The 57671-nt window shown below is 71.1% G+C and carries 51 protein-coding genes (1 of these 51 running past the window's edge); 20 read left to right on the forward strand and 31 right to left on the reverse strand.

Annotated elements, in window-relative coordinates:
• Positions 1-73: 73 nt before the first annotated feature.
• From PWG71_RS04020 to PWG71_RS04040, 5 genes are all read right to left on the reverse strand, one after another.
• Positions 74-715 carry a PH domain-containing protein gene (locus tag PWG71_RS04020; protein ID WP_274808139.1) on the reverse strand — a complete coding sequence of 214 codons (642 nt, stop codon included), beginning with the start codon at positions 713-715 and terminating at the stop codon, positions 74-76.
• On the reverse strand, positions 712-1812 hold the full coding sequence (locus tag PWG71_RS04025) for an adenosine deaminase (protein WP_274808140.1): 1101 nt from the start codon (positions 1810-1812) through the stop codon (positions 712-714). The genes PWG71_RS04020 and PWG71_RS04025 overlap by 4 nt, the downstream gene beginning before the upstream one ends.
• 187 nt (positions 1813-1999) lie before the next feature.
• Positions 2000-3241: a M20 family metallopeptidase gene (locus PWG71_RS04030; RefSeq protein ID WP_274808141.1), complete on the reverse strand. Its 1242-nt coding sequence runs from the start codon at positions 3239-3241 to the stop codon at positions 2000-2002.
• A 32-nt stretch (positions 3242-3273) separates the two neighbouring features.
• Positions 3274-4440 carry a glutamate--cysteine ligase gene (locus tag PWG71_RS04035; RefSeq protein ID WP_274808142.1) on the reverse strand — a complete coding sequence of 389 codons (1167 nt, stop codon included), beginning with the start codon at positions 4438-4440 and terminating at the stop codon, positions 3274-3276.
• A gap of 159 nt (positions 4441-4599) precedes the next feature.
• A complete protein-coding gene (locus PWG71_RS04040) occupies positions 4600-5658 on the reverse strand; it encodes a YihY/virulence factor BrkB family protein (RefSeq protein WP_274808143.1) in 1059 nt (352 codons plus the stop codon).
• A 191-nt stretch (positions 5659-5849) separates the two neighbouring features.
• On the opposite strand from PWG71_RS04040, the gene PWG71_RS04045 reads away from it, so the two are divergent.
• Positions 5850-6974, forward strand: a complete 1125-nt coding sequence (locus tag PWG71_RS04045) for a galactokinase family protein (RefSeq protein WP_274808144.1) — start codon at positions 5850-5852, stop codon at positions 6972-6974.
• A 144-nt stretch (positions 6975-7118) separates the two neighbouring features.
• Entirely contained in the window at positions 7119-8396 is a 1278-nt protein-coding gene (locus tag PWG71_RS04050) for an LCP family protein (RefSeq protein ID WP_274808145.1), read from the forward strand.
• Between the two features lie 441 nt (positions 8397-8837).
• On the opposite strand, the gene PWG71_RS04055 is transcribed toward PWG71_RS04050, so the two are convergent.
• Together PWG71_RS04055 and PWG71_RS04060 are read right to left on the reverse strand one after the other, a co-directional pair.
• Positions 8838-10055 (reverse strand): NADP-dependent isocitrate dehydrogenase, encoded by a 1218-nt coding sequence (locus PWG71_RS04055; protein WP_274808146.1) that lies wholly within the window; start codon positions 10053-10055, stop codon positions 8838-8840.
• Positions 10056-10239: 184 nt separating this feature from the next.
• Entirely contained in the window at positions 10240-10686 is a 447-nt protein-coding gene (locus PWG71_RS04060) for a DUF3017 domain-containing protein (RefSeq protein WP_274808147.1), read from the reverse strand.
• A gap of 359 nt (positions 10687-11045) precedes the next feature.
• Between PWG71_RS04060 and PWG71_RS04065 the strand changes: the two genes are divergently transcribed.
• Positions 11046-11654 carry an FHA domain-containing protein gene (locus PWG71_RS04065; protein ID WP_274808148.1) on the forward strand — a complete coding sequence of 203 codons (609 nt, stop codon included), beginning with the start codon at positions 11046-11048 and terminating at the stop codon, positions 11652-11654.
• A gap of 174 nt (positions 11655-11828) precedes the next feature.
• On the opposite strand, the gene PWG71_RS04070 is transcribed toward PWG71_RS04065, so the two are convergent.
• From PWG71_RS04070 to purN, 3 genes are read right to left on the reverse strand one after another with little or no spacing between them, the layout of a single operon-like run.
• Positions 11829-12686, reverse strand: a complete 858-nt coding sequence (locus PWG71_RS04070; RefSeq protein WP_274808149.1) for a bifunctional methylenetetrahydrofolate dehydrogenase/methenyltetrahydrofolate cyclohydrolase — start codon at positions 12684-12686, stop codon at positions 11829-11831.
• A 10-nt stretch (positions 12687-12696) separates the two neighbouring features.
• Positions 12697-14262 (reverse strand): bifunctional phosphoribosylaminoimidazolecarboxamide formyltransferase/IMP cyclohydrolase, encoded by a 1566-nt coding sequence (gene purH, locus PWG71_RS04075; protein ID WP_274808150.1) that lies wholly within the window; start codon positions 14260-14262, stop codon positions 12697-12699.
• Positions 14259-14903: a phosphoribosylglycinamide formyltransferase gene (gene purN / locus PWG71_RS04080; protein ID WP_274808468.1), complete on the reverse strand. Its 645-nt coding sequence runs from the start codon at positions 14901-14903 to the stop codon at positions 14259-14261. Before purN ends, purH begins: the two co-directional genes overlap by 4 nt.
• A gap of 325 nt (positions 14904-15228) precedes the next feature.
• On the opposite strand from purN, the gene PWG71_RS04085 reads away from it, so the two are divergent.
• The 8 genes from PWG71_RS04085 (at position 15229) to PWG71_RS04120 (ending at position 24934) form a co-directional block, all read left to right on the forward strand.
• Positions 15229-15621 (forward strand): DUF4190 domain-containing protein, encoded by a 393-nt coding sequence (locus PWG71_RS04085; RefSeq protein WP_274808151.1) that lies wholly within the window; start codon positions 15229-15231, stop codon positions 15619-15621.
• A 348-nt stretch (positions 15622-15969) separates the two neighbouring features.
• Complete coding sequence (locus PWG71_RS04090) at positions 15970-17814, forward strand: Wzz/FepE/Etk N-terminal domain-containing protein (protein WP_274808152.1); 1845 nt, start codon at positions 15970-15972, stop codon at positions 17812-17814.
• A gap of 77 nt (positions 17815-17891) precedes the next feature.
• On the forward strand, positions 17892-19247 hold the full coding sequence (locus tag PWG71_RS04095; protein WP_274808153.1) for an O-antigen ligase family protein: 1356 nt from the start codon (positions 17892-17894) through the stop codon (positions 19245-19247).
• Entirely contained in the window at positions 19244-20452 is a 1209-nt protein-coding gene (locus tag PWG71_RS04100; protein WP_274808154.1) for an aminoglycoside phosphotransferase, read from the forward strand. The genes PWG71_RS04095 and PWG71_RS04100 overlap by 4 nt, the downstream gene beginning before the upstream one ends.
• Before the next feature lie 48 nt (positions 20453-20500).
• Positions 20501-21382: a sulfotransferase domain-containing protein gene (locus PWG71_RS04105; RefSeq protein ID WP_274808155.1), complete on the forward strand. Its 882-nt coding sequence runs from the start codon at positions 20501-20503 to the stop codon at positions 21380-21382.
• Entirely contained in the window at positions 21379-22863 is a 1485-nt protein-coding gene (locus tag PWG71_RS04110; RefSeq protein ID WP_274808156.1) for a lipopolysaccharide biosynthesis protein, read from the forward strand. Before PWG71_RS04105 ends, PWG71_RS04110 begins: the two co-directional genes overlap by 4 nt.
• A 35-nt stretch (positions 22864-22898) precedes the next feature.
• Positions 22899-23357 carry a UDP-N-acetylglucosamine--LPS N-acetylglucosamine transferase gene (locus PWG71_RS04115; RefSeq protein ID WP_274808157.1) on the forward strand — a complete coding sequence of 153 codons (459 nt, stop codon included), beginning with the start codon at positions 22899-22901 and terminating at the stop codon, positions 23355-23357.
• Positions 23354-24934, forward strand: coding sequence for a glycosyltransferase (locus tag PWG71_RS04120; protein WP_274808158.1), 1581 nt, complete (start codon positions 23354-23356; stop codon positions 24932-24934). Before PWG71_RS04115 ends, PWG71_RS04120 begins: the two co-directional genes overlap by 4 nt.
• Positions 24935-25235: 301 nt before the next feature.
• On the opposite strand, the gene PWG71_RS04125 is transcribed toward PWG71_RS04120, so the two are convergent.
• The gene (locus PWG71_RS04125) at positions 25236-26519 is read right to left on the reverse strand and encodes a DUF418 domain-containing protein (protein WP_274808159.1); all 1284 of its coding nucleotides are present in this window, start codon (positions 26517-26519) and stop codon (positions 25236-25238) included.
• Between the two features lie 37 nt (positions 26520-26556).
• The gene (locus PWG71_RS04130; RefSeq protein WP_342455938.1) at positions 26557-27066 is read right to left on the reverse strand and encodes a hypothetical protein; all 510 of its coding nucleotides are present in this window, start codon (positions 27064-27066) and stop codon (positions 26557-26559) included.
• 252 nt (positions 27067-27318) lie between these two features.
• Here PWG71_RS04130 and PWG71_RS04135 point away from each other — a divergent pair, with 252 nt between their 5' ends.
• The 3 genes from PWG71_RS04135 (at position 27319) to PWG71_RS04145 (ending at position 30184) form a co-directional block, all read left to right on the forward strand.
• A complete protein-coding gene (locus PWG71_RS04135) occupies positions 27319-27927 on the forward strand; it encodes a TetR/AcrR family transcriptional regulator (RefSeq protein ID WP_274808161.1) in 609 nt (202 codons plus the stop codon).
• A gap of 993 nt (positions 27928-28920) precedes the next feature.
• Positions 28921-29820, forward strand: coding sequence for a hypothetical protein (locus tag PWG71_RS04140; RefSeq protein ID WP_274808162.1), 900 nt, complete (start codon positions 28921-28923; stop codon positions 29818-29820).
• Between the two features lie 100 nt (positions 29821-29920).
• A complete protein-coding gene (locus PWG71_RS04145) occupies positions 29921-30184 on the forward strand; it encodes a hypothetical protein (protein ID WP_274808163.1) in 264 nt (87 codons plus the stop codon).
• Positions 30185-30300: 116 nt separating this feature from the next.
• Here the strand turns inward: PWG71_RS04145 and PWG71_RS04150 are convergent, their stop codons facing one another.
• The 8 genes from PWG71_RS04150 to PWG71_RS04185 all read right to left on the reverse strand — a co-directional run bounded on the left by PWG71_RS04150 (position 30301) and on the right by PWG71_RS04185 (position 39305).
• A complete protein-coding gene (locus PWG71_RS04150; protein WP_274808165.1) occupies positions 30301-30891 on the reverse strand; it encodes a 3'-5' exonuclease in 591 nt (196 codons plus the stop codon).
• A 61-nt stretch (positions 30892-30952) separates the two neighbouring features.
• Entirely contained in the window at positions 30953-31981 is a 1029-nt protein-coding gene (locus tag PWG71_RS04155) for a glycoside hydrolase family 26 protein (RefSeq protein WP_446724974.1), read from the reverse strand.
• A gap of 181 nt (positions 31982-32162) precedes the next feature.
• Entirely contained in the window at positions 32163-33050 is an 888-nt protein-coding gene (locus PWG71_RS04160; protein ID WP_274808469.1) for a sulfotransferase, read from the reverse strand.
• Positions 33051-33397: 347 nt separating this feature from the next.
• Positions 33398-34666, reverse strand: coding sequence for a sulfate adenylyltransferase subunit CysN (gene cysN / locus PWG71_RS04165; protein ID WP_274808167.1), 1269 nt, complete (start codon positions 34664-34666; stop codon positions 33398-33400).
• Positions 34667-34738: 72 nt separating this feature from the next.
• The gene (gene cysD, locus PWG71_RS04170; RefSeq protein WP_274808168.1) at positions 34739-35671 is read right to left on the reverse strand and encodes a sulfate adenylyltransferase subunit CysD; all 933 of its coding nucleotides are present in this window, start codon (positions 35669-35671) and stop codon (positions 34739-34741) included.
• A gap of 60 nt (positions 35672-35731) precedes the next feature.
• Positions 35732-36523: a 3'(2'),5'-bisphosphate nucleotidase CysQ gene (locus PWG71_RS04175; protein WP_274808169.1), complete on the reverse strand. Its 792-nt coding sequence runs from the start codon at positions 36521-36523 to the stop codon at positions 35732-35734.
• A gap of 4 nt (positions 36524-36527) precedes the next feature.
• The gene (locus PWG71_RS04180) at positions 36528-37967 is read right to left on the reverse strand and encodes a sugar transferase (protein ID WP_274808470.1); all 1440 of its coding nucleotides are present in this window, start codon (positions 37965-37967) and stop codon (positions 36528-36530) included.
• 372 nt (positions 37968-38339) lie between these two features.
• Positions 38340-39305: a DsbA family protein gene (locus tag PWG71_RS04185; protein ID WP_274808471.1), complete on the reverse strand. Its 966-nt coding sequence runs from the start codon at positions 39303-39305 to the stop codon at positions 38340-38342.
• Positions 39306-39385: 80 nt separating this feature from the next.
• Between PWG71_RS04185 and PWG71_RS04190 the strand changes: the two genes are divergently transcribed.
• Complete coding sequence (locus tag PWG71_RS04190) at positions 39386-39946, forward strand: TetR/AcrR family transcriptional regulator (protein ID WP_274808170.1); 561 nt, start codon at positions 39386-39388, stop codon at positions 39944-39946.
• 76 nt (positions 39947-40022) lie between these two features.
• Here the strand turns inward: PWG71_RS04190 and pth are convergent, their stop codons facing one another.
• From pth to glmU, 4 genes are all read right to left on the reverse strand, one after another.
• Positions 40023-40625 (reverse strand): aminoacyl-tRNA hydrolase, encoded by a 603-nt coding sequence (pth, locus tag PWG71_RS04195; RefSeq protein ID WP_274808171.1) that lies wholly within the window; start codon positions 40623-40625, stop codon positions 40023-40025.
• 77 nt (positions 40626-40702) lie between these two features.
• A complete protein-coding gene (locus PWG71_RS04200; protein WP_274808172.1) occupies positions 40703-41305 on the reverse strand; it encodes a 50S ribosomal protein L25/general stress protein Ctc in 603 nt (200 codons plus the stop codon).
• A gap of 389 nt (positions 41306-41694) precedes the next feature.
• The gene (locus tag PWG71_RS04205; protein WP_274808173.1) at positions 41695-42663 is read right to left on the reverse strand and encodes a ribose-phosphate diphosphokinase; all 969 of its coding nucleotides are present in this window, start codon (positions 42661-42663) and stop codon (positions 41695-41697) included.
• A gap of 20 nt (positions 42664-42683) precedes the next feature.
• On the reverse strand, positions 42684-44159 hold the full coding sequence (glmU, locus tag PWG71_RS04210; protein WP_274808174.1) for a bifunctional UDP-N-acetylglucosamine diphosphorylase/glucosamine-1-phosphate N-acetyltransferase GlmU: 1476 nt from the start codon (positions 44157-44159) through the stop codon (positions 42684-42686).
• A 529-nt stretch (positions 44160-44688) separates the two neighbouring features.
• Between glmU and PWG71_RS04215 the strand changes: the two genes are divergently transcribed.
• The 4 genes from PWG71_RS04215 (at position 44689) to PWG71_RS04230 (ending at position 48024) form a co-directional block, all read left to right on the forward strand.
• Entirely contained in the window at positions 44689-45669 is a 981-nt protein-coding gene (locus PWG71_RS04215; RefSeq protein ID WP_274808175.1) for an acyl-CoA desaturase, read from the forward strand.
• Between the two features lie 14 nt (positions 45670-45683).
• Positions 45684-46334, forward strand: coding sequence for a TetR/AcrR family transcriptional regulator (locus PWG71_RS04220; protein ID WP_274808176.1), 651 nt, complete (start codon positions 45684-45686; stop codon positions 46332-46334).
• An 89-nt stretch (positions 46335-46423) separates the two neighbouring features.
• Positions 46424-46927: a MarR family winged helix-turn-helix transcriptional regulator gene (locus PWG71_RS04225; RefSeq protein ID WP_274808177.1), complete on the forward strand. Its 504-nt coding sequence runs from the start codon at positions 46424-46426 to the stop codon at positions 46925-46927.
• An 83-nt stretch (positions 46928-47010) separates the two neighbouring features.
• Complete coding sequence (locus PWG71_RS04230) at positions 47011-48024, forward strand: GDSL-type esterase/lipase family protein (RefSeq protein WP_274808178.1); 1014 nt, start codon at positions 47011-47013, stop codon at positions 48022-48024.
• 75 nt (positions 48025-48099) lie between these two features.
• Here PWG71_RS04230 and PWG71_RS04235 read toward each other — a convergent pair whose 3' ends face one another.
• The 5 genes from PWG71_RS04235 to PWG71_RS04255 all read right to left on the reverse strand — a co-directional run bounded on the left by PWG71_RS04235 (position 48100) and on the right by PWG71_RS04255 (position 53179).
• On the reverse strand, positions 48100-48339 hold the full coding sequence (locus PWG71_RS04235) for a hypothetical protein (RefSeq protein ID WP_274808179.1): 240 nt from the start codon (positions 48337-48339) through the stop codon (positions 48100-48102).
• A gap of 79 nt (positions 48340-48418) precedes the next feature.
• Positions 48419-50194: an ABC-F family ATP-binding cassette domain-containing protein gene (locus tag PWG71_RS04240; RefSeq protein ID WP_274808180.1), complete on the reverse strand. Its 1776-nt coding sequence runs from the start codon at positions 50192-50194 to the stop codon at positions 48419-48421.
• A 174-nt stretch (positions 50195-50368) separates the two neighbouring features.
• The gene (locus PWG71_RS04245) at positions 50369-51268 is read right to left on the reverse strand and encodes a transketolase family protein (protein ID WP_274808472.1); all 900 of its coding nucleotides are present in this window, start codon (positions 51266-51268) and stop codon (positions 50369-50371) included.
• Positions 51269-51375: 107 nt separating this feature from the next.
• A complete protein-coding gene (locus PWG71_RS04250; protein ID WP_274808181.1) occupies positions 51376-52086 on the reverse strand; it encodes a thiamine pyrophosphate-dependent enzyme in 711 nt (236 codons plus the stop codon).
• 82 nt (positions 52087-52168) lie between these two features.
• The gene (locus tag PWG71_RS04255) at positions 52169-53179 is read right to left on the reverse strand and encodes a 4-(cytidine 5'-diphospho)-2-C-methyl-D-erythritol kinase (protein ID WP_274808182.1); all 1011 of its coding nucleotides are present in this window, start codon (positions 53177-53179) and stop codon (positions 52169-52171) included.
• 237 nt (positions 53180-53416) lie between these two features.
• Between PWG71_RS04255 and PWG71_RS04260 the strand changes: the two genes are divergently transcribed.
• Positions 53417-55327, forward strand: coding sequence for a serine/threonine-protein kinase (locus PWG71_RS04260; RefSeq protein WP_274808183.1), 1911 nt, complete (start codon positions 53417-53419; stop codon positions 55325-55327).
• A 74-nt stretch (positions 55328-55401) separates the two neighbouring features.
• On the opposite strand, the gene guaA is transcribed toward PWG71_RS04260, so the two are convergent.
• Complete coding sequence (guaA, locus tag PWG71_RS04265; protein ID WP_274808184.1) at positions 55402-56985, reverse strand: glutamine-hydrolyzing GMP synthase; 1584 nt, start codon at positions 56983-56985, stop codon at positions 55402-55404.
• Between the two features lie 90 nt (positions 56986-57075).
• On the reverse strand, positions 57076-57671 hold the 3' portion of the coding sequence (galE, locus tag PWG71_RS04270) for a UDP-glucose 4-epimerase GalE (protein WP_274808185.1). 418 nt of this gene lie beyond the right edge of the window; only the last 596 of its 1014 coding nucleotides appear in the window; the start codon falls outside the window, past its right edge; the stop codon is at positions 57076-57078.

Here is a 57671-nt window from a genome sequence, read left to right on the forward strand (position 1 = left end):
GCCTTACCTAACCAGAGCGGAGGGGGTCTCGTCAACCCCGTGACCCGACGAAGACGGACCCGGGGAGAACGGTTCAGAGCAGCAGGAACGCCGCCACGATCAGGGTCACGGTGAGGCCCAGGACGACGATCACCTCCACCGAGACCATGGTCTGCGGACGGTCCTCGGCGCCCAGTGCGGCGGGGCCGGCCTCCTCGATGTCCCGGATGGGGCCGGGGAGCGGACGCGCCTTGTGGCGTTCGGCGTCCTGTCGCAGCTGGAGGGCGGCCCGGTCCATGGGGCGCAGCTCCCGAGGATCCCCCTCGTCCGCCTGGTCCACGAACCCGCCCTCACGGCGCATGTTGTCCCGGACCCGCTGCCGCTTGGTCTCCCGCAGCGGCCACGAGCGCACGATCCGGTCCGGCGTGTGCACCCTCAGCACGTCGACCACGTCGACCCACTGCACGGCCGCCCAGGGGACGAAGGTCTCGCGCAGCGGGTTGATCATCCGCAGGCCGCGTTCGGTGACCACCACGCGGGGACGCAGCCACACCAGGTACACGAGGGCGACGGTGACCACCAGGATGGACGCGTAGGTCCAGATCTCCGGTCCCTCTCCCCGCAGGAACAGGTCGGCCAGGAGCAGCACGGCGATGACGATCCATCCCGCGGCCAGGACACGCGAGGAGAGCGAGTAGTGCACCGTGGGATTGCCGCCCGACGCCGGTCCGGTCATCGGTCGGCCGCCCACTTCAACTGCGCGAACCCGGGCTTGATGACACCGTTGATCAGGGCCAGCCGCTCGTCGAAGGACAGGAACGCCGACTTCATGGCGTTGACCGTGAACCATTGGATGTCGTCCCAGTCGTACCCGAACGCCGAGGAGAGCCGGGCGAACTCCTCCGACAGGGTGGTCCCGCTCTGGAGCCGGTTGTCGGTGTTCACCGTCACCCGGAAGCGCAGGTCGTGCAGCAGCCCGATGGGGTGCTCGGCGATGGACGCCGCGGCGCCGGTCTGGACGTTGGAGCTGGGGCACATCTCCAGCGGCACGCGCTTGTCGCGCACGTACTGGGCCAGACGACCCAGGCGCGGGACTCCGTTCTCGGTGACCGTGATGTCGTCGATGATGCGCACGCCGTGACCGAGCCGGTCGCAGCCGCACCACTGGAGGGCCTCCCAGATGGAGGGGAGCCCGAACGCCTCACCGGCGTGGATGGTGAAGTGGAAGTTCTCACGGCGCAGGTACTCGAAGGCGTCCAGGTGTCGGGTGGGCGGGTTGCCCGCCTCGGCCCCGGCGATGTCGAACCCGGACACGCCCGCGTCGCGGTAGCGGACCGCGAGCTCGGCGATCTCCGACGAGCGCGCGGCGTGGCGCATCGCGGTGACCAACTGGCCGGTGCGGATGCTCCGCCCGGCGTCGGCGGCCCGCTTCTCTCCGAGTTCCAGCCCCTCCTGGACGGCCTCGACGACCTCCTCCAGGGTCAGCCCGCGCTCCAGGTGCTGCTCGGGGGCGTAACGCTGCTCGGCGTAGACCACACCGTCGGCGGCCAGGTCCTCGGCGGCCTCGGCGGCGACGCGCACGAGGGCGTCGCGGGTCTGCATGACGGCGGTGGTGTGCGCGAACGTCTCCAGGTAGCGCTCCAGGGACCCGGAGTCGGAGGCCTCACGGAACCATACGCCCAGCTCCGCCGGGTCATAGGTGGGAAGGTCCTTGTAGCCGATCTCCCGGGCCAGGTCGACCACGGTCGACGGGCGCAGTCCGCCGTCGAGGTGGTCGTGCAGGAGGACCTTGGGCGCCCGCCGGATCTGTTCGACTGTGAGTGGCTGGTTCATACGTTCAGAATGCCATCGGCGCCGCACACGCCCCGCCACCCCGACGCGAAGTTACCGAGAACCCGGCAGATCCGTGGCCCGCGCGCCCGAGGACACCCAGGTCACACCGGCTCTTCGGCATGACACCCGCGAGGGCGTCCACGGGGTTCCGAAGGTCGAACGGGGCCGGGGTTCAGGAGTCCGGGGTTCAGAAGGACACGGCCTCCTCGGCGTTCTCGACGCCGGTGCGGCGGCCGTCGACGCCCAGGGCGGTCAGGGCGGTGGTCACCATGAACCGGATGCCGACTCCGATGGCGCGCTCGTCCACGTCGAAGGTGCCCCGGTGCAGGTCGAGCATGGGCCCGTCCCAGTCCGGAGAGTGGGTGCCCAGCCTGGCCAGGGCGCCGGGAACGTGCTCCAGGTACCAGGCGAAGTCCTCCCCGCCCAGGCTCTGGGGGGTGGGCGCGGCCGCGTCCGGCCCCAGGGCCAGGGCGGTGGCCTCGCGCATGATGTCGACGCTGGTGGCCTCGTTGATGGTGGGCGGGACACCGCGCCGGTAGGTGACCTCGGCCTCGGCCCCGTAGGCGGTGGCGACCGACTCCACCAGCCCCTTGACGATGTCGGGGGCGGCGTGCCAGGCCTCGTCCTCCAGGCAGCGCACGGTGCCCTCGGCCACCGCGTCGTCGGGGATGACGTTGGGCGCCGAGCCGGCGCTGATGCGCCCCCAGACCAGGCTGAACCCGGCGCGGGCGTCGATGCGGCGCGAGAGCGCGGCGGGCAGCTCGGTGACGACCTTGCCCATGGCGTAGACCAGATCCGCGGTCAGGTGGGGACGGGCGGTGTGCCCGCCCGGGCCGGAGAGACGGACCATGAGCTGGTCGCAGGCGGCGGTGATGCCTCCGGTGCGCAGCCCGACCCGGCCGGTCATGAGGCGCGGATCACAGTGCAGGGCGAAGATGCGGTCGACCCCGTCCAGGGCTCCGGCGTTGATGACCTCGACGGCGCCGCCGGGCAGTTCCTCGGCGGGCTGGAAGATCAGCCGGACCCGGCCGGGGAGGGCGCCGGCACGGTCCTGCTGGGCGAGGAAGACCCCCGTGGCCAGCAGGACCGTGGTGTGCACGTCGTGTCCGCAGGCGTGTGCGGCGCCCGGGACGGTGGACCGGTAGGGGACGTCCTTCTCGTCGGTGAGGGGCAGGGCGTCGATGTCGGCGCGCAGGGCCACGGTGGGGCCGGGTCCCGCACCGATGTCGCAGACCAGCCCGGTGCCCCCGGGCAGTTCCTTCGGGGCCAGACCGACCCCGCGCAGGTACTCGACGATCCGGCCGGTGGTGCGATGTTCGGCGAAGGCGAGTTCGGGGTGCATGTGCAGGTCACGGCGGAAGTCTATGAAGTCCCGCTCACGGCGCGCCAGAAAAGCGGTCAACTGTTCCGGCAGGTCTCGTCCCTGCATGCGAGGGTCCCCTTTTCGCTTTCGCCCATGTCTTACCGGGTGCCGTCGCCGGCACCGACTCCTGCACGGGTGGGGCCGTCGTCGAGCTCCGCCGCGAGCATGTCGACGACGTCGTCGAGGGTGCCGCCCTCGGCGATGACCGCGCGCTGCCGCTCGTAGGAGGCGCCCTTGTCCAGGATCTCGGAGATCAGGTCCAGGTCCTCGGCGCAACCCAGACGGGTCGCGACCGGCTTCAGCTCGCGCACCAACTCGTAGAGGTCGTCACGGACGGGGACGGTGGTCCCGTGGGTGTCCGTGATGACACGAGCGTCGAGCCCGTAGCGGGTGGCCCGCCACTTGTTGTCCCTCACCAGCCAGGACGGCGGGCTCGGTAGACCGTAGCCGCGGTCGAGCTGGTGATCGAACAGTTCCACCAGGCTCTGTGAGAGCGCGGCGGCCATTCCCACCTCGCGCAGTGTGGGAATCCCGTCGAACATCCGGATCTCGATGGTGCCGAAATCCGGGTGCGGCCGGATGTCCCACCACACTTCTTTGATAGAGGCGATGGTACCCGCACGGAGAAGGGTTTCGAGGTATTCCTCGAAAGCGGACCAGTTCGGGAGGTTCGGCGGCGGACCGGAGGTGGGCAACGCGCCGAAGATGACGGAGCGGGCGGAGGCCAGACCGGTGTCGTGACCCGACCAGAAGGGACTGGACGCGCTCAAAGCGAGGAAATGCGGAAGATACCTCGTGAGCGCGTTCACGATGGGAATGGCCTTGTCCTGGTGGCGGACCCCCACGTGCACGTGGACGCCGCAGGTGAGGATCCGCCGGGCGACCCACTGCATCTGATCGACGAGTTCCCGGTAGCGGACACCGGGGCTGAGCTCCTGATCGCGCCAGTCGTCGATGGGGTGGGTGCCCGAACAGGTCAGTGTGGCCCCCCAGGGGGAGAGGACCCGGCGTATCCGGTCGATGCTGCCGGACAGGTCGGCCTTGGCCTCGTCGACCGTCTCGCAGATCCCGGTCACGACCTCCACCTGGGACTGCATCAGCTCGTGACGCAGTGGAGGGGCCTCCGCCGCGGAGCTGAGTTCGGGGAGTTCGGAGAGAAGCTTCTGTGCCTCCTGCCGCAAGTGGCGGTTGCGCCGATCGACCAGCTGAAGCTCCCACTCCACACCGATCGTCGCGCGTTCGGACGACTTGAATGCGGTTCCCATCTGCCCTCCGAGGGGGGTTCCCACCGATCGATTCGGTCGGCGGACGGTCCTGCCCCGGCGGGACTCTCGGCCGGGACAGGGGAGGACTACCCGGTCGGCACCTCGTACATACGGGAATGAGGGGTCTTCACTGTCATTTTCCGCGAACGGGCCGTCACACTAGGCGACAGGACGGTTCCGTCGACGCAGTAGCCACGCCGCGAAACCGCCCGCCCCGAGGGCGCCGGCCGCGGAGAGACCCACGGCCAGGGCGCGCTGGGTCCGGTGGTGTTCGGCGAGTTCCTCGGGGGGCACCCGCGTGACGGGTGCGGGCCGGGTCCAGTCGATGCCGTTCTCCTCCGGCAGCGGGAGCGACCCCGTGTAGGGCGGTGGCACCACCAGCGAGGTGGCCGTCCACGCGGCGCTGAACATGACCAGGCGCATCACCAGGTTGATCCACACGAGCAGCCCCACCAGCACCGCGAACGAGGCGTAGACCGGGTTGTCCAACGTCCCCGACAGCAGCAGGGCCGCGGTCGCCTTGAGGATCTCGAACCCCACCGCGCCCAACAGCGCGCCCCGCCACATCATCCGGGTCGGGCGCCCGCTGCCCGACAACACGGTGAACGCCAGCATGAAGATCAGCATGTTCGCGGCGATGGCGATGACCAGTGCCAGCAGGCGCAACGCCAGGTTGGCCACGATCGAGTCGTCCAGGTCGACCAGGGACAGCAGCCACCGGGTCGCCGCCTGGGCGATACCGGTGACGGAGACCGTGAGCAGCAGGGAGAACCCGAGTCCGATCATCACCAGCAGGTCGGCGCCCTTGCGGAGGAGGAGGTTCGGGCCGTCGTTGAGGTTCTTCAGCCAGATCGAGTGCAGGGCCTCGCGCAGCGCCGACACCGAGTTCAGGCCGGCGTAGAGCAGACCCACCAGGCCGAACAGACCGGCGCCCACCCGCGCGCCGGCGATCTGTTCGATGGGCAACTGCTCCGACAACCCCGGGAGCACGTCGTCCAGCGCCTGCTCCAACTGCCCGGCCAGTTCGATCTGCAACGTGGCCAGGACGAACCCGACCGCGGCGAAGGCCAGGGCGAGCAGGGGGAAGAACGACAGGAACGCGAAGTAGGTGACCGCGCCCGCCAACTGGTTGCCGTTGCGATCGGCGTACCGCTCGTAGGCCCGCACCAGATGGTCGACGGACGGACGACGACGACGCAACCCCCAGTAGGTGTCCATCGCCGCGTGCCGATGGTGCCGGACCGTCTCTCGCGCCCTGTCCAACACCGAGGCCACCGCGCCCTCCCCCACCTTCGCCGATCCGTCACCCTAGTGGCCTACCCACCGACCCCGAAGGCCCCACACCGGGCGCTCCGGGACTTGGGCAGACTTGTGGGGACGGAAGAACGGACCGGGGGAAGGAAGACGACGTGGGGGGCGCGGGGGCGCGGTGGAGAGCGGTGTTGGGTGTGCGGTCGGCGGGGCCCCGGGGGGAATGGCCGACACGGACCCCGGACGCCGACGAACTGGCGAAGGCGTTCGACACGCTGTACGGCGGGCCGGCCGCCGGGGTCTGGCACGCCCCCGGGCGGGTGGCGTTGATGGGAGAGCACACGGCGGCGTCGGGCGGGGTCGGCCTGTACACGGCGCTGCCCTGGGGGGTCACCGCGGCGGTGGGCCCCGTCCCCGGCGACCCCGCCGTGCGCGCGGCGACGCTCAACGGTCCGCTGCGCCTTCGCGGGACGACGGGGCGGGCGGTGGCCGGGGCCACCGCCGCGGCACGGCGCACGGGGCTGCTGGAGGCCGACACCGGGCTGCGCGTGATGCTCGGCGCGGACCTGCCCGAGCACGCCTCGCTGGGGTACGCGGGCGCGGTCGGCGCGGCGGTGTCGCTGGCCCTGGCCGACCTGGCCGGAGGCCCGCCGCCGGAGGGCGACACCGTCGACCAGCGGGTGGCCCTGGCCGGCCGCCCCGGCTGCGCGGTCCGGGTGAACCTGCGCACCTCCGGCACCACGGTGCTGCCCTTCGACCCGGCCGCCGAGGACCTGTGTCTGCTCATCGTGGACACCGGGGCGCTGCACCGACGGGACCCCCGGGCCGGGTACACCGCCGACCTGGGGCGCGCCGAGAGGACCCTGGGGCCGCTGCGGGCCGTCCGCGACCTGCCCGCCGCGCTGACCGCGCTGCCCTCTCCCCCGCTGCGCCGTCGGGTGGAGCACGCGGTGACCGAGGTGCACCGGCTCAACGCGGTGGTGGGGCTGCTGCGCGCCGAGCGCTTCGGCGAGGTCGGCGTGGTGCTGACGGCGTCGCACCTGTCGCTGCGGCGGTCCGGGCTTCCGCTTCCCGAGGTGGAGGCGGCGGTGGAGGCCGCCGGCCGGGCCGGGGCGCGGGGGGTGCGCATGACCGGGTGGGCGGGCACCGCGCTGGCCCTGGTCGCCGAGGACCGGGTGGCGGACGTCTGCGACGCCCTGGCCGGGCAGGCCGCCGATCGCGGCCGACCCGCGCCACGGGTGCGCGCGGCCCTGCCGGCGGCCGGCGCCCACCGGCTCCGCTGAACCGTTCCCCGATACGGGCCTCGGGATCGTCCCCGATGCCCGGATCGGGGGCGATCCGTGGAACCCCGCTACTCTTTCTGCGATCCCACAGAGTGGAGGCCGTGACCACGGACCTTCGCATCGCGGAGGAGAGTAGGCGGTTCGATGTCAGACCGACGGCACCGGGGGGAGTCCGGCCCGACCGGTGAACACGACAGACCGGGCGTGTTCAGGCGCAAGGGCGCGGCGGGCGGGCCCGACGCGTTCGAGAAGCTCTACCGGGAGAGGGAGTCGGAGCGACGGGTCGTCGGCGAGACCCGGCGGATGCCCTCCGAGGGCGACGTCCCGCCGCTGCGGAGGCCGCGCTCCGAACGGCGCACCCACCACGCCGGGCGCGAGTACGACGGCACCGGGCGCACCCGGCGCCGCGACCGCAAGCGCGTCCGCAACGTCCGGAACGTGACCGTGGTGACCCTGGTGGTGTTGCTGGTCGCGGTGCTGGTGCTGCCCACCTGGTTCTACCTGTGGGCCAACGCGCGCCTGCAACGGATCGACGCGCTCCAGGACTACGAGGGCCGTCCGGAGCGCCAGGACGGCACCGTGTTCATGATCGTCGGCTCCGACAGCCGCGAGGGCCTGGACGACGACCAGATCCAGGAGTTGGCCACGGGCCGGGCCGAGGGTCGACGCACCGACACGATCATGCTGCTGTACATCCCCGACGACGGCGAGGCCGAGCCCACCATCGTCAGCGTCCCCCGGGACTCCTACGTGCCGCTGGCCATCCCCGGTTACGCGGACAACAAGATCAACACCGCCTTCGCCGACGCCGTCTGCGGCACGGACGAGGGGGGCGAGGAGATCTGCGGCGGCCCCGCGCCGCTGGTGCGGACGTTCGAGGAGGCCTCGGGCGTGCGGGTGGACCACTACGTCGAGATCGGCATGGGCGGGTTCGTCGGCCTGGTCGACGCGGTCGGCGGCGTGGAGCTGTGCCCGGAGGAGCCGATGGTCGACCCCAAGGCGGGCCTGGACGTCGAGGCCGGCTGCCAGACGATGGACGGCGGCACCGCGCTGGGGTACGTGCGCACCCGTGCCACCCCGCGCGCCGACCTGGACCGGGTCGCCCGCCAGCGCGAGTTCTTCTCCGCCCTGGTGCAGGAGGCGAGCGCTCCGTCGACCCTGTTCAACCCGTTCACGTCGGTACCGCTGGTGATGGAGGGCACCGACCTGTTCGTGGTCGACGAGGGCGACAGGCTGCGTCACCTGGCCACGATGTTGCTGGCGATGCGCGGCGGGACGCGGACGACCACGATCCCGGTGGGCGACACCCCGACCCTGCCCGGGGTCGGCTCGGTGGTCCAGTGGGATCAGACGCGGTCGGAGGAGATGTTCGCGGCGATGCGCGAGGGCGAGCCGATCCCCGACAGCGCCCTACAGGACTGATCCTCACGGTCCACGCGATGGACCGGCGGGGAAAGGCGAAGGGCCCGGTGCCGAAGCACCGGGCCCTTCTTCGTGACGTTCCGTACTGTGCGCGCCTACCCCCCAGCGGGCGCACGGCCGGCACGTCGGTCCTTGCGGCCGAGCGGGAAAAGCCGCTCTGGCCTGCCGGTTCTCACCGGCGTGACTCCACTGTAGGTCAAAGTTCGTGAAAGGTGCGAATCAAGTTCACGTGGCCTACGTCGCACTGCCTTGGTGACCCAGCGCCGTCATCCTCCCACTCTGGAGCGGCCGATGTCCGCAGAACCCGGGAAACACGCCGGAAAAAATCATCGGACACGGCGGATCGGCCCGGGAACGCGCCCGGCCGCCCCCCCGAAGGGGACGGCCGGGCGTGGTGAAGGTCACCCGGGCCGCCGGCTCAGAGCGGCCCCGATCCCCTCCCTAGGCCAGACGCTTGGCCAGGTTCTCGTCCAGGGCGGCGAGGAACTGCTCGGTGGTCAGCCACTCCTGGTCGGCACCGACGAGGATCGCCAGGTCCTTGGTCATCTGACCGCCCTCGACGGTCTTGATGACGACGTCCTCCAGGGTGGTGGCGAACTCCAGCAGCTTGGGGGTGTTGTCCAGCTTGGCCCGGTGCTCCAGACCGCGGGTCCACGCGAAGATGGAGGCGATCGGGTTGGTGGAGGTGGGCTTGCCCTGCTGGTGCTGGCGGTAGTGGCGGGTGACGGTGCCGTGCGCGGCCTCGGCCTCGACGGTGCGGCCGTCGGCGGTGCGCAGCACGGAGGTCATCAGGCCGAGGGAGCCGAAGCCCTGCGCGACGGTGTCGGACTGGACGTCGCCGTCGTAGTTCTTGCAGGCCCAGACGTAGCCGCCCTCCCACTTGAGCGCGGAGGCGACCATATCGTCGATGAGGCGGTGCTCGTAGGTGAGACCGGCCTTGTCGAAGTTCTCCTTGAACTCGGTCTCGAAGATCTCCTGGAACACGTCCTTGAACATGCCGTCGTAGGCCTTGAGGATCGTGTTCTTGGTGGACATGTACACCGGGTAGTTCCGGTCCAGGCCGTAGTTGAGGCTGGCCCGGGCGAAGTCCTCGATGGACTTGCGGAAGTTGTACATGCCCATGGCCACGCCGCCGGCCTCGGGGAACTGCGCGATCTCGAACTCGACCGGCTCGCTGCCGTCGGCGGGGGTGTAGGTCATGGTGACCGTGCCGGGGCCGGGGACCTTGAAGTCGGTGGCCTTGTACTGGTCGCCGTGGGCGTGGCGGCCGATGATGATCGGCTTGGTCCAGCCGGGCACCAGGCGGGGCACGTTCTCACAGATGATCGGCTCGCGGAAGACGACGCCGCCGAGGATGTTGCGGATGGTGCCGTTGGGCGACCGCCACATCTTCTTCAGGCCGAACTCCTCGACCCGGGCCTCGTCCGGGGTGATGGTGGCGCACTTGACGCCGACGCCGTGCTCCTTGATGGCGTTGGCGGCGTCGATGGTGATCTGGTCATCGGTGCGGTCGCGCTCCTCGATGCCCAGGTCGTAGTACTTCAGGTCGATGTCGAGGTACGGAAGGATCAAACGGTCCTTGATGAAGGACCAGATGATCCGGGTCATCTCGTCACCATCGAGCTCGACTACGGGGTTCTCGACCTTGATTTTGGCCATGGCTGTGCGGCTGTCCCTTCAATCTTCGCCACCACCTCGTGCGGCGGTGGGCGGCGTTCGGCTCGTGACCGGTGTGCCGGCGTCCGCGCGCGCGGCGATCCGCTGATCCCGCCCTGTCCGTGCTCTCCGGGGAGGGGGTGGCTCGTCGGTGTCGCGGTATCTCGACATCAAGCTTATTAGACGCCTACGATGACAACTGCGGCGCCACCCACGCGAGCACGATGAGCAGCACCGCCATGGTGATCAACGTGACGAGATCGACCCAGCGACGACGGACGGCGAGCATGCCCACCCAGTCGTGGGGCAGGAAGGCCCGGAAGGCGGCGGCCAGCAGCAGGGCGCCCGCGATGATCGCCGGCCCCCGTTTGAAGTAGGCCGCGGCCACGATGACGATCCCCGCCGCCAGGGCGGAGAGCACGAGTGCGTACGGCACCTGGGTGAGCCAGACCGGGACCCGGCCCTCCTCAGGGGAGGACGTTTCCTCGTCCGCGTCCGACAACTCCGCCAACTCCACCCTGTTCACCGCGCTCCGCATCGCCTGGTCCACGATCTCCCGCCCGGAGCCGGCACAGACCGGCCACCCGTCGATGTTCGGGCGTCCGAAACGGAGCATCACGGCGGAACGGCTCATGTTCCTGGTGGCTCCGGTCACCGGCGGTGCTTTCGGACCGGGAGGGTCAAGGACAGTGTAGTGATCCGTGTCGCCACCGCCTCAGGGCTCACGGAAACGGACCGGCATCGATCGGGGCACCCAGGCGACCGTTTCCCGCTTCCGGTTCGGCCACAGAGCCGTATTTCCGCGTCTTATCCGCCTAACTCCGGAGTAAGCGCGTAGAACGCTCGGCACCCGGGTAACCAGAGGGGAGACGAGCGCACCGGTGAGCGAGGACCCCACCCCCCATGAAGCCCACCCCACGAACCTCAGCCCCTCGACCCCACCGGCGTCCGCACACCCACCGGCAGCGATATCCGAGCCCGGGAGGAGCCACCGTGGACGGGCCCTACCTCCGGGTCGAAGAGAACGGGCAGATCCGCGAACTCGCGGACGAGGTCACCACGGTCGGCCGTGGTGAGGGCGCCGACCTCCGACTCGACGACCCCAGCGTCTCCCTCCTGCACGCCGAACTGGTCCGGCGCGGCCCCTATGTCTACGTGGTGGACATGGGGCTGTCCCGCAACGGCACCCGCGTCAACGGCCGGCCGATCGCCCGCCGGGTCCTGGAGGAGGGCGACGTGGTGAGTTTCGGTGGCGCCCGCTGCCGGGTCGGGGGACTGCCGCAGGAGCAGATCAGTCCCGACGTCGAACTGCGCCGCAGCTCCGCCCCCGAGCTCACCCGCCGCGAGCTGGACGTGCTGACCGCGCTGTGCCAGCCGGCCCTGTCGGAGGAGGCCTTCGTCGCCCCGGCGACGGCCCGCGACATCGCCGAGGTCCTGGTGGTGACCGAGGCCGCGGTCAAACAGCACCTGTTGCGGCTGTACCAGAAGTTCCGCATCCCCGAGGGCCAGAACCGGCGTACCCGGCTGGCCAACGAGGTGGTGGCGCTGGGACTGGTGCGCCCGCTGCCGGTGGGACACCAGACCCACCGCGCCGCCGGCTGACCCGGGGTGCCCACGGGGTCCGGGGCACCGGCGGAGGAGACCGTCCGGGGCACGACGGCGGCCGCGGTCCCCCGTTCTCCGGAGACCCCGCGACGCCGGTGGAGGGCCGGAACGAGCGGGGGGCGGTGACCGACCTCGGTCACCGCCCCTCCCGTCGCCCACGGGTGTCGGCCGCTAGCGGTCCTCGGCCTGACGTTCGGCGGACTCGACCACGTTGACCAGCAGCATCGCGCGGGTCATCGGCCCCACCCCGCCGGGGTTGGGCGAGATGTGGCCCGCGACCTCGGCCACGTCCGGGACCACGTCGCCGACCAGACCGGACTCGGTGCGCGAGACACCGACGTCGAGCACGGCGGCGCCGGGACGCACCATGTCCTTCGTGATGAGTCCGGGCACCCCGGCGCCGGCGACGATGATGTCGGCTCGGCGAGTGTGCTCGGCCAGGTCACGGGTACCGGTGTGGCACAGGGTGACGGTGGCGTTCTCCGAACGGCGGGTGAGCAGCAGACCCAGCGGCCGGCCCACGGTCACCCCACGGCCGACCACCACGACCTCGGCGCCCTTGAGGGGGACGTCGTAGCGGTTGAGCAGCTCCACGATCCCGCGCGGGGTACACGGCAGCGGCGCCTCCTGCATCAGCACCAGTTTGCCGAGGTTGGAGGGCTGGAGGCCGTCGGCGTCCTTGGCCGGGTCGATCAGCCCGAGCACCCGGTTCTCGTCCAGTCCCCGGGGCAGCGGGAGCTGGACGATGTAGCCGGTGCAGGCGGGGTCCTCGTTGAGCTCGCGGACGGCCTGCTCCACCTCTTCCTGGGTGGCGTTCTCCGGCAGGTCGCGACGGATGCTCGCGATGCCGACCTGGGCGCAGTCGCGGTGCTTGCCGCGCACGTAGGAGTGGCTGCCGGGGTCGTCTCCCACCAGCACGGTGCCCAGCCCGGGGGTGATCCCCTTCGCGTGGAGTCGGGCCACCCGCTCGGACAGATCCTCGCGGATGGACTTCGCGACGGCCTTGCCGTCCAGAACGATCGCGCTCATGCCTGGTCTCCTAGTGGAAGAAGTGCCGGGTGCCGGTGAGGTACATCGTGACCCCGGCCGCCTTGGCGGCCGCGATGACCTCGTCGTCACGGACCGAACCACCGGGCTGCACGACGGCCCGTACCCCGGCCTCGGTGAGGATCTCCAGCCCGTCGGGGAAGGGGAAGAAGGCGTCGCTGGCGGCGACCGATCCCGTGACCCGGTCGCCGGCCCGGGAGACCGCGAGGCGGGCGGAGTCGACCCGGTTGACCTGTCCCATGCCCACGCCCACGGTGGCGCCGTCGGAGGCGAGCAGGATGGCGTTGGACTTCACGGCGCGCACCGCCCTCCAGGCGAAGACCAGGTCGGCCAGGGTCGCCTCGTCGACGGGCTCGCCGGTGGCCAGGGTCCAGCTCGCCGGGTCGTCCCCGGCGGCGTCGATGCGGTCGACGGACTGGGCGAGCAGACCGCCACTGATCTGGCGGGTCTCCGCCACCGGGCCGCCGGTCTCCCCCACCTTGAGCAGGCGGATGTTCTTCTTGCGGGTGAGGATGTCCAGCGCGGCGGGCTCGAAGGCCGGGGCCACCACGACCTCGGTGAAGATCTCCGAGATCTGGGCGGCCAGCTCCTCGCCGACCGTCCGGTTGGTGGCGATGACCCCGCCGAACGCCGACACCGGGTCGGCGGCGTGCGCCTTGCGGTGGGCGTCGGCGTTGTCGGCGCCCACCGCGATGCCGCACGGGTTGGCGTGCTTGATGATGGCCACGCAGGGCTCGTCGAAGTCGTGGGCGGCGCGCAGGGCGGCGTCGGAGTCCACGTAGTTGTTGTACGACATGGCCTTGCCGTGCAGCTGTTCGGCACCGGCCAGCCCGTGGGGGGACACGCCCGCCGGGACGTACAGGGCGGCGTCCTGGTGCGGGTTCTCGCCGTAGCGCAGGACGGTCTTGCGGGTGTGCACGGTGGCGCGGAAATCCGGCCAGGCGGTCTCGGCCGTCTCGGCGTCGGGCGCGTAGGTGTCGGAGAACCAGCCGGCGACGGCCGCGTCGTAGGCGGCGGTGTGCTGGAACGCCAGTCCGGCCAGGCGCTTGCGCTGGTCGAGGGTGAACCCGCCGCCGCGCACCGCCTCCAGGACGGAGTCGTAGGAGGAGGGGTCCACGACGATGGCGACGCTGGAGTGGTTCTTGGCGGAGGCGCGCACCATGGCCGGGCCGCCGATGTCGATCTGCTCGATGCACTCGGCCTCGGAGGCGCCCGAGGCGACGGTGTCGCGGAAGGGGTAGAGGTTGACCACGACGAGGTCGAAGGGGGCGATCCCCAGATCCTCGATCTGGGCGACGTGGTCGGGGTTGTGCTGGTCGGCGAGGAGACCGGCGTGCACGGAGGGGTGGAGGGTCTTGACCCGACCGCCCATGATCTCGGGGAAGCCGGTGACGTCCTCGACGCGGGTCACGGGGACGCCCGCGTCCCGCAGTCGGGAGGCGGTGGAGCCGGTGGAGACGATCTCCACTCCGGCCGCGGCCAGGCCCGCGCCCAGCACCTCCAGACCGGTCTTGTCGTACACGCTGATCAACGCACGCCGGATGGCCTGCTGGGTCACCGGTTCTCCTTCGGTTCGGTCGCGTCGGCGACGCTCTGCTCGGTGCGGTCGGCTCGACCGAACCGCACCTTCCTACCGTCGATGGTCCAGCCCTCGCGGGCGAGCCGGCCGACCGTGTCGACCAGCATGCGCCGTTCCACGACCTTGATGCGCTCGTGGAGGCTCGACTCGTCATCGTCGTCCTCGACGGGGACCGCCACCTGGTCGATGATCGGCCCGGAGTCGACACCCTCGTCGAGGAAGTGGATGGTGGTGCCGGTGATGCGGACACCGTGGGCGAGCGCGTCACGCACCGCGTGAGCGCCGGGGAAGGAGGGGAGGAGCGCCGGGTGGATGTTCACCGCGGAGTGCTTTCCGACGACCTCGGGGCCGAGGATGCGCATGAACCCGGCGGAGACCACCAGGTCGGGGGTGTGCGCACCGATGCGCTCGGCGAGGTCGGCGTTCCAGCGGGAACGGTCGGTGTAGTCACGGAAGGGGACGACGAACACGGGTACGCCGGCCTCGCGGGCCAGTTCGATGCCCCGGGTCCCCTGGCGGTCGGCCCCCACGGCGACGATCTCGGCCCCGTAGACCGGGTCCTTCGCCGCCTCCAGGAGGGCAGCCATGTTGCTGCCCGTGCCCGATATGAGAACCACCACTCGCGCGGACAATGCTTCTCCCATGTACTAGAGAACGGTGCGGGAGTCCTCTCCCGTACTCCGGGGGCACCGGGGGACGGCGCAGCATCCGGATGTCGCGTACGCCCGGTACAGATCCCGGGCACTGGGCCTGTTACGGCCCGTCCGCGTACCCACCCTATCGGTCCGGGTAGCGTCGGACCCACGGGGAGGTGACCGTCCGGCACCGTGTGACGTGGGCCTCTCGACGACACCGCCCCGTCTCGAAGTCGTCGGTGGCGGATACCCTCCGTCCAGGCGCAGTGGACCGAGGACGCCCGACGGGGCGTGCCGAAGGAGTGAGACCTTGACCGACAATCGCCCGGAGCCGCGATCGGACACCGAACCGCCCCGTGTCGAACGGGGCGGGCTGTGGGGCCTGTTCTTCGGACTGGCCGGGCTGCTGCTGCCGCCCTACGGCGGTGTCCTGTCCGCGTTCGGTCTGGTCCAGGGCCTGCGGGCGCGCAGGGCCGCCCGCCGCAACCGCTCCGACGCCCCGCTGGCGCTGCTGAGCGTGGCCGTGGGCGTGGCGGGCATCGTGGTGTCCATCGCCATGGTGGCGGTCTCCGTGGTGTTCCACGACCAGTTGATGGACTACCGGGACTGCTCGGCGCGGGCGCACACGGTGTCCAGCCAGCAGGTGTGCGACGACGCCTGGAACTCGGGGACCGAGCTGCCCTCGTGGGTGACCGGCGCCTGACCCGTCGACGGGGGCCCGCGAACCCCCCGCGAACTCGGTGAAGGGCGTCGAGGACCGGTGTGCGACCACCGGCCTCGGCGCCCTTCCCGCTCTCCCCGCCCCGCCTCCGCTCGCACGACCGCGCCGCACCGGGACGCGGGGGCATGGATCATCGGCGTTCCGGGGGGCGGTGGGGTGACCCACCGCCCCTTTCGTCGTTCCTGCGCCCTTTGCGGCCCGCCTCTCTTTCCGGTCGCTTCCCCTCGGGGAAACGGACCGCGGCCCAACCGGCGAGCACACCCCAAGGGATTACACTTAGTATGCAATCGTTTACTAAAAGTGCTGTCATGCAGACACGGAGAGACCTCGATGGACACCGACGTCCCCGGATCACCCGGACCGGAACTCAAGGAGTACACCGCGCTGCTGCGCCGCCGGTGGCGGCTGGTGGGCGCGGGTGTGCTCGGCGGGGTGACCCTGGCCCTCGCCGGAGTGTTCGCCGTTCCCTCCACCTACACCTCCTCGGCCGCCGTCCAGGTACTGCCGACCGGCATGGCCGAGTTCACCGGCGAACGCTCCGGGCGGGTGGCCGGTGACGTCAACCTCGACACCGAGGCGCAGGTCCTGCGCTCCGAAGAGATCTCCTCGGTCGCCGCCGCGCTCGTGACGGAGGCCACCGGGACCACCGTGAACGCCGACGCCATGCGCGAACACGTCGACGTGACCGTCCCCTCCAACAGCAACGTGCTGGAGATCCACTACACCGCGCACTCCCCCGAGGCCGCGCGGGCCGGCGCCGCCGCCTACTCCGACGCCTACCTGGAGCAACGCCGCCAACGGGTGGACGACCTCATCGGCGGTCACCTGAAGGCGCTGCGCGGAGAACGGGAACGGCTCGAAGGGGAGCTGGGCGAACTCGTCTCCGTCACCGGGGCCTCCGATCCCCGTGCGGAGGCGCTGCGCCAGGAGATCACCGGGGTGGGCGCCGGTATCGGCCCGTTGAGCGCCCTGCGCGAGACCGTCGAACCCGGCCGGATCATCACCCCCGCCGGACTGCCCGAGCGGGCCTCCTCCCCGAACCCGCCGCTGTGGGTGGCGGGCGGTGCCGCGCTGGGGCTGCTGGCCGGACTGCTGGCGGCCGTGGTCCGCGACCGGCTCGACCCGCGCCTGCACGACACCGAGGAGACCGAGCGCGTCGGCGGGCTGCCCGTGCTGCTCGACCTGTCCCCCGGCTCCCCGCGGCGCGGCGGACGTACCCCCGGTCTGCTCGGCGAGGACGACCGGGGCGGTCAGCGGGTCCAGTCCCTGGTCCACCTGATCCGCGCCGGCACCGGTGACGCCCCCGTTCCCGCCCCCGGGGAGGAGGAGGGGCCGCGCGCGGGCCGGGTGCTGATGGTCGCGGCCACCACGCCGGGACGCGCGGGTGCCGCCGCCGCGGTGAACCTGGCCGCCGCGCTGGCCCGGACCGGCTCGGAGACGCTGTTGGTGTGCGCCGACCCGCGTTCGGACACCGTGGGCGAACTCCTCGGACTGCCCGAGGGCCCGGGACTGGCCGAGGCCCTGGTCGACGGTGAGAACCCCGCCGAACTGGAGGTACGCCCGCAGGCCGCGCCGCGCTTGCGCGTGCTGCGTCACGGGCGTCCGGGCGTCGCCGCGCCCGTGCAGGACACGGGCATGACCGATCTGATCGGGCTGTTGCGCGAAAGCGCCGACCACGTGGTGGTGGCCGTGCCGCCGCCGAGCGAGCGCGCCGACGTCCACGCGGTGGCCGGTTCGGCGGACCTCATGCTCCCCGTCGTCGAGCTGGACCGCACCCCGCGGGCCGACCTGACCGGGCTGCTCGCCGCCGCCGGCCGGTTCGGCCTCGACGTCCCCGGCGTCGTCGTCCTGCCCCGGCAACCGCTGCCCGGCCCCCTGCCGCATCCGACCCCGGCGAGCACCACCCCGGCCTCGGATGAGCACGTCACCGCGGCGGGGACCGTCCGGACCGAGGAGACCCCGGCGGAATCGGACACGCCCGCGGAGGCCGTGGAGGACCCGAAGGCCGTGGAGGACCGGGGGACCGGCGAGGACCTGGGGACCGCGGAGGACCCGGGGCTTCCGGGGAGGCCGAAGGCCGTGGAGGACCCGGAGGACTCCGAGGACCCGGAGGCTCCGGAGGACGACGAGATCGTCACCGTGCCCGCCGACAGCGCCACCGGGGCTCGACACTGATGGCGCGCCACCCGTCGTGGGCCCGGACCGGTGTGTCCGGGCCCGGTGGTCCGGTGCCCGGCGGCGGGACGACCGTGATGTCCCCCGTCGCCGAGGGCCCGACCTCGACCGGCCGCCCCCTGGTGTGGCTGTTGGCCGGTTATCCGCTGTGGTGGGCGTTGGGACTGGGCCAGTTCGCCTACTGGGTGTTCGCCGTCCCGATGGCCGTCGAGCTGATGCGCCGACACCGGACGGTCGGCCTGCGCGTACCTCCGGCGTTCTGGCTCTGGGCCCTGTTCCTGCTGTGGTCACTGCTGGGCCTGGCCATGGTCCCGTTGGAGATGGCGGGCACCGTCCCGGGCAGCGGCGGGTACGGCGGAGCGCTGCTGCGGATCACCAACTACCTGGTCCTGACGGTGCTGCTGCTGTACGTCGGCAACCTGACCGAACGCGAACTGCCCACCCGCGCGGTGGTGTCGGCGCTGACGGTGCTGGGGCTGGTGACGATCGCGGGCGGGTATCTGGGGATGTTCGCCCCCCGTTTCGAGTTCACCGCCCCCCTGGAGTACCTGCTCCCCGGCGGTCTGGCCGCCGACCCCTTCATGCAGACCCTGATCCATCCGGCGTCGGCCCAGGTCATGGACATCTTCGGCTACGACTCGGCCCGCCCCAAGGCTCCGTGGGAGTACACCAACGTGTGGGGGTACATGATCTCCCTGCTCCTGGTGTGGTCCGCGGTCGCCCTGCTCACCCCCGGGCGCTTTCCCCTCCTCGCGCGCTGGGGGGTGGCGGCGGCCATGGCCCTGTCCGTGGTGCCGATCGTCCATTCCCTCAACCGCGCCCTGTGGGCGGGGCTGGCGCTGTCCCTGCTCTACGCCGGATACGTCGCCGTGCGCCGGGGGCGGGTCGTCCCGGTGGCCCTCTGCTCCCTGGTGATCGTGCTGGCCCTGGCGGTCCTGGCCGTCTCGCCGCTGGCCGACGTGGTGCGGGCCCGGGCCGACAACCCGCACAGCGACGACGGCCGGGCGGCGACCAACGCCGCGTCCGTGACCGCCGCCGACCTGTCGCCGGTGCTGGGCTGGGGCACCACCCGGGAGGCCCTGGGCAGCTCCGACTCGATCGCGATCGGGCCCTCGCCCGACTGCCCCGGCTGCGGTCAGCACGTCATCGGCAACGCCGGTCAGCTGTGGATGACGCTCATCGCGAGCGGCTGGGTGGGCACGGCCCTGTTCCTCGGTTTCTTCGCGGCGACGGCCTGGCGGTACCGGTCGGCCGTGACGATCGCCGGCCGGGGCGCCCTGCTGACCGTGCTCCTGTTGTTCTGGTACATGTTCTTCTACGTCGCGTTGATGTCCCCGCTGGCCGTGACCATGGTGGCCGTCGCCCTGCTCTGGCGGGACGAGGAACCCCTGCTCCGCCGACGGACCGCGCGCACGGGCGGGGGGTCCCGATGAACGGCGAGACGACCTATCTGACCGACCTCGCGGCCGTGCTGTGGCCGTGCGGCGGCCTCCTCGGCCACGGGGACGCCGGAGTGCGCCGCCGGGGCAACCAGTACCTTCCGGTGCCCAACGCCTACGATCCCCGGGTCATCCTGCCCGCGCACAACCGGTCGGCGGCGACCCGGGGCATCGCCTCGTTCTCCCAGGGGCACTCGCTCAAGGAGCGGATGCGCGCCCTGTTGCTGACCGGCGCGTTCGCCACCGGGATCGCCCCGCTGCTGTTGCGCGACCGCCTGTACGTGGGCGCCGGGCCCGGTATCGAGCACGCGCTGGCCGCGGCCCTGGACCGCGAACTGACCATCGCCATCCACGTCGGCCCGCCCCGGGCCAACCGCAAGCCCGTCCTGCTGCTGCTCACCCCGGCGGGACGCACCATCGGCTACGCGAAGGTCGCCGTCAACGACCTCACCGGCAGGTTGGTGGTCGCCGAGGCCCGGGCGCTGCGCCTGTTGGCCGACACCCGGATGCGCGACGTCACCGTTCCCCGTCTGATGTACGAGGGCGAGTGGAACGGTCGTCCGCTGCTGGTGCAGGAGGCGTTGCCGGTCGGCGACCAGACCGACCGGCCCACCCGGCGGCAGCTCCTGCGCTGCGTCGCCCAGATCACCTCCCTGGTGGAGGTCCGGCGGCGCCGGTTGTCCGAAAGCCCCTATCGCCGCGCCCTGGAGGAAAGGATCGTGGCGCTGGGGACCAGGCCGGAGGCGGCGCCGCTGCGGGCGGCGCTGCGCGGCCTGCCCGACGTGCGCGTCCCCTTCGGGGCCTGGCACGGCGACCTGACCCGGTGGAACATCGCCGGCACCGCGCGCCGCTCGTTCGTGTGGGACTGGGAGCGCCTGTCGTTGGACGCGCCCGCCGGTTTCGACGCACTCCACTACGACCTCAACGAATGCGTCCAGGCCGGGGTCCACCCGGGGGTGCACCGGTGGCTGGAGAGCGGCGCCCGCCTGCTGCGCGATCCGTTGATGTCGGAGCTGGGGCTGGCGTCGCACACGGTGTCCACGGTGATGGCGCTGTACCTCATCGACCTGGCCACCCGCTATCTGCACGACCGGCAGGACGAGCTCGGCGTCCACCTCGCCGCCGTGGACGACTGGCTCCTCCCCGCCTTGGAGGGCCTTCAGGAACGCGCCACGCACGAGGCCGCCCACACCGGTTGAGGGCGACCTTCCCACACCCGAGTACAACCTCCGAAATGAGTCGATGTGATGCCGGAGAACACCTTTCCCTCCCTGCCTCGACGGCTGGCCGGTCCGGCGCGACGGGCGGTCCTGCCGTTCGTCGACGCCCTGGGCGCGGTGACCGGCCCCGGCCGTGCCCTGCCCGACTTCCTGATCTGCGGGGCGCAGCGGAGCGGGACCACCTCGCTGTTCAAGTCCCTGTGCCGCAACCCCGCCGCGACCGGACCGGTCCTGCGCAAGGGGGTGCACTACTTCGACACCGGTTATCACCGGGGAGCGAACCGGTACCGGGCGCACTTCCCGCTGCGCGCGTCGCTGCGGGCCCGAGGGGAGGCCCCGCGGGTGCGGGCGTTCGAGTCCAGCCCCTACTACCTGTTCCACCCGCTGGCCGCCGAGCGGATCGCCCGTGACCTGCCGCAGGTGCGGGTGGTGGTGATCCTGCGCGATCCCGTCGAGCGGGCCTACTCCGCCCACGCGCACGAGCACGCCCGGGGGTTCGAGACCGAGCCGTTCGCCCGGGCGGTGGAGCTGGAGCCCGCCCGTCTGGCCGGCGAGGAGGACAAGCTGAGGGCCGACCCCGGATACGTGTCGCACTCCCACCAGCACCACGGGTACGTCGCCCGGGGCCACTACGTGGACCAGTTGCGGCGTATGGAGGGGCATCTGGGCCGGGACCGGATGTACGTGGTCGACTACGCCGACCTGTTCGACGGGACCGATCGGGAGTTGCGTCGGATCGAGGGGTTCCTGGACCTGCCGCCGGGCCCCGACGGGGTGCCGGGGCGGCACAACGCGCGCAAGAGGACCGTGATGCCCGAGGGGCTGCGCGCGGAGTTGACGGAGCGGTTCGCCGAGAGCGACCGGCGGTTGGCCCTGTGGTGGGGACGGACCCCCTCGTGGCGCACATGACCGACGTCGCGCGACGGAGCGACCCCGTGCTGGGCCGTGTCCTGCGCGGCGGCGCGATCAACATGGCGGGCGCGGCGATCGGCGCCGGGCTCAACCTGGCCCTGATCGTGGCGATCACACGGGCGTTCTCGCAGGAGACGGCGGGTCTGCTGTTCTCCGCCACGTCGGTGTTCCTCATCGCCGCGACGGTCGCGAACCTCGGGGCGCCCGACGGGCTGGTGTACTTCATCGCCCGGATGCGGGTGCTGGGACGTTCCGGGGGCGTGCCCCGGCTGATCCGGATCGCGGTGACCCCGGCCGTCCTGACCGCGTGCGCCACGGCCGGGGTGATGGCCGGGTTCGCCGAGCCGATGGCCGACATGGTGGGGACCGACGAGGCCGCCGTGTACCTGCGCCTGCTGGCGGTCTTCCTGCCGTTCGCGGTGTTGGCGGACACGGCGCTGGCGGCGACCCGGGCCCACCACGACATGGCGACCACGGCGCTGGTGGACAAGGTGGGTCGACCCTTGGCCCAGGTGTCGCTGGTGATGGCGATCGCGCTGTCCGGGTCGGCGGGGATGCTGGCGTTGGCCTGGGCCGGCCCCTACCTGCCGGCGGCGATCCTTGCCTGGTTCTGGCTCGGGCGGATCGTCCGCCGGGCCGCACCGCCCGAGGAGGGGGGCGGTGGCGGCTCCCCGGTCTCCCCCGCCGAGTTCTGGTCGTTCTCGCTGCCGCGCGCGGTGGCCGGGGTGGCGCAGATGGGGGTGCAGCGCGGCGGCGTCGTGCTGACGGCGATGCTGGGCGGGCTGACCGGGGCGGCGGTCTTCACGGCGGCGACCCGGGTGATGGTGGTCGGCCAGTTCGGCGCGCAGACGGTGCTGTCGGCGGCCCAGCCCCGGTTCGCCGAGCAGATGGCCACAGGGGACCACGCCGGGGTGCGCCTCCTGTACGGGGCGGGCACGTCGTGGCTGATGTGTCTGACCTGGCCGTTGTACCTGACGGCGTTGATCTTCGCGCCCGAGGTGATGGGGTTGTTCGGCCCGGACTACGCGGCGGGGGCGGGCGCCCTGATGGTGGTGTGCGCCGGACAGTTGACCGCGTCGCTCCTGGGCATGGGCGATCTGATCCTGACGATGACCGGGCGCACCGGCGCGAACCTGCTCAACAACGTGTTGTCGTTGGCGGTCAACGTGGTGGGGTGCGTCCTGCTGATCCCGGTGGCGGGGGCGACCGGCGCCGCGGCGGCGCTGGTTGCGGCGGTACTGGTGCGCAAGGGGTTGCCGCTGTGGCAGCTGCGCTCCCATGTGGTGTTGCGCCCCTTCGGGCGACCGGTCCTGGTGGCGGCCGGCGGCTGCCTGCTGTGGTTCGGGGTCCTGCCCCTCCTGCTGGACCGACTCCTGGGGGGCGGCCCGGTGGCCCTGGTCGCGGCCATCGCTCTGGGAACCCCGGGGCACCTGGCCACCGTCTGGGCGTGCCGGAGGGTGCTGGGTCTGCGCCACTGACCGATCAATACTCTGAGTTATGGAATGATGACAGTATGTCTTCGCGACCGGTTCTCCTGGTGGCCTCCAGCGGGGGCCACCTCACCCAGCTGTGCGCCCTCCGCCCCTGGTGGCGGGAGCGCGAACGCGTCTGGGTGACCTTCCGCACTCCCGACGCCGAGGCCGCCCTCGCGGGCGAGCGCGTCCACTGGGCCCACCACCCCACCACCCGCGACGTGGGCAACCTGCTGCGCAACACCCGGCTGGCCGCCAGGGTCGTGCGCGCCGAGCGCCCCTCCGTCGTGGTGACGACCGGGGCCGGGGTGGCCCTGCCCTTCTTCGTCCTGGGTCGGGCCCGGCGGATCCCGACCGTCTACATCGAGGTCTACGACCGGATCGACACCCCCACGCTCACCGCCCGGTTGTGCCGTCCCTTCACCCGGTTGTCCCTCGCCCAGTGGGAGGAACAACGCGCCTTCATGCCGACCGCCATCACGGTAGGACCGCTCCTGTGACCGAACAGACCACCCGCCCCGCGCCCCGGCCCGACGACAGCGACCACCCCGACATCGTGGTCAGCATCGGGACCGACCATCACGCGTTCGACCGGCTCGTGCGCTGGGTCGACGACTACGCCCGACTCCACCGGGAGCTGCGCGTCCTGGTCCAGCACGGGCACAGCTCGACGCCGACGGTGGCGTCGGGGACGCCCTTCCTGCCCGGCGAGGACCTGGGCGGGCACATGAGGGCGGCACGGGTCGTCGTCACCCATGGCGGGCCGGGCACGATCGTGCAGGCGCGCCAGGCCGGCCACCTGCCCATCGTGGTCCCCCGCGACCCCGAACTGGGAGAACACGTGGACGACCACCAACTGCTGTTCGTGAGCAGGCTGGAACAGGCCGGGCGGGTGCGCTCCTGCTCCACCCCCCAGCAGCTGACCGCCCTGCTGGACAAAGCGCTGGCGTCTCCCGAGGACTTCCGGACACACCCCGACGACGGCGACGGGGCGGTCCGCGCCGCCCTGCGCGCGGGGGCCCTCATCGACCTGGTCACCAGGGGTTCGGGGACCGTGCCCTCCGAGGATGACGTGCGATCGACGGGGATCCGGCAGGAGACGGTCGCCGACGTGGTGACACGACCGGCGGAGGGCGCCGAGGGCGCCGAGGGCGACGCGGAGGGGACGGAGTGGCCGGAGGTCACCGTGGTCGTCCCCACGCGGGACCGCCCCGAACTGCTGCGGCGCACCCTGCGCGCCATCGCCGAGCAGGACTACCCCGGCACCATCACGACCATCGTGGTCTTCGACAACGACCAGCCCGACCCGTCCCTGGCCCGCGCCGACGGGGCCCGGCCCGTGCGGGTGGTGACCAACACCCTCACCCCCGGGCTGGCGGGGGCCCGCAACACCGGGGTGCTGGCGACCCACACCGACCTGGTCGCCTTCTGCGACGACGACGACACGTGGATGCCCGGCAAGCTCCGCGCCCAGGTGCGGGTGATGCTGGAGGAACCCGGGATCGACCTGGTGTGCTGCGGCATCACGGTGGTCTACGACAAGGTCGAGGCGGTGCGCACCCTGGAGCGCACCAGCGTCACCTTCGGCGACCTGTTGGGGTCGCGGTTGACCGAGCTGCACCCGTCGACGTTCCTGATCCGGCGGCGGGCGATGATCGACGGCTGCGGGACGGTCAGCGAGGAGATCCCCGGCAGCTACGCCGAGGACTACGAGCTGTTGTTGCGATTGGCCCGACGCGGCCCCATCCGCAACATCCCCGAGACGGGCGTGCGGGTGCTCTGGCACCGCCGCTCGCACTTCTCCGGCCGCTGGCGGACGATCTCCACCGCCCTGCGCTGGCTGTTGGAGCGCTACCCGGAGTTCCGGCTGGTGCCGCGCGGATACGCGCGGGTGGCCGGCCAGATCGCCTTCGCCGAGGCCTCCGCCGGACGACGCCGCGACGCCCTGCGGTGGATCCGGACCACCCTGCGGGCCCGCTCCGCCGAGGGGCGGGCGTACCTGGCCCTGCTGGTGGTGCTGGGGGTGCCCCCGGGCTGGATCACCCGCGCCCTGCATCTGCGAGGCAAGGGCGTCTGAGGACCGCGCGGTGACCGCCGCTCCGGCGCCGGCGGTGCCGGAGCGGCGGTCGCGCCGGTCGCGGAACGACGGCGAACAGGCCTCCATCACGGCCCGGTGCGGTCGTCCGGGAGAACCCCGGGGGCGCGGCCGGGAAGACCGACTCCTCACGGCAGGTGCGGGGCGTGGCCCCGGCTCGGATCAGGTCCACCGCACGGGCGGACCCGCCGCCCGGGGCGCGCCGGTGGCACGCGGACGGGCGGCGATCCCCGGCGTCGGTGTGCGGCACCGCCCGACACCGCGCCGGGTGTCGGGCGCCCGTTCAGTTCGTGCCCCTCCCGCCCGCCGCAGGCCGTATCGCCCGATAGGTCAGCCCGCGCAGGGCCACCTCGGCGGGGCCGCGCAGACCGCGTCGCTCCATCGCGACGGCGACGGCCACCGTCGCGGCCCAGACGGCGACGCCGAACAGCATGACCGACCAACTGGACAGGTGCGCTCCCAGGCCCAACCCCCAGGCCGCCAGCAGTGGGCCCCATGCCAGGGACTGCGCGAGGTAACCGCTCATGGACCGGCGGCCCAGCGCGGCGATCCAGTGCACCGGCCCGGCGGAGGCCGCCGCGCGCCCGGACAGGCGGTGGGCGATCAGCCCGAAGATCCCCGCGTAGCCGACCCCGGTCAAGATCCCGGCGAGAAGGTGCAGGTTCACCAGCGCGAGGTCCGGAGCGATGTCGACGACCCCGGTGTGCTGGAGCGCGAGTGCCGCGCCGGTCGTCCATCCGACGGCGACGCCCCACAGCGCCAGGCGGCGCAACAGCACCAGGTGACGGCCGGGTTCGTCCAGGAGCCGGTGCCGTGCCGCCAGCACCCCCATCAGGAACACCGCCGGAAGCGCCATCCCGACGAAACCGCCCACCAGTGTGTAGAGCCAGGCGGACAGGCGTTCGGCGACCGAGACCAGGTAGTCCGGCTCGGCGATGCTGAGCCGCTGCTGATCGGCGAGGCTCACCTCCGTCAGTGCCGGGACGAGGACCGAGCCCACGATGTTGAGCAGGGCGGACACGGCCGCGAGCCCGAGCAGGATGCCGATCCAGACCTTCAGTGTGCGATCGGTGCGGCCGAAGAAGAGCGGCACCATGATCAGCCCGATCAGCCCGTAGACGCCGATGATGTCGCCCTGCCACAGCAGCGCCGCGTGCACCGCCCCGAAGGCGATCATCCACAGATGGCGCCGGCGCAGCAGGCGCCGGACCGCGAGGGGGTCGGTGCCCCTGCCCGTCTGGCGGGCGTACATCTGCCCGATCCCGTAGGCGAAGAGGAAGCCGAACATGGTGTACACGCGGGCGTCGACCACGATCAGGGTGAGCGCTTGGGCGATCTTGTCGGCCGTGTTCCCCACGACGGGATGGACCCCGATCGCACCGGTGGGAGCGGTGTGGAGGAAGTAGGGGACGTGGGCCAGCGCGATGAGCAACAGCATCATGCCCCGCGCCAGGTCGGGGGCGAGGGAGCGGTCCGACAGTGGGGTCGAGCGGACCACGGTGTCGGACCGCGCCCTCCGCCGCCGGTCACGGTGTTCGTCCACGGCGTCGTGGGCGTGGTCGGTCATGTCGGGTCTTTCCTCTCCTGATGGGGGCGTGTGCGGGTCAGTTCCCGGCCGCGTCGAGCAGCCAGTGGTAGCGCAGCCGGAGTCCGCGTTCCATGCCGGCCACCGCGGCCCCGAACCCGAGCGTGAGGTTGAGCCAGAGCGGCAGGTGGAACGGTGATTCGAAGTGTCCGAAGCGCTCGACCACCGGCGGAATACCGGAGATCGGTTCGAGAAGTTGGAGGAGGTTCAGTCCGATACCGATGACGAGCAGCACCACGGAGACGGCCCCGATCCAGCGGCTCACCACCGGGTGCTCGCGGTCGAAGCGCAGCCGGCGCCCCGCGGCCGACCTCGGATCGGGAACGAGCTGCTGTTCCGCGCCCTCGGCGGGGACGTAGTGGGCGCGTTTGAGCCCGAACCCGCTCAACGCCACCTCGATGGTTCCGCCTTCGACGGGGAACCCGGCGGGGAGCGTGGACTCGGCGCGGTGTCCGCCGTCGAGGTAGAGGTGCGCCTTGCCCTCGTCTCCCCCCTGCCTGCCCCAGTGACGGACGTCGACGGTGTACACCGACCGGTGTCCGTCCTTGCGGTCGAGGGGAAGGTGAAACAGCTTGCGCCCGGACGGCAACTGCCACCAGCGAAAGGGCTGGAGAGGGCGACCGTCCCCGGGTCGAACGCGTTTCGCGGCTCTGCGCCGCTTCCAGTCCCCGAGCATGTCCAGCCTTCCTCATCTGGGATGACAGCCAGACCAATACACTGTATTGGTCCCATCTCGGTGATAGTATCACGCTGTACTAGCACGGTGTATTGGAAGGGCGTCATGGAACAGAAACCACCGGAGGGCCTCGGCAGCCGGGACAGGATCCTGTGGGCGGCGGCGACGATGCTGGGGGACGGGCCCGGCGCGGCGTTGAGCGTGCGGGCGGTCGCGGCGCGGGCGGGCGTGAGCACGGGGTCGCTGCGGCACCACTTCCCGACGCAGCGGGCCCTGATGGACGCGGTACTCGCCCTCGTGTACGACATGGTGCTTCCGGACGACAGCGTCCACGACCGGTCGATACCGGCCAGGGATCGACTCACCGCCTCCCTTCAGCGCGCACTCGCGCCTCTCGGGGCCGAGACCGACGCTCGGCGGTCATGGCTGCTGGCCTTCGAGCGCTATGCCTCGAACGAACCGACGGAGGCGGCCCGAGAGGAGTACCTGGCCCTCGAACGGGAGATGCGGCGCCGCATCGAGTACTGCCTGACGGTCCTACAGGACGAGGGTGCCGTCCCGGAAGGCGACAACTCCCGTCGGGCGAGGTTCCTGATCACGGTGGTCAACGGGCTCTCGATCGCCCAGGCCATGCCGGCCGAGGAGTCCCGCCTGCAAACGGAACTCGATGTACTGCACACCGCCGTCGACAGCGTTCTCAACGACCGGACCTGAGGGTAGGACGCCGAGCAGGACGTACCGCCCCGTGCCGCCGAGGGGCGGGGCGCCCACACCCTCGGCCGCAACGTCGTCGGGTTCAACACGGGTGCGCGGCCCCTACCCGTCGCTCGGCCACGAGACGACCTCGGTCGAGATGCGCAAGAGGCTCGACTGATGCTCGGTCCGCATCCGTGTCGGCGGCGAGGGCGTGCAGGCATCGGCGTGACGGTTCCACCGAATGGCGTGGGAGCGGATCGCGCCGCCCCGTTCCTCACGCCGCCGAGGGTCGTTTCCACGAACCCCTTACCCCATCCGGTCCAATGCGAAATATTTTCATTTCCCCAATGACCGAATAGCACTTTTGCAACCATTAGTCGGAAAAATTCTCAGACCGACCCCTACCTGCACAAACACAGATCAGAAAAAGTTTTCCGGCGCTACTCACCCGTAACCGGCCCTGTCGTCTTTCCCATCCCCTAATCTCTGCTTGGAAACCACGACCGAACACAGAGACCCCGCGACGCCTAGTTGAGCGCCCGGGGTCGTGGCCGGCAAATCACCCCTTCAAGCAAAGGATTGCCGGTGTGAGCCAGTCTAGTGCCGGGCTTTTGAGTCGCGCCCCGCACATACTCGAAGTACCGTCCTCCCCTCCCCGAGACCGCCACTCGCGGTCCTCCCTCTTCGGACCGCGCAGCGGGTCGAACCGCGTACGCCGGTACGCCGCGAACCCGGCACCGGCCCGGCGCACCACCGTCCGCCTCCCGACCGAACGCGCCCACGCGCGCCCTCTCACCCCGGAACGGGACCCGGCCGAGGGCGGACGGGGCCTGCTCCTCATCGAGGCCACCGCCACCGCCCGGGGCCACCACCAGGTCCGTGAGTGCCGTGACCTGGGCCGCGTTCACCCTGCCTCATGCCCGCTGGACCCGGCGGGCACGGGTGCCGCTCACCCCCGGTGCCCGCGTCCGCCTCTCCCCCTTGTGAAAACGACCGATGTGAAGGAGTTCGATGCCGAGTCGATCCCATGAGATCCCGCTGCGGATCGTGCAGAACCGGCCCGAGATGGTCCCGGTCCTGCTGCGCGAGGCACTGGGCTACCCGGTGCCCGAGCACACCGAGGCGGTGCTGACCTCCTCGGTGCTGACCAACTGCGACCCCAAGGAGTGGAACTCCGACGGCGCGGTCCTACTGCGCGATGGCGACCGGCCCGTGCTCGCGGTGGTGGTGGAACGCCAGAACGACCGCGACACGGAGAAGCACTTCAGCTGGCCCGCCTACCTGGCCACCCTGTACGGGCGGCTGGAGTGCCCGGCGGTGCTGGTGGTGCTGTGCCCGGACCAGACCATCGCGCGGTGGTGCGCGCGTCCGATCGAGATCGGGCATCCGGGGTTCACGCTGCGGCCGTTGGTGATCGGCCCGGACGACACCCCGGTCATCACCGACCCGGGCCAGGCCCGAGAGCTGCCGGAGTTGGCGGTGCTGTCGGCCTACGCCCACGGCGACACCGACCCGGGGGTGTTGAAGGCACTGGTGGAGGCGTTGGATTCCACCGGTGGAAGGAACCGTCCGTTCTACTATGACTATGTACTGGCCGGCCTCAACGAGGCGGCTCGTCAGGAGCTGGAGGGCTTGATGTCCGTGGAGACCTACGAATGGCAGAGCGACTTCGCCCGCAAGTACGTCGGCATCGGCCGCGAAGAAGGCCGTGAAGAAGGCCGTGAAGAAGGCCGTGAAGAGGGGCTGGAGAAGGGCATCGCCGGCAGCGTGCTGCGCATCCTGACCAAGCGCGGCCGAACCATCTCCGACGAGGTCCGCACCCGCATCGAGTCGTGCAACGACATCGACACCCTCAACTCCTGGGTGGACAAGGCCCTCGACGTCGACCGCGCCGAAGACCTCTTCGACTGACCCACACCGACCACGCACCCGGGGTGACCTCAGAAACAGGCCACCCCGGCACGCACCGGCCGGCCTCAACGAGGCGGCTCGTCAGGAGCTGGAGGGCTTGATGTCCGTGGAGACCTACGAATGGCAGAGCGACTTCGCCCGCAAGTACGTCGGCATCGGCCGCGAAGAAGGCCGTGAAGAAGGCCGTGAAGAGGGGCTGGAGAAGGGCATCGCCGGCAGCGTGCTGCGCATCCTGACCAAGCGCGGCCGAACCATCTCCGACGAGGTCCGCACCCGCATCGAGTCGTGCAACGACATCGACACCCTCAACTCCTGGGTGGACAAGGCCCTCGACGTCGACCGCGCCGAAGACCTCTTCGACTGACCCACACCGACCACGCACCCGGGGTGACCTCAGAAACAGGCCACCCCGGCACGCGCCCTCCCGGTGGGCGATGGGTGCCCGGGCGGGCGTCGTCATCACCGACACCGGCTGAACGCTCAGGTCGTGGGCGCCCGGTCCACGACCACGGCGGCGTCCGGCCAGGCGTCGCGGGCGACGAGGTACGCCACGAGGGCACCGATGTTCCACGCGTCGTCCTCGCCCCGGTGGTGCCGCCCCTCCAGGGGCAGCCCGGCGACCTCCAGGGCACGCGCCATGCCGGGTGCCCGCTTGCGCATCCCGTGGACCTCGGCGAAGACCTTCTTGGCGTTGACGTGGCGAACGCCGAACGGATAGCCGACCCCGGTCATTGCGCACTGGCGCTCGAACTGCCTGCGGTCGTAGTCACCCCAGCTCGCCCACGGACGTTCGGCCGCGCCGTGCTCATCGGCCAGCCAACGGCAGGCCTCGGCGAAGCCCAACCCGCCGGCCGCCATCTCCGGGGTGATCCCCGTCAGCTCGGTGCAGAACGGGCTCACCTCGGAGCGCCGCGGCCGGACCAGCACCCCGTGCCTCCCCCTCCGCTCACCCGAGGCGGCGTCCACCACGGTCAGTCCGACCTCGATGATCTCGTTGGCGGTGCCCGGGGGCGGCGGCCCCTTCCAGCAGGTCGCCTCGACGTCCACGATGTTCCACAGGTCGGTGCTCATGGAGCGGATTCGACCACGGGACGCCCCGCCCCGTCACCGGGTTTTCCGCACACCCCGCCGGTCAGTCCCGGTGGGCGTGCTCGGCCAGGCGGCGCACCCGGTCGGGCAGGTTCACGTAGGGGTCGCGGCCGGCCGCCTCGAACCCCTGCCGGGCGTACCGGTTGGCGCCGATCCTGAAGTCACAGCCGCTGGAGACCTTGCTGTCCCACACCTTGACGGCGCGGATGCGCTCGTACTCGCGCAGCACCTGGGGGACGTCGGTGTACCAGCGCATGGTCTCGCGCGGGCCGATGTCGGTGGTGCCCATCTCGCCGATCATCACCGGTTTGGTGGGATCGATCCCGTGCCGGGGGCCCTCGTTCTGGATCCACTCGTAGGCCGGGCGCAGCGCGTCCTCGAAGGAGTCGACGTGCTTCCAGTTCGGCATGAGGTCGCAGCCGGTCATGTTGTACGCCTCCCAGCTGATCCAGTCGACGTGGTCGTTGCCCGGCCACAGGCCGGGCAACCGCCCGAGGTTGCCCTTCCAACCGGTCACGTTCCACACCCAGATGGCGTTGTCGGCGCCCTCGTCGCGGTAGATGTCGACGATGTGCCGCCAGGCGCGGGTGAACTCCTGCGGGGTCCCGCGCTTGTTGTAGCGCTTGTTGGCGTCGGCCTCGTGGTCGAACGTGAGGAAGTAGGGCGTCTCCAGTTCGGCCACGCCCCTGGCCTGGTCGCGCAGGACGGAGTCGAACTCCCCGCCCAGGATCGCCCGGTAGGAGACGGCGGGGTGACCGGACCGGGTGAAGCGCCGGGCCTCGATGTTGGTGTGCACGAACCGGCCCTCGGCGAGGATCCGGCGTTCCCGGTCCCCGGGGATCTTCGCCTGGTCGATGCCGCGCCAGGTGTAGACGATGTCCATGCGGCGGCCGGCGTTGCGTTCGAGTTCTTCGAGCCGGTTCTCGTGAGGGCTGCCGCCCCACCAGACGCCGCAGGAGGGTTCGAGGATCTCCGAGACGGTACAGCGACGTTCGGTGCCGACGGGCGTCCCCGAGGCGTGTGTGGTGAACAGGCCCCGGGAGGGCCATGGGGGGCCTGCCGGATCGGGCACGTTTCCGCCCGCTCCGGTCAGTGTGAGGGTGAGGAGCAATGCCCCCGCCGACGCCATCACCCGTACCGGTCCGCTGTCCACGACACATGCCCCCTATGCGTCACTACAGATAGTATTCACATGAATACCATACGTTATCTTTTTCGGGCGCAACACCTCCACCAGACAAAACGGGCCGGGTTCAGTAGCCGTACCGCCGCCGCGCGGGGGTCGTCATCATCGCGACCAGACGGCGGCGCCACGGGGGCAGCGCCTCACGCCAGCTCTGGTCCGCGTGCACCCCGACCGGCCCGGAGGAGAAGCGCATCGGGTTGCCCGACAGCGCGTGCCCACGCGACAGGGACACGCCGTCACCCAGGTCCGGACACGCACCGGTGTGCCCGGCGAATCCGGCGATGCGCGCGAACTCCTCCGTGGGGGCGCCGACGAAGTCCTCGTAGCGCACCCGCAGGGTGGGGACCCCCTGGCGGGCGAGGGCGTCGAAGCAGGTGTTCTGGGCCACCCACTGCACCGCCGAGCGGCCCGCGGAGTAGCGGGCCATCTCCGGTTCGCTGCTCTCCGGCGAGGCGTCGGGACGGGGCACCCGTTTGCTCCACGAGTGCGCCACCGCCCGGGGGTCGCGCACCACGTGCAGCAGCCGCATCCGCGCCCCGTAACGCCATCGCAGACAGGCGGCCAAGGAGGCGTGCTTGCTGGCGTCGACGATCACGCTCGCTCCGCTGACCAGGGCGATCGCCGAGTACAGGCGGTGGTAGAGCTCGGTGTAGCGGGCACTGCGCGCGGCCAGCAGACCGTCCTCGGAACCGTTGAGCAGGACGGGCAGGAAGCGCGTGCGGTCCACCCCGTCCTTCAGCCCCAGGACCTCGTGGGGGTTCAGGCGTCCCCAACCGCCGAAGGCCTCCCGGCCGACCTCGGCCCAGAAGCCGCAGTCGGCGAACGGCAGGCCGCAGCCGCACCGCTCGTTCTCCAACAACCCGCGTCTCCACAGGTGCACCGTCTCGCCGATCGAGCAGAACCCGGGCAGTTCGCCCAGCAGTCGCTCGATCAGGGTCGACCCGGAGCGGCCCATGCCGCCGACGAACACCAACCGATATGCCTCATCCACCCGCCCAGGCTATTACCTTCGGTGATGAAGCGTGGACCATATGTGATCATCCCTGGAGGTGACGTTCTCGGGTACGCGAACGGCCCCGGTCCGGGGGTTCGCGCCCCGGGCCGGGGCCGTCGCTTCCTCGTCGATCCGGAGGCGGGTGCGGGTGCGCGGGGTCTCCACGACCCGACCCGTACCACAGACCCCGAACGTTGAGCGGGAGGTCGGCGGTCCCGTACGGCGGGGAGCACCGCGCACGCGGCGACGGGGGCCGCCCCGGTGGGCGACCCCCGTTTCACGCGTCCCGTCTCGCCAGGGCGCGTGCGCTAGTCGGCCCGGACGACCATCCCGGCGCCGACCGTGGCGTTGGTGGACTCGTCGATGAGGATGAACCCGCCGGTCTGCCGGTTGCGGGAGTACTCGTCGACGAACAGGGGCTGGGTGGAGCGCAGTCGCACCCGGCCGATCTCGTTGAGCGCCAGGTGGTCGGCCTGCTCGTCCCGGTGCAGCGTGTTGACGTCCAGTCGGTAGCGCAGGTCCTTGACCATGACCTTCGCGGTGCGGGTGGTGTGCTTGACGATGAGTTTGGAGCGCGGGGTCAGCTTGCGCGCGTCCGTCATCCAGCAGACCATCGCCTCGATGTCCTGCGACGCCGTCGGGGTGTTGTTGGGCCGGCAGATCATGTCGCCCCGGGAGATGTCGATCTCGTCCTCCAGCAGGAGGGTGACCGACATCGGCGCGAAGGCCTCGGCGACGTCCCCGTCCGCCGTGAGGATCTTCGAGATCCGCGTGCTCAGCCCGGACGGCAGGTGCACGACCTCGTCGCCCGGCTTGAGGACACCGCCGGCCAGCTGGCCGGCGTATCCCCGGTAGTCGTGCAGTTCGGGGTCGGCGGACTTGTGCGGCCGGATCACGTACTGGACCGGGAACCGGGCGTCGATGAGGTTGCGGTCCGAGGCGATGTGCACGTTCTCCAGGTGGTGCAGCAACGAGGGGCCGCTGTACCAGGGCATGTTCTCCGAACGCCCCACCACGTTGTCGCCGTGCAGCGCCGAGATCGGCACGAAGGTGAGGTCGGGCGCGTCCAGTTTGGCGGCGAAGTCGGCGAACTCGGCCTTGATCTCCTCGAACCGGGCCTGGTCGTAGCCGACCAGGTCCATCTTGTTGACCGCCAGGACCAGGTGCGGCACCTGGAGCAGCGTGGTGAGGAAGGCGTGTCGGCGGCTCTGCTCCTGGAGGCCCTTGCGGGCGTCCACCAGGATGATCGCGAGGTCGGCGGTGGAGGCACCGGTGACCATGTTGCGCGTGTACTGGATGTGGCCGGGGGTGTCGGCGATGATGAACGTCCGCTTGGGCGTGGCGAAGTACCGGTAGGCCACGTCGATGGTGATGCCCTGCTCGCGCTCGGCCCGCAGACCGTCGGTGAGCAGCGCGAGGTTGGTGTACTCCTCGCCCCGCGCGGCGCTGGTGCGCTCCACCGCGTCGAGCTGGTCCTCGAAGATCGACTTGGAGTCGTACAGCAGGCGACCGATCAGGGTGCTCTTGCCGTCGTCCACGGAGCCCGCCGTGGCGAACCGCAGAATGTCGTTTCTCATGCTCGCTGGTCCAATGTGGGAAGAGGTGCGGCCGAAGGAGGGGAGGGTGGGCGGGTGTCCGCGGGACACGCCCTAGAAGTAGCCCTCGCGCTTGCGGTCCTCCATGGCCGCCTCGCTGGCACGGTCGTCGGCCCTGGTCTGTCCGCGCTCGGTGATCCGGGTCGCGGCGATCTCGGCGATGATGTCGTCGAGTTCCACGGCGGTCGACTTGACCGCCCCGGTGCAGGTGAGGTCGCCGACGGTGCGGTAGCGCACGGTCTCGGTGAAGGGGACCTCGGTGTCGTCGCGTGCGATGAGCGGCGAGTCGGCGAGCAGGATGCCGTCGCGTTCGAACACGCTGCGCTCGTGGGCGAAGTAGATGGAGGGCAGCTCCAGGCGCTCCCGCTGGATGTAGGCCCACACGTCCAGCTCGGTCCAGTTGGAGATGGGGAAGACCCGGATGTGCTCGCCCCGGGCGATGCGGGTGTTGTACACGCTCCACAGCTCGGGGCGCTGGTTCTTGGGGTCCCACTGGCCGAACTCGTCCCGGAAGGAGAAGACGCGCTCCTTGGCGCGGGCCTTCTCCTCGTCGCGGCGGGCGCCGCCGAAGGCGGCGTCGAACCCGTGGTCCTCGATGGCCTCCAGCAGCGCGGCGGTCTGGAGCCGGTTGCGGCTGGCCCAGCGGCCGGTGGACTCGACGACCTTGCCCGCGTCGATCTGCTCCTGGACGGAGGCGACGACCAGGCGCACCCCGGCCTCGGCCACCCGACGGTCGCGGAAGTCGATGACCTCGGGAAAGTTGTGCCCGGTGTCGACGTGCATGACCGGGAACGGGACGGCGCCGGGCCAGAAGGCCTTCTCGGCGAGTCGGAGCATGACGATGGAGTCCTTGCCGCCGGAGAAGAGCAGCACCGGCCGCTCGAACTCCGCGGCCACCTCGCGCATGATGAAGATCGCCTCGGCCTCCAGAACGTCCAGCTGTGAGAGCTGGTAGCGTCCGGGCGCCTGCTGACTCGCCTGACCCATGAATCCGCCTTAGAGATACCGCTGGGGGCACCGGTTCGACCGACGGCGGGGGCCTGTCGTCTAGCCCCCCGCGTGCGGACCGGCGCTGTCCAGGTCCGCGCCGTCGCGGATGCTAGCCAACAACATACCCGACAATTCCGATCGGCATACAAGGACATCGGGGAGTAGCGGGTCGGCCACGTTATAGCGCAGGGGCGAGCCGTCGACGCGGGAGGCGTGCAGCCCGGCGGCCGTGGCCACCGCCACGGGCGCCGCCGTGTCCCACTCGTACTGACCACCGGCGTGCACGTAGATGTCGGCCATGCCGAGCAGCACCGAGCAGATCTTGGCGCCCGCCGAACCCATGGGGACCAGTTCGGCGCCCAACTGGGTGGCCATCCGTTGCGCGAAGGCCGGCGGACGGGAACGGCTCACCGTGATCCGCAGCCGCTGTCCGGCCGGACGCTCCTCGGGCAGCCAGGGCGGGTCGACCGTCGACAGCGTGCTGCCCTGGGCGGGCAGCGACACCGCCCCGGCGACCAGTTCGCCGTTCTCCCACAGGGCCACGTGCACGGCCCAGTCGACCCGGCCGGCCTCGGCGAACTCACGGGTGCCGTCGAGCGGGTCGATGATCCACACCCGACGCGCCCGCAGCCGGGCCGGGTCGTCCACGCCCTCCTCGGAGAGCACCGCGTCGCTGGGACGCAACCGCCCGAGCGCGGAGAACAGGAACTCGTGGGAGGTCCGGTCCCCGAGCGTGCGCAGCACGTCGGGCTCGTCGAAACCGTGCCGGGCGCGCAGGCGCAGCAGCAGCTGACCGGCCTCGCTCGCCAGATCGCGGGCCACCTCATGGTCGTCTCGGATGTTCTTCACCGGCTCAGTACGCCCCCGCCCCACGGATCACCGCTGACCACGTCTTCCACAGGATCTGGATGTCCAACGTCAGCGACCAGTTTTCCACGTAGCGCAGATCCAGGCGGACCGATTCCTCCCAGGAGAGATCGGACCGTCCGCTGACCTGCCACAGCCCCGTCAGCCCGGGTTTGACCACCAACCTGCGGCGGACGTCGTGCCCGTATCGGGCGACCTCCTCCGGAAGCGGCGGCCTCGGGCCGACCAGGGACATCTCGCCCCGGGCCACGTTGACGAGCTGGGGAAGCTCATCGAGCGAGTACCGGCGCAACCATGCCCCGACCGAGGTCACCCTGGGGTCGCGTCGCATCTTGAAAAGCACACCGTCGTGCTCGTTGCGGGACCGCAGCGCCGCCTTCAACGCGTCGGCCCCGACCACCATGGTACGGAACTTGTACACGGTGAACTCGGAGCCACCCCGCCCTACGCGCGTCTGGGTGAAGAACACCGGTCCTCCGTCCTCCATCCGGATGAGCGCGGCCAGCGCCATGAACAGCGGGGACAGCAGGATCAGGGCCAGCACGGCGGCGCAGCGGTCGAAGACCCCCTTGAGGAGGCGGCGCGCTCCGACGAGCTCGGGATGTTCGACGTGCAGCAGGGGGAGCCCGGCGACCGGACGGATCGTGGTGCGCGGGCCGGCGACCTCCATGAGGGCGGAGGCGACGATGAGCTCGGTGTCGGTCTTCTCCAGCCGCCAGGCCAGTCGGCGCAGTTCGACGCCGTCCATCTCGGGGCAGGCCAGGACGGCGACGGTACCGGCGCCGACCAGCGCGGCGGCGTCGGCGGCGCCGCGGAAGGAACCCAGGACGGGGCAGTCCTCGATCTCGGCGAGGCCCTCCCCCAGCTCGTGTTCGGGCAGACAGACGCCCACCACCCGCATACCGTGGTAGGCCTCGTCGCGGAAGCGCCGGATGAGGTCACCGGCGGCCACCCGGTGGCCGACCACGACGACCCCGTTCATGCACTCGCCGGAACGGCGCCGGCGGTGCAGCGCCTTGCGGCGGGCGTACCGCAGGGCGAGAGTGGCGAACACCACCACGGGCAGGGTGAGGAGCACGTACCCCCGGGCCAGGTCGAACTTGACGGCGTAGGCGACGATGGCGGCCGAGGCCGCCAGGGTGAGGCCGGCGACGGCGACGCGTCGGTACTCCTCGGTGCCCACCCCGATGAAACGGCGCGCGTACCCGCCCGACAGGTAGATGAACAGGCCCCACACGGCCGGCAGTGCCAGGGAGAACCACAGGTAGGGGATGGTGGTGGCCGCGGTCAGCGCGCCGTGGAAGCGGACCGTGGTTCCGATCAGACCCGCACCGAGGGCGCAGAGCAGGTCGAACAGGACCAGACCGGCGACGTAGGAGCGGGTCCAGGCCTTGGGCGGTGCGGGCAGGGCCCGGATCACCGGCATGACGGCCGTATCGCCCACGACACCGGCGGCCAGTACCGCCGGCCGCTCGCGAACCTCTTTCACCCCACTGTTTGCGACCATGTGTCCCCCAAGACCTGCGCGCGTCCGAAAATCATTACTTCCAGTCATCGCCTCCAGCCGTACAGAACCCACCAAGGAGGGTGTGAGCGGGGTGCGGCGATGGCGATGGGTTCAGGGTCGACGCCCTGGATCGTAACCAAAAGTAGTGGAAAAGTCGCGCTGAGTTGCCGACTGTCGGCAAAGAGAGGCCGGTCGGCCCGAGAATGTATCCCGCTTGAGACCAACCGGCGTCACTCAACGTGTCAAGGAAGGGTCATAAAGGTCCCTGCAATGTCCTGACCGAAACCCGCCTCAGCTCCCGGCCATCGCGTCCGCCAACCGAAGCTGCGTCTCCGCCGCTCCGGGCTCACCGCCCCGGCGCAGCGCGCTCGCCAGCAGTCGTCGGGCGTGGGCGTCGTCAGGGGCCTCCGCCACCAGGATCTCCAGCTCCTTCCGGGCCCGCCCCACCTGCGCGGAGCGCAGCCGTGCCCTGGCCGCCACCAGGCGTACGCCCCGGTCCCCGCCGTGCTCGGCCAGCAGCGGCTCCAACAGGGTGAGCGCGCCCAGGGGGTCCTTCTCCACCAGCGCCTCGGCCAGCCGCAGCCGCTCCACCTCCGCGGGCGGACTCCACACCGACCGCTCCCCGGCCCGTTCCAGGAACCCGGCGATCTCCTCCGGGTGGCAGGCGCCCTCCAGCGCCAGGTCGCCGACGAGCAGGGTCGGCGAGGTGCGCACGCCCCGGGCCCGGCCGCGCAGCAGCAGCTCGCGCACCTCCCCGCCACCCTCCCCCGCCCGGAGCAGGCGGCCGCCGTCGGCGAAGCCCGCCCGGTCGGCGGCACCCTCCAGGACCTCCGCGGTGCCGATGTCCTCGGCGTCGACGAAGTGGGCCCGCATGATCTCCTCGGCCACGGCGTTCTGGAGTGCCGGTCCCCCCTCGCGCTCGGCCAGGTGGAGGAGCCGGTGGGCGTCGTGGGAGCTCACGTGCCAGGCGGCGCCCCACCGGGGGAAGCCCTCGGCCGCGGCCACCTCGGCCACCCGAACCCGGTTCTGCGCCGGGGTGAGGTGGGGGGCGCACGCGCGCAACGCCTCGTCCACGAAGGGGTCGCGCAGCAGCCCGTCCAGCGGCCGGGCCTCCTCCGGGGCGGTGGGGTCGATGCGGTAGGGCCGCCAGAGCACCTCCACCGGTTCCCCGCCGTGCGCGGCCAGAGTCCGCTCCACCCTCCGCTTGCCGATGTACGCCCAGGGGCAGACCACGTCCGCCCAGATCTCCAGTCGCATGCTCATACGGAGAGACTAAGCAACACCTGTCAACTAAGCAACAGATATTACTTAAGCGACGCACGTCGTACACTGGGCGCGTGAACCCCGACGACCCGCGCGCCCGTCGCACCCGCGCCGGACTGCGCACCGCGCTCCTGTCCCTGCTCGCCGACACCCCGCCCGAGCGCATCACCGTGTCCGCCGTGGCCCGCGAGGCGGGGATCAACCGCGCCACCGTCTACCAGCACTACGCCGACATCGACGCGCTGGTGGCCGACGCCATGGAGGGCGCGCTCGCGCACGCGGCGCGCTGCGCCGCGCTGTGTCCGCTGGAGGCCCCCACCGACGGGGCGCCGGCCCCACTGGTGGACCTGTTCGCCCACGTCATCGAACACGGATCCCTCTACCGGACGCTGCTGGCGGGCGACTTCGCCCACCGGCTGCGCGCGAGCGTGGCCCGGGAGCTGGAGGAGCGGTTCGCGACGGGGGCCAGGCCACCGGGCACCGACGGCGTCCCGGACCGGGCACTGAGCTCCCACCTGGCGGGGGGACTGGTCGCCCTGCTCACCTCCCGGGTCGGGCAGGAGGGACCGGGGCCGGGCGCCGAGGAGTCCGCCGCGGTCGCCTGGCGGCTGCTGGCGCCGGTCCGCCACCGCTGACCCGGGCGGGTGCCGCCGGACGCGGGGAGGGGCCGCGTGGGGATCCCCACGCGGCCCCTCCCGTTCGCCGCCGGCGTCAGACGGCGGTGTGGTAGATGTTCTGGGCCCGCTCCAGGCCGTCGGCCAGGAGAACGCGCACCGCGTCGGCGGCGCGCTCCACGTTGAGATCCAGCTCGGCGCGCTCGGTCGAGGAGAAGTCGCGCAGCACGTACGCCGCCGGGTCCATGCGGCCCGGGGGACGGCCCACCCCGAAACGGACCCGGACGTAGCCCGGCCCGCCCAGGGACGCGGTGACGGACTTGAGCCCGTTGTGCCCGCCCGAGCCGCCGCCCTTCTTCAACTTCAGGGCACCGAAGTCGATGTCCATCTCGTCGTGCACGACGATGACCCGGTCCAAGGGGATCTTGTAGAACGCGGCCAGCGCCGACACCGGCCCCCCGGACAGGTTCATGTAGGTGCGCGGCTTGGCCAGCACCACCGGCACGCCGTCCAGACGGGTCTCCACCGCCTCGGCGTGCGCCTTGTGCGCCTTCCAGCGCTCCGTTCCGGCGAGGGCGTCCACCACCATGAAACCGGCGTTGTGCCGGTTCCCCGCGTACTTGGGGCCGGGGTTGCCCAGGCCGACGACCAGCCGACGCTCGGTCTCCGCCATGTCGTTCTTCCTCCACCATCCCCACATGGGGGCGAGCCTACAGAGAAAACACCGAGCGCGCGGCTCCGGAGAACCGCACGCTCGGTGTGATGTACGCGCTGGGACTACTCGGCGGCGGACGCCGCGGTCTCGCCCTCGGCGGCCTCACCCTCGGAGGCGCCCTCCTCCTCGACGCGCGGGGCGGAGACGTTGAGGACGATGGCCTCGGGCTCGGTCACCAGGATGGAACCGGCGGGCAGCTTCAGTTCGGCGGCGGTCACGACGGTGCCGATCTCCAAGCCGTCGATGTCGAACTCGATGCCCTCCGGGATGTGGGTGGCCTCGGCCTCGACGGTCACGGTGACGAGCTCCTGAGTGAGCACACCGGCGCCCTTGATCTCACCGACCAGGTTGACGGAGATCTCGACCTCGACCTTCTCGCCCTTGGAGACGACCAGCAGGTCGACGTGCTCCAGGAAGCCCTTGATGGCGTCGCGCTGAACGCTCTTGGGCAGGGCGAGGTTGTCCTTGTCCAGGCCCTCCAGACGCAGCAGGACGTTGGGGGTCTTCAGGGCGAGCATGAGCTCGTGGCCCGGCAGGTTCAGGTGGCGGGGCTCGGTGCCGTGGCCGTAGAGGACGGCCGGCACCTTACCCGCGCGGCGGGCGCGACGGGAGGCGCCCTTGCCGAATTCCGTGCGGGGCTCGGCAGCGATACGTACCTCGGACACGACAAAACTCCTCGGGTTCAACCCCGCAGCACGGGGAACACGACTCCAGTAGTACGAACGATTCCCGCTCTCGGGCGGGTCAGTGGCGGGGTCTCCCCGGTAGGGGACGCGACCGCCCTGGTTCCAGGCGTGCCCGGCGAGCCGTCACCGGACCCGTCCGGCCCGGGAACGCTCGTCGCGCACCCCTGCCCGCGCGTCCTCACGAAGCCGAACGAGGCTCCGCTCGGGCAACGGGGACACTCGGCCAAGTCTACTGGCTCCGCCGACGACTCCGAACACACCCCACCGACGTTCCGTCACCGGCCGCGCAACGACCGGGACCGGCGTGTCGGTGGGGGAACGGACGCGCGGGTGGGGGATCCGGGCGGATCCCCCACCCGCGCGAGGTCCTACTCGAACAGGCTCGTCACCGAACCGTCGGTGAAGACCTCGCTGATCGCGCGCGCCACGAGCGGCGCGATCGACAACTGCGTGAGCTTCTCGAAGGAACGCGACTCGGGCACGGGCAGCGAGTTGGTGATGACCACCTCGGAGATGGGCGAGTTCTGGAGGCGCTCGGCGGCCGGGCCGGACAGCACACCGTGCGTGGCGGCCACCAGGACCTGCTTGGCGCCCTGCTCGAAGAGGGCATCGGCGGCCTTCACGATGGTGCCGCCGGTGTCGATCATGTCGTCCACCAGCACGCACACCCGGTCCTTGACCGTACCGACGACCTCGTGGACACGGACCTGGTTGGCCACGTCCGGGTCGCGGCGCTTGTGGATGATCGCCAGCGGGGCGCCCAGCCGGTCGGCCCAGCGGTCGGCGGTGCGCACCCGACCGGCGTCGGGGGAGACCACGGTGATCTCGGAGCGGTCGACCCGGTTCGCGATGTGGTCCGCCAGGATCGGCAGCGCGAACAGGTGGTCCACCGGTCCGTCGAAGAAGCCCTGGATCTGGTCCGTGTGCAGGTCGACGGCCATCATGCGGTCGGCGCCGGCGGTGCGGAACAGGTCGGTCATCAGGCGGGCCGAGATGGGCTCGCGGCCGCGGTGCTTCTTGTCCTGGCGCGCGTACCCGAAGAACGGGGTGACCACGGTGATCCGTTTGGCGGAGGCGCGCTTGAGCGCGTCCACCATGATCAACTGCTCCATGATCGACTCGTTGATCGGGTCGGAGTGCGCCTGGATGACGAAGGCGTCGGACCCGCGGACCGACTCCAGGTAACGGATGAAGATCTCGCCGTTGGCGAAGGTGTCGAACCGGGTGGGGACCACATCGATCCCCAGTTCCTTCGCGACCTCCTCGGCCAGGCTCGGGTGCGTACGCCCCGAGAACAACATCAGGTTCTTCTGGCCGGTGGCCTTCATCCCGGTCACGCGTTTCTCCCCCACAGTCACTACTGGTCGCCGGCTCTGTACCGCTCGGCGTCTTCGGCCGAAAGGGCCCTCTCCGCCGCCTCCGCCGAGGCGGTGCCCGAGCGCTTGCGCACGGTCCACCCCTCCACGTTGCGCTGCCGGTGTCCTTCGGACACGGCGAGCGCGCCGGGCGGGACGTCGTCCCGGATCACGCTCCCGGCCCCGGAGTAGGCCCCGTCGCCCACGGTGACCGGAGCGACGATGGTGTTGTCGCTGCCGATGCGCACGTGGTCGCCGATGACGCTCCGGGACTTGTGGACCCCGTCGTAGTTGACGAACACCGACGAGCAGCCGATGTTGCTGCCGACGCCGATGTCGGCGTCGCCGACGTAGGTCAGATGCGGGATCTTGGAGCCGGTGCCGACGTTCGCGTTCTTGATCTCGACGAACGCACCGGCCTTGCTCCGGTCGGCCAGGCGGGTGCCCGGCCGGAGGTAGGTGTAGGGGCCGACGGTGGCCTCGGGCCCGATCTCGGCCCGGTCCGCGGTGGTGTGGCGGACCGTGGCGCCGTCGCCCACGAGGGTGTCCGTCAGGTCCGCGCCGGGGCCGACGACGGCGTCCTCGCCGATGACGGTGGCGCCGCGCAGGCGGCTCCCCGGCTCGATGAGGGTGTCGCGGCCGACGCGCACCTGAACGTCGATCCAGGTCGTGGCGGGGTCCACGACCGTGACGCCGGCGAGCATGTGCTCGTTCAGGACGCGGTCGTTGAGGAGCCGGCGGGCCTCGGCGAGGTGGACGCGGTTGTTGACGCCCTGGACCTCGTCGGCGTCCCGGGCGATCCGGGCGCCGACCCGGTGGCCGTCGCCGCGCAGGAGTCCCACCACGTCGGTGATGTACTCCTCACCCTTGGCGTTGTCGCTGTTCAGGCGCTGGACGACGGAGGCCAGCAGGGAGCCGTCGAAGGCGTACATGCCGGAGTTGATCTCGTCGACGGCGAGCTGCTCGGGGGTGGCGTCGGCGTGCTCGACGATGGCGGTGAAGTCGCCGTCGGCACCGCGGACGATGCGTCCGTAGCCGTGGGGGTCGGGGACGCGGGCCGACAGCACCGTGACGGCGTTGCCCTCCTTCTCATGGAAGGAGACCAGGTCGGCGAGCGTGGAACCGCGCAGGAGCGGGGTGTCGCCACAGGTGAGCACGACCGTACCGGTGGGCTCGATGCCCCGGCCGGCCAGGTCCTCCAGGGCGGTGCGCACCGCGTGGCCGGTGCCCTTCTGCTCCTCCTGGACCGTGGTGAGGACCTCGGGGGCGATCTCCTCCAGGTGTGCGCCGACGCGGTCACGAGCGTGCCCGAGGACCACGACGGTGTGCAGCGGATCGAGTTCGCGGGCGGCGGCCAGCACGTGGCCGACCAGACTGCGACCACCGATCTCGTGGAGCATCTTGGGGAGCCGGGACTTCATCCGGGTGCCCTCGCCTGCGGCGAGGACGATGACGGCAGCCGGGCGGTTCACGCTCACTGGAGGAGACCCCTCGTGATAGCTGGCTAAGAAGAAGACGTTCTCGCGGTCGGCGTTCCGGCGGGGCGACCCGCATGCCGAGCGCGGCCGGCACCGTCGTGCGGCCGACATGGGAAGGATACATCCGTGTCACAGGCCCGCAGCGGTGGCCATGGCCGTCCCGGGAAAGGCGTGCGATCGCTCTCCGCGTACCGGCCCGGTTTTCGGGTAGGGCTGTGATGTACGCCGCTCCGGGGGATCGCGGGCCGTGACCATCGGCTCCCGGACCAGGGCTCGAACCTGGACGATGGGGACCAAAACCCCACATGCTGCCGATTACATCATCCGGGAACACGTCGGGCGCGGATGCGCCGCGACTGCGTGACGGTCACCAAGATAGCGCCTTCCGCATGGCCCTTGCCAAACCTACGGGTTCGTAGGTTACGGTTACGTAGGTATAGGTCGGGTCATCGCGACGGATCCCCGTGTTCCGTGTCACGCGGTCCTGGCCACCGACGACGTTGCCGTTGACGACGAGGTAGGGACCACCATGACCGCCACTCCCGAGCTGCCCACCCATGGGTCGGCCACAACATCGGAGGGCGCTTCCAAGCGCACTCCCATCCCCGAGTACGAGCCGGAACTGCGCGGACGCGCCGAACGCTTCACGGTGTTCGCCTTCGTGTTCATCCCGCTCATCGCCCTGCTGGCCACCGTGCCGTTCTTCTGGGGCTGGGGCCTGAGCCTGCTCGACATCGCCATCGCCGGCGTCTTCTACGTGATCAGCGGCCTCGGCATCACGGTCGGGTTCCACCGGTACTTCACCCACGGCTCCTTCCGGGCCAACCGCCCGCTCAAGATCGCGATGGCGATCGCCGGCTCGATGGCCATCGAGGGCAGCGTCATCAAGTGGGTCGCCGACCACCGCCGCCACCACAAGTACTCCGACGCCGAGGGCGACCCGCACTCGCCGTGGCGGTTCGGCGACGACTGGAAGTCCGTCGCCAAGGGCCTCTACTACGCGCACATGGCGTGGATGTACCTGGACGACAAGAAGACCTCTCCGCGCCGGTTCGCCCCGGACCTGCTGAAGGACAAGGACATCGTCCTGGTCGACAAGCTGTTCCTGCCGATCGTGCTCTTCTCCCTGGGCGCCCCCGCCCTCATCGGCGGTCTGGTCACCATGTCGTGGTGGGGCGCGCTCACCGCGTTCTTCTGGGCGAGCCTGGTCCGCGTGGCCGTGCTGCACCACGTCACCTGGTCGATCAACTCCATCTGCCACACCATCGGCGAGGAGAACTTCGAGGTGCGCGACCGCTCCCGCAACGTGTGGTGGCTGGCCATCCCCTCGTTCGGCGAGTCCTGGCACAACCTGCACCACGCCGACCCGACCTGCGCCCGGCACGGTGTGTTCAAGGGCCAGATCGACATCTCCGCCCGCGTCATCTGGGTCTTCGAGAAGTTCGGCTGGGCGACCAAGGTGCGCTGGCCCGACAACGAACGGCTCGCCGCCAAGCGGGTCAGCGTCTAGGATTCCGAACCATAATGGGAGCAGCCGACAGCGAACAGAGGGTCCGTGTGCGCCGTAAGCGCATGACGGGCGAAGAGCGTCGGCGACAGTTGCTGGAGATCGGTCGGGCACTGTTCGCCGAACGCGGGTTCGACGCGACCTCCGTGGAGGAGATCGCCGCGCGCGCGGGTGTGTCGAAGCCCGTGGTGTACGAGCACTTCGGCGGCAAGGAGGGCCTCTACGCGGTCGTCGTCGACCAGGAGATGCGCGCCCTGGTGGGCATGGTCTCGGAGGCTCTCGGCGCCGACAGCGCGCGCAACAAGATCGAGAAGGCGGCTCTGGCCCTGCTGCGTTATGTGGAAGAGAACACGGTCGGGTTCCGGGTGCTCACCCGTGACTCGCACGTGGCCTCCGGCACGGGGAGTTTCGCGAGCCTGATCAACGACATCGCCAGCCAGGTCGAGTACATCATGGTGGACGAGTTCGCCGAGCGGGGCTACGACCCCGCGCTCGCCCCGATGTACGCCCAGGCCCTGGTGGGCATGTGGGCGCTGACCGGACAGTGGTGGCTGGAGGTGCGCAGGCCCAAGCGCGAGGTGGTGGCGGCGCACCTGGTCAACCTGGCGTGGAACGGCCTGTCGAGTCTGGAGGCCAAGCCGAGGCTGCGGACCAAGCGGAGCCGCTGAGCGCGCTCCGAGGCACGGAATCTCTCGTGGGGCGGGTGTGCGTCGCATACCCGCCCCACTATCTTGATGTCAAGAGATATGCTGGGTCCATGCGCGATGAGGTGGATGGGCTGATCGAGGCGTGGCGCTCCGAACGCCCGGACGTGGACGTGACGCCACTGGAGGTGCTCAGTCGTGTGTCCCGGCTCGCCCGACACCTGGACCGGGCCCGGCGGACGGTGTTCACCGAGCACTCCCTGGAACCCTGGGAGTTCGACGTACTGGCCGAACTGCGCCGTTCCGGCCCGCCCTACGAACTGAGCCCCGGTCGGCTGCTGCGCGCCACCCTGGTCACCTCCGGGACCATGACCAACCGCGTCGACCGGCTGGCCGCCGCCGGCCTGGTCCGCCGCCGCCCCGACCCGGCGGACAAGCGAGGCGTGCTGGTGCGCCTGACCGACCAGGGCGCCGAGCGCATCGACGCCGCGCTGGAGTCGCTGCTGCGGTACGAGGAGACGATCCTCACCCCGATGCCCCCCGAGGACCGCGAGCACCTCGCATCGTTACTGAGATGCCTCTTGGCCCCCCTCGACACCGAACCTTCCGGTCGGTAAGTCTGTTACCCGGCGGTACCCGTCCTCTCACCGGGTCCGTCTCCGGGCGCGCATCCCTTGCTTCACTTGGTTGGAGAACGACTGTGAGAATCCGGTGGAACGTCCGGTACGTCGCCCTGATCGCGGCCGCCGCGACCGCCGTGGCGGCGACCGGCTGTGCGGGCGGCGACGATGGTGGGCCGGCCGGGGCCGAGGAGCGCTACTACCTCTCGCTGGGCGACTCGCTGACGGTCGGTGTGCAACCGGGCGAGAACGGCCCCGGGGAGACCTCGGACGGGTACACGGACATCCTGTACCGCACCCTGTACGACGCGGACTCCACCCTGCGCCACGAACGCGGCGGCTGCGGTGGTGAGGACACCACCACGTTCCTCGAAGGCGGGATCCCCCACTGTGGTGACCTCTACGAGGGCCGCTCGCAGATCGAGGTCGCCGAGGGGTTCCTCTCCGAGCACGCGGGCCGGGTCGACCTGGTCACCCTGACCATCGGCGGCAACAACTTCACCCGCTGCGTGCGGGGCCTCGACGGCACGGCCGGCGGCGACCGGCCCGTGGTCGACACCGAGTGCGTCGACGACGGGTTGGAGCGCATCGAGACGGAGACCCCCGTCATCGCCTCCCGCCTGCGCGCCGCGGCCGGTCCGGACACCCAGATCATCGCGATGACCTACTACAACCCGTTCCTGGCCGCGATGCTGCTCGAACCCGAGACGGACGAGGACGCCGAAGAAGAGGGGGAGGAGGGTTCGGACGAGCCCGCCGAGTCCGCCTCGGTCGACGAGGGTCCGCGCCTGGGCGAGGTCGAGGGGGACATCCCCTTCGACGCGACCTTCGCCGGGTACGCCACCGACGTCCTGGAGACGATGAACGAGTCCCTGCGGTCGGCCTACGCCGCCGAGGACATCGACGTGGCGGACGTGGAGGCGGCGTTCGATTCCACCGACTTCGACATGCCGACCGACGGCACCATGCCCACGAACCTCAAGGCGATCTGCGACTTCACGTGGATGTGCAACGCGGACCTGGGTCCGGACATCCACACGAACAAGGCGGGCGCGACGGTCATCGCCGAGGAGTTCGCCGGCCTGGTCCGCTGACCCCTTCCCCACCCCGTCCCCACCGAAGGCGCCGGAGCCCCACGGCCCCGGCGCCTTCGCCGTGTCCGTCGACGGTCAGGGGGTTCCGGGGCCGCGGTCGCGGGCGAGGGGACCGAAGCGGGCGGTGACCGCGCCCAGCAGGAAGTGCGCCACCTGGTGCTCGGTCAGGGAGATGATCCCCACCGGCATGGTGACCCGGTAGGGCAGGTCGTCGTCCGGACGGATCTCGAAATCGTCGATCAGCCCTTGGGACAGCAGCAGGGTCAACCCCTCCCGCACCTTCCCCGCACGGTTGTCCGAAGCCCACATGACCATGCTGCCCACGGTAACCGTCCCGGCCCCCGAACACACCGACCCCCGGGGATTCTTCTCGGAACGGGACCTTCGGGCACCGTCAGTCGCCGACGGTCTCGGCCTGTTCGAGCCAGGCCTCCTCCAGCTGATCGCGTTCCGCGGCCAGGGCCTTGGCCTCGGCGTCCAGTTCGGCGAGCCGGGTGTAGTCGTCCCCGGCGGCGGCCATCAGCTCGTGCAGCTCGGCCTCCCGGACGCCGATCCGGTCCATGCGCCGCTCGATGCGCTGCATGTCCTTCTGCGCCGCGCGGCGATCGGCCGCCGACACCGCGGGGACCTCGGGCTCCGGCTCGGCACGCTCTCCGCCCAGTGTGGGCACGGTGACCTCGCCCAGGGCGCCCGCGCGCCGTTCCAGGTACTCGTCCACGCCGCCGGGCAGGAACGCCAGGCTCCCGTCGCCCATGAGCGCCAGCACCCTGTCGGTGACCCGCTCCAGGAAGTAGCGGTCGTGGGAGACCAGCACCATGGAGCCGGGCCAGCCGTCGAGCAGGTCCTCCAGCTCGGTGAGGGTCTCGATGTCCAGGTCGTTGGTGGGCTCGTCGAGCAGCAGGACGTTGGGCTCGTCCATGAGCAGCCGCAGGAGCTGGAGGCGTCGGCGCTCACCGCCGGACAGGTCGCCGATCGGGGTCCACTGGCGTTCGCCGCGGAACCCGAAGCGCTCCAGCATCTGGCTGGCGGTGTAGTCGCGCTTGCCGATGGTCACGTGCTCGCGCACGTCCATCACGGCCTGGAGCGGCCGGGCCTCGGGGTCGAGTTCGACGACGTTCTGCGACAGGTGGGCGAGCTTGACGGTGCGCCCGGTGCGGACGTTGCCCCCGTCGGGCGCCCGTTCCTCGGCGAGGATCTTGAGCAGCGTCGACTTGCCGGCGCCGTTGACCCCGACGAGGCCGACCCGGTCGCCCGGGCCGAGCTGCCAGGTGAGGTGGTCGAGCAGGGTGCGGCCGGGGACGGTCGCCGTCACGTTCTTGAGGTCGATGACGCTCTTGCCGAGTCGGGAGCTGGCGAACCGCACGAGTTCGACGGCGTCGCGCGCCGGTGGCTCGTTCTCGATGAGACGGTTGGCCGCCTCGATGCGGAACTTGGGCTTGGAGGTGCGCGCGGGAGCGCCCCGGCGCAGCCAGGCCAGCTCCTTGCGCATGAGGTTCTGGCGGCGCTCCTCGGAGACGGCGGCCTGGCGCTCGCGTTCGGCCTTGGCCAGCACGTAGGCGGCGTACCCGCCCTCGTAGCGCTCGACGGCGCCGCGCCCGACCTCCCAGGTGCGGGTGGTGACGGCGTCCAGGAACCAGCGGTCGTGGGTGACGACCACGAGGGACTCGGCACGACCGCGCAGGTGCTCCGCGAGCCAGTGGATGCCCTCGATGTCGAGGTGGTTGGTGGGCTCGTCGAGGACGATGAGGTCGTGGTCGCCGACCAGCAGGCGGGCCAGACCGGAGCGTCGGCGCTCGCCTCCGGACAGCCCCGACATGGGGGCGTCCAGGTCCCAGCCGCCGAGCAGGCCGCGCAGGATGTCGCGGAGCCGGGCATCGCCGGCCCATTCGTGTTCGGCCCGCTCCCCCAGCACGAAGGCCCCGACGGTGCTGTCGGGGAAGTCGTCCCGCTGGTGCAGGAAACCCACGCGCAGACCGCGGTTGTGCACCACTCGACCGGAATCGGGGGGCAGGGCCCCGGCCAGCACGGAGATCAGCGTGGACTTTCCGCCGCCGTTGCGGCCGACCACACCGATGCGCTCGCCCTCGTCGACCCCGAGGGACACGGAGTCGAGGAGCACGAGGGGCCCGTAGGCCAGGGACACGTCCTGAAGGTTGACCAGATTCGTCATCGTCTCCATTGTCCCGGGTGTCGCCGGGTGCCCTGGACGGCCCCGGGGAGAAAAAGGGGGCGCCCGGAACGGGCGGGCCCGGGGCCGCACCACGCAAGGCCCCGGGCTGGTCCGTGTCCCTGGATATCAGTGCTTCGCCCCCACCGGACATCGAGGGGTGTTCCGAACGCGGACCTACGCCAGGAAGAAGTCCCTCGCGGACCGGGCGATCCCCTCGGCGTCCAGCCCGTGCGCCCGAGCGTGATCGGCCGGTGTGCCGTAGGCCCGCAGCTCCAGGTCCCGGGCCACGCCCAGGCCGAGCTGCCGGTGCCGGCGGTCGGACAGCGCCTCGGCGACCTCGTGCGCGGAGGTGCCGCCCAGGTAGGGCTCGACCAGCATCACGTCGGCGTTGCCGGCGGCCGCGACCAGGGTGTTCAACCCGGCACGGTCGAAGGGCCGCACGGTGGCGGTGTAGGCGACGGTGACGTCGAGGTCGGCGGTGGCCTCCAGGGTGCGGTCGAGCATGGGTCCGACGGCGACCACCACCCCGGCGGCACGGGGCGAGCCGGAACGCACCACCGTCAGTCCCTTGGTGAGGGGCATCGGGGCCCGGTTCGCGGTGCCCGAGAGGCGCAGGTACACCCGGTCATCGCCGGGCAGCGCGTCGCGCAGGGCGTCGCGCACCTCGTCGGCGTGGCCGGGCACGTGGATCGTCCATCCGGGCAGGGTGTCGAGCAGGGCGACGTCCCCGGGCGCCTGGTGGGTGCGGCCCTCCTCCGAAGCGTCGTAGGAACCGCCGATGCCCACCAGGACCGCACCCGCCTCCTGGTGGCCCAGGTCGAGCTTGACCTGCTCGAAGGGCCGTTCCACGAGGAACGGGGCGTAGCTGTGCACCACCGGCCGCAGCCCGGTGAGGGCCAGCCCGCCGGCGACGCCGATCATCGCCTGTTCCCGGATACCGAGGTCGATGACCCTGCCGGGGTGGCGGGCGGCGGCCCGGCGGAACATCCCGGACGAGATGGCGGCGAGGACGACGGCCACGCGGGGGTCGCGTTCCATCTCCTCGGAGACGACGGCGCCGAACGTCTCCCGCATTCCGCTCGGACCGGGTTCGGGCGGCCGTGGCCGGATGGGGATCCCGTTGACGGTGCTCCCCGCCGTGGTGCGGATCATGGTCGTGCTCCCTCGGGTCTGTGGCGGCATCAGGCGGTGGGACGGACACGGGCGACGACGGCGAGCGGCCGGGCGCCCCAGGGCCGGGTGAACGCCTCCTGGAGCGCGTCGTGGTCGCGGCCGTGGACCTCGCGGGTGGCCCAGCCCTCCGTCTCGAAGCGGCGGGCGATCCCGCCCGGCCAACCGTGCAGGGCGGATCCGTTGTCGATGACCACGGTGGTGAGGGATCCCACTCCGAGCCGTCCGGCGGCGGCGATCGCCTCGTGGTTGCTGCCCTCGTCGAGTTCGCCGTCGCCGATGAGCACCACCGTGCGCGGTTCGGCCCCGTCGGGGCGGCGCAGGCCCTGGGCGCGCAGTCCCAGCGCGGTGCCCAGGGCCAGGGGCAGGCCGTGGCCCAGGGATCCGCTGCCGATCTCGGCTCCGGGGACGAGCACCCGGTCGGGGTGGTGGCCCAGCCGGGAGTCGAAGGTGGTCCACCCGCGCAGGGCGGACACGTCGAGGAAGCCCTTGGCGGCGAGGACGGCGTAGAAGGCGGCGGGGCCGTGTCCCTTGGACAGCAGGAAGCGGTCCCGGGTCGGATCGTCGGCGGTCTCCGGGGCGACGGCGAGAACGCGGTCGTAGAGCACCCAGAGCACGTCGAGCGTGGAGTGGGCGGCCACGCTGTGCTTCTCGTCGCCCTCCATGAGTCCTATGAGGGCCGGCAGGTCGGCGTATCGCGTGAGAGCGGCTGTCGTCGGCATGGACCCAGTCTTCGACCTAAACCATGGTTAAGGTCAATACGGACGCCAGGGACCCCCTCCGGGGAAGCGAGGGTGATTTATGTCATACGAAGACGACTCCGGGGACGTCCCCCTCGGCCCGCACGATCTGCTCGCACAACCCGCTCGCCTCCAGCGACGCCACCACCGCGGCCTCGCGCTCGGCCACCACCGACGCCTCCTCGGCGCCACCGCCGACCAGGAAGGCGCAGGTCGGACCGGACCCGGAGACCACGGCGCCCAGGGCACCGGCCGCCGCGCCCGTCTTGAGCGTGCGCTCCAGCTCCGGCAGCAACGACAGCGCCGCCTCCTGGAGATCGTTGGTCAGCGCCCGCCCCAGGGCCACCGGGTCCGCCGCGGCCAGCGCCCGGCTCAGCGCGGTGCTCAGCTCCGGCGCGGGCGCGTCCGGCCGCAGCCGGTCGTACTCCCCGAACACCGCCCCCGTGGACAACCCGTGCGGGGACAGCGCGAACACCCAGCGGTATCGGCCGGGGCTGTCCATCGGTTCCAGGATCTCACCCCGGCCTCGGCCCACCGCGGTCCCGCCCAGCAGGGGAAAGGCCACGTCACTGCCGAGTTCGGCGGCCAGCCGGAGCAACGTCTCCCGGGGCAGGTCGGCCCCCCAGAGCCGATCACAGGCCACCAGGGCGGCCGCCGCGTCGGCGCTGCCGCCGGCCATCCCGCCCGCGACGGGGATGCGCTTCTCCAGGTGGATCCGTACCGGACGGCCCAGACCCGTCTCCCCGCCCAGGAGCTCGGCCGCGCCGGCCGCCAGGTTCGACGAGTCCAGGGGCACACGCGACAGGTGGGAGACGGAGTGACCGTTCGCGGTCAGTCCGGCGAGGAGGGGGCCCTCCCCCGGCGAGGTGCTACCGTCGGGTCGCCCGCTGCGCGGTCGCGCCTCCTGGACGGTAACCTCATCGAACAGTGAGACGGCGTGGAAAACGTTGACGAGGTCGTGGAACCCGTCCTCACGTCCGGGCCCCACCGCCAACTGGAGGTTGACCTTCGCGGGAACCCGCACGGTTACGGTGGTATCAGCTGTCACGAGTCCCCAATCGTAAAGGACCCCCATCTTGCGTGAACACGTACCCCCGCGGGGGAACCTCCGTGTTCACCCCCTGCCATCGACCGGAACACGATGTTCGGCGGGAAACGGGAACCAAGGGCGGGATTCGGGGATCGTCACCATTGTCATGTCAGTCACCGCCCCTCCTGTGAACGGCCCGATCCGGTCCGTGAGTGGGAATCAGGGCACAAACGCCGCTACCTTGGGGCAAGGCGGAGTTTGGACACCGTCGGGGAGGGTCACTTGCCGTCGGATGGGCTCCCGAAGAACCTGGAACCGCTGGGCGCCGGGGATCCGGCCACCATCGGTCCCTATGTGCTGTCCGGGAAGCTGGGTAGTGGCGGCATGGGCACCGTCTACCTCGGTGGTCTGCCGGAGCGGAACCACCAGGTAGCGATCAAGGTCATCCGTCCCGAGCTCGCCTTCGACGAGGCGACCCGGGCGCGGTTCCGCGACGAGATGGAGAACGCCCGCAAGGTCGCCTCCTTCTGCACCGCGAAGGTCCTCGACCACGGAACGTTCGAGAACCGTCCGTACATGGTGACCGAGTACATCGCCGGTACCGCCCTGGCCGAGCACATCTCCCAGAACGGTCCGCTGGACTCCTCCACCCTGCACGGGTTCGCGCTGGGGGTGGCCGCCGCGCTGGCCGCGATCCACCGCACCGGCCTGGTCCACCGCGACCTCAAACCCGCCAACGTGCTGTTGTCGCTGTCGGGTCCGCGCGTGATCGACTTCGGCATCGCCCGGGCGATGAACACCGCCACCAACCACACCCAGACGGGCATCGTCATGGGCAGTCCCGGTTGGATGGCGCCGGAGCAGCTGTTGGAGGAGCAGGTCACCACCAAGGCGGACATCTTCGCCTGGGGCTGCCTGGTGGCCTTCGCCGGCAACGGCACTCATCCCTTCGGCAACGGCGACGCCATGACGCTGGGCAAGCGGGTGCTGTTCGCCGAACCCCAGATCGGCAACCTCGTCAGCCCCTTGGACCGGCTCGTGCTGCGCGCCCTGGACAAGGACCCGAACCGCCGCCCCACCGCCCAGGACCTGCTCTTGGAACTGGCGGGCGGCGAGGACACCTCCAACCCCAACGACATGGTGTCGCACGCGCTGCACCAGTCGTGGCGGCCCAACCTGCCCCCGCCCGTCCCGCAGATGCCGCACCCGCCGCAAGGCGGCCACCAGACCATGACGGGCATGCGCCATCCGGCCCCCGGGGCCTACCAGGCACCGCCCGCGGCAGGTCCGCCCCAGGCGCCCGCGCCCCAGATGAACCCCGCTCATCAGAGCGGCACCTTCGTACGTCAACAGCAGTCCGCGCCGCCGGGGCATCCGGTGACCGGGCACCCGCCGCAGGGACCGCCGGTCGCCCGGCCCCGGACGGGGGCGCCCGGAGGGCCGCAGCAGGCCCAGCACCCGGCCTCCACGGGGGCGATCCCGGTCGTGCCGCCCGCCGACCAGCAGGCGTCGCGCCCGGGGCCCCAGCCCTACGTGCCGCCGGTGCCCCCGCCCCCGCACCGTCCCACCACCCCGGCGAACCGGCGCGGGATCCTCATCATCGCCGCGGTGTCCGCCGTGGCCCTGATCGTCGCGCTGCTGCTCCTGCTCTACGTGGTGTCCAACCTGACCGACCGGGACGATGCCGGCGGTACCGGCGGCCCGCAGGCCGGGACCCCCTCGACCGGGGCCCCCGAGGACGATGACGACGCGACGGACGACGGCGCTCCGGAACCGGGCGCCGGGTCGGGAGTGATGGCGGCCACCTCGCTCGACGGCCGGGTCCACTTCGAGATCCTCGACATGGAGTGCGGTCTCTCGGAGATCCCCACGCGGGAGACCCGGGTGGAGTCCGGCGGCCAGTACTGCGTGTTCGACGTGCGGATGAGCAACCTCGGCGATCAGGCGCTCGCCCTGGACTACACCGACCAGGCACTGGTCACCGGGGAGGGCCTTCCGATCACGGCCTCGCGGCCCAGTCGGATCGAGGAGGGCGAGCCCCTGTGGGGTGCCGCCGTCACCCCGGAGACCGCCGTCTCCGGAACGATGGTGTTCACCATCTCCGAGACGGCGCGCCCCCAGGCGCTCCTGCTCCGGCACTCGCCGGACGTGGCGCCCACCGAGGTCCTGCTGGCGGAGGAGTTCACCGACTGACCCCGTGTACGCGGAAGGGGGCCCGGCGCGTGCGCGCCGAGCCCCCTTTCACGTGGGCGGGGAGGGCCGTCGGGCTACTCCCACTCGATGGTGCCCGGGGGCTTGCTGGTGACGTCGAGCGTCACCCGGTTGATCTCGCGGACCTCGTTGGTGATCCGGTTGGAGATCTTGGCGAGCACGTCGTAGGGAACCCGCGACCAGTCGGCGGTCATGGCGTCCTCGCTGCTGACCGGGCGCAGCACCACGGGGTGACCGTAGGTGCGACCGTCGCCCTGGACGCCCACGGAGCGGACGTCGGCCAGCAGCACCACCGGGCACTGCCAGATCTCGCGGTCCAGCCCGGCGCGGGAGAGCTCCTCGCGGGCGATGGCGTCGGCCTCGCGCAGGACGTCCAGACGCTCGCGGGTGACCTCGCCGATGATGCGGATGCCCAGGCCCGGCCCGGGGAACGGCTGGCGCCACACCATCTCCGGGGGCAGGCCCAGCTCCTCGCCGACCTTGCGGACCTCGTCCTTGAACAGCTCGCGCAGCGGCTCCACCAGGGTGAACTGGAGGTCGTCGGGCAGACCGCCCACGTTGTGGTGGGACTTGATGTTGGCGGTGCCGGTGCCACCACCGGATTCCACCACGTCCGGGTACAGGGTGCCCTGGACCAGGAACTCGACCTCGCTGCCGTCCTCCCCGCTCTCGGCGACGACCTCGCGGGCCGCCTGCTCGAAGACGCGGATGAACTCCCGGCCGATGATCTTGCGCTTCTCCTCGGGGTCGGTGACCCCGGACAGCGCGGTCAGGAAGCGCTCCTCGGCGTCGACGACCTTGAGCCTGGCGCCGGTGATCGCGACGAAGTCCTTCTCGACCTGCTCGGCCTCGCCCTTGCGCAGCAGGCCGTGGTCGACGAACACACAGGTGAGCTGGTCACCGACGGCGCGCTGCACCAGGGCGCCGGCCACGGCGGAGTCCACGCCGCCGCTCAGGCCGCAGATGGCGCGCTTGTCGCCGATCTGCTCGCGGACGCGGTCGACCTGCTCGTCGACGATGTTGACCATCGTCCAGGTGGGCCGGCAACCGGCCCCCTCGTACAGGAAGCGGCGCAGCACCTCCTGGCCGTGCTCGCTGTGCAGGACCTCGGGGTGGAACTGAACGCCGAAGAGGCGGCGGTCGGTGTCCTCGAACGCGGCGACCGGGGCGCCCGTGGTGGTGGCGACGGCACGGAATCCCCGCGGGGCCTCGATCACCGAGTCGCCGTGGGACATCCAGACCAGCTGCTCGGTGGGCAGCCCGGCGAACAGCAGGGAGTCCTCGGCGACGACGTTCAGCTCGGTGCGGCCGAACTCGCTGAGGTCGGTCTTGTCGACCGTTCCGCCCAGGGCCCGGGTCATCGCCTGAAAGCCGTAGCAGATGCCGAAGGTCGGGACCCCGGTCTCGAACAGCTCGGCCCCGACGTTGGGGGCCCCTTCGGCGTACACCGACGAGGGGCCGCCGGAGAGGATGATCGCCTTCGGCTTCTTGGCGAGCATCTCCTCCACCGGCATGGTCGAGGGCACGATCTCGCTGTGCACGTGAGCTTCGCGCACCCGTCGGGCGATCAGCTGCGCGTACTGCGCGCCGAAGTCCACGACGAGAACGGTGTCGAACGTGCTGTCAGCACCAACGGACACGACGGAGGACCTTCCGCAGGAGTTCAGGGATACGCCCAGTCTAGGGCGTTGGGCGTGCCCGGCTGATCCTCGGTGGGTGTGCGGTCGCGCTCAGCCGGCGAATCCGCTCGGGTTGGCGAACTGCCAGCGCCAGGTGTCGGCACAGGCCTCGTCGAGGTCGCGGTCGGCCTTCCAGCCCAGGTCACGGGCGGCGGCGGTGGGGTCGGCGTAGCAGACGGCGATGTCCCCGGGGCGGCGCTCCACCACCTCGTACGGGAGGGGGCGGCCCACGGCCCGCTCGAACGCGCGCAGGCATTCCAGGACCGAGTACCCCTTGCCGCTGCCGAGGTTGTAGACCCGGTGACCGGGGGCGTCGGCCAGGTGGTCCAGTGCGGCCAGGTGGCCGCGGGCCAGGTCGACCACGTGCAGGTAGTCGCGGACGCCGGTGCCGTCGGAGGTGTCGTAGTCGTCGCCGAAGACCTGGAGGAACTCACGGCGGCCCGCGGCGACCTGCGCGATGTAGGGGAGCAGGTTGTTGGGTACCCCCTGCGGGTGCTCGCCGATGAGACCGCTGGAGTGGGCCCCGATGGGGTTGAAGTAGCGCAGGGAGATGATCCGCCAGCGCGGGTCGGCGGCGGCCAGGTCGCCCAGGATCCGCTCGGCGAAGAGCTTGGTGGCGCCGTAGGGGTTGGTGGCGCTCAGCGGGG

This window comes from Nocardiopsis sp. N85 (genome assembly GCF_028882275.1).
Lineage (GTDB): Bacteria > Actinomycetota > Actinomycetes > Streptosporangiales > Streptosporangiaceae > Nocardiopsis > Nocardiopsis lambiniae.

Coding starts and splice junctions, on each gene's coding strand:
- PWG71_RS04145 (WP_274808163.1), top strand. CDS start 29,921: ATGTCCGTGGAGACCTACGAATGGCAGAGCGACTTCGCCCGCAAGTAC.
- PWG71_RS04220 (WP_274808176.1), top strand. CDS start 45,684: ATGGGAGCAGCCGACAGCGAACAGAGGGTCCGTGTGCGCCGTAAGCGC.
- PWG71_RS04100 (WP_274808154.1), top strand. CDS start 19,244: ATGAACGGCGAGACGACCTATCTGACCGACCTCGCGGCCGTGCTGTGG.
- PWG71_RS04250 (WP_274808181.1), bottom strand. CDS start 52,086: ATGCCGACGACAGCCGCTCTCACGCGATACGCCGACCTGCCGGCCCTC.
- PWG71_RS04135 (WP_274808161.1), top strand. CDS start 27,319: ATGGAACAGAAACCACCGGAGGGCCTCGGCAGCCGGGACAGGATCCTG.
- PWG71_RS04150 (WP_274808165.1), bottom strand. CDS start 30,891: ATGAGCACCGACCTGTGGAACATCGTGGACGTCGAGGCGACCTGCTGG.
- PWG71_RS04110 (WP_274808156.1), top strand. CDS start 21,379: ATGACCGACGTCGCGCGACGGAGCGACCCCGTGCTGGGCCGTGTCCTG.
- PWG71_RS04035 (WP_274808142.1), bottom strand. CDS start 4,440: ATGGGAACCGCATTCAAGTCGTCCGAACGCGCGACGATCGGTGTGGAG.
- PWG71_RS04105 (WP_274808155.1), top strand. CDS start 20,501: ATGCCGGAGAACACCTTTCCCTCCCTGCCTCGACGGCTGGCCGGTCCG.
- cysD (WP_274808168.1), bottom strand. CDS start 35,671: ATGGGTCAGGCGAGTCAGCAGGCGCCCGGACGCTACCAGCTCTCACAG.
- PWG71_RS04225 (WP_274808177.1), top strand. CDS start 46,424: ATGCGCGATGAGGTGGATGGGCTGATCGAGGCGTGGCGCTCCGAACGC.
- PWG71_RS04185 (WP_274808471.1), bottom strand. CDS start 39,305: ATGCGACTGGAGATCTGGGCGGACGTGGTCTGCCCCTGGGCGTACATC.
- PWG71_RS04095 (WP_274808153.1), top strand. CDS start 17,892: ATGTCCCCCGTCGCCGAGGGCCCGACCTCGACCGGCCGCCCCCTGGTG.
- PWG71_RS04025 (WP_274808140.1), bottom strand. CDS start 1,812: ATGAACCAGCCACTCACAGTCGAACAGATCCGGCGGGCGCCCAAGGTC.
- PWG71_RS04245 (WP_274808472.1), bottom strand. CDS start 51,268: ATGCGGGAGACGTTCGGCGCCGTCGTCTCCGAGGAGATGGAACGCGAC.
- PWG71_RS04070 (WP_274808149.1), bottom strand. CDS start 12,686: ATGAGCGCGATCGTTCTGGACGGCAAGGCCGTCGCGAAGTCCATCCGC.
- PWG71_RS04160 (WP_274808469.1), bottom strand. CDS start 33,050: ATGGGCCGCTCCGGGTCGACCCTGATCGAGCGACTGCTGGGCGAACTG.
- cysN (WP_274808167.1), bottom strand. CDS start 34,666: ATGAGAAACGACATTCTGCGGTTCGCCACGGCGGGCTCCGTGGACGAC.
- PWG71_RS04180 (WP_274808470.1), bottom strand. CDS start 37,967: ATGCCGGTGATCCGGGCCCTGCCCGCACCGCCCAAGGCCTGGACCCGC.
- PWG71_RS04240 (WP_274808180.1), bottom strand. CDS start 50,194: ATGACGAATCTGGTCAACCTTCAGGACGTGTCCCTGGCCTACGGGCCC.
- PWG71_RS04215 (WP_274808175.1), top strand. CDS start 44,689: ATGACCGCCACTCCCGAGCTGCCCACCCATGGGTCGGCCACAACATCG.
- PWG71_RS04040 (WP_274808143.1), bottom strand. CDS start 5,658: ATGGACACCTACTGGGGGTTGCGTCGTCGTCGTCCGTCCGTCGACCAT.
- pth (WP_274808171.1), bottom strand. CDS start 40,625: ATGTGGGGATGGTGGAGGAAGAACGACATGGCGGAGACCGAGCGTCGG.
- PWG71_RS04255 (WP_274808182.1), bottom strand. CDS start 53,179: ATGGGGGTCCTTTACGATTGGGGACTCGTGACAGCTGATACCACCGTA.
- PWG71_RS04050 (WP_274808145.1), top strand. CDS start 7,119: ATGTCAGACCGACGGCACCGGGGGGAGTCCGGCCCGACCGGTGAACAC.
- PWG71_RS04020 (WP_274808139.1), bottom strand. CDS start 715: ATGACCGGACCGGCGTCGGGCGGCAATCCCACGGTGCACTACTCGCTC.
- PWG71_RS04055 (WP_274808146.1), bottom strand. CDS start 10,055: ATGGCCAAAATCAAGGTCGAGAACCCCGTAGTCGAGCTCGATGGTGAC.
- PWG71_RS04115 (WP_274808157.1), top strand. CDS start 22,899: ATGTCTTCGCGACCGGTTCTCCTGGTGGCCTCCAGCGGGGGCCACCTC.
- PWG71_RS04235 (WP_274808179.1), bottom strand. CDS start 48,339: ATGGTCATGTGGGCTTCGGACAACCGTGCGGGGAAGGTGCGGGAGGGG.
- PWG71_RS04090 (WP_274808152.1), top strand. CDS start 15,970: ATGGACACCGACGTCCCCGGATCACCCGGACCGGAACTCAAGGAGTAC.
- PWG71_RS04060 (WP_274808147.1), bottom strand. CDS start 10,686: ATGAGCCGTTCCGCCGTGATGCTCCGTTTCGGACGCCCGAACATCGAC.
- PWG71_RS04030 (WP_274808141.1), bottom strand. CDS start 3,241: ATGCAGGGACGAGACCTGCCGGAACAGTTGACCGCTTTTCTGGCGCGC.
- PWG71_RS04125 (WP_274808159.1), bottom strand. CDS start 26,519: ATGACCGACCACGCCCACGACGCCGTGGACGAACACCGTGACCGGCGG.
- PWG71_RS04140 (WP_274808162.1), top strand. CDS start 28,921: ATGCCGAGTCGATCCCATGAGATCCCGCTGCGGATCGTGCAGAACCGG.